Source organism: Brevundimonas sp., assembly GCF_041688735.1.
Taxonomy (GTDB): Bacteria; Pseudomonadota; Alphaproteobacteria; order Caulobacterales; family Caulobacteraceae; genus Brevundimonas.
The window spans coordinates 1-55,304 of sequence record NZ_JBDNHO010000104.1 but is presented as its reverse complement, the minus strand read 5'-3'; the positions used below and the strand labels follow the sequence as shown (position 1 = coordinate 55,304).

Here is a 55,304-nt window from a genome sequence, read left to right as displayed (position 1 = left end):
GCGCCCCGCACCCGCTCACGGCTCTCGGCCACCGCCTTGTCGGCTAGGCCGACAATCGTGAAGGACGACTGGTCGCTGGACAGCTGCTGGACCTGAACGTCCACGCGCCGCGCGTCCACCCCTTCGTACGCCACCGTCACCATGCTGGCGAGCATGTATTCCTCCCGCTATGCGAGAAGGAACAAGTCACGAACTGACGCGGTTGGCAAGGCGCGGGTTGAAGGTCGAAGGTCGAAATTCGCGTGGAGGCTGCCGGAGAGGTATAGCGCCGGTCAGGTCCTCGCCCTTCGCCGCTCGCCCCTCTTCTTCTCAATCGCGTCCCACATCAGGGCCGCCGCATCGACGCCGGTGAACACCTTCAACTGCTGGGCGCCGGTCGGCGAGGTGACGTTGATCTCGGTCAGATAGTCGCCGATCACGTCGATGCCGACGAAGATCAGGCCGCGAGCCTTCAGCGTCGGGCCGATGGCGGCGCAGATTTCCCGATCGCGGGCGGTCAGTTCAACCGGTGCCGCCGTGCCGCCGACGCGCAGGTTGGAGCGAACCTGGCCCTTGGCGGGGATGCGATTGATGGCCCCGACCGGTTCGCCGTCGATCAGGATGATGCGCTTGTCGCCCTTCTCCACGGCGGGGATGAATTTCTGGATGACCAGCGGGTCGCGGCTGCCCGTCGCGTGGATTTCGATCAGGGCTTCCAGATTGGGATCGCCGGCCTTCAGCTTGACCACGCCCGAGCCCGCCGCGCCGTGCAGGGGCTTGAGCACCACGTCGCCGTGCCGCGCGTGAAAATCAACTAATGCGACCGGATCGGATGAAATCAGCGTCGGCGGCGTCAGGCCGGGAAAGCGGGTGACCAGCAGCTTCTCCGGCGCGTTGCGAACTTCCCTCGGGTCGTTCACGACCAGTGTCGCGGGATGGACGGTCTCCAGCAGATAGGTAGCGGTGACATAGGCCATGTCGAACGGCGGGTCCTGACGCATCAGGATGACGTCGACGTCGCGGCCGAGGTCCAGCTTGGTCTCCTCGCCAAAGGTGACATGGTCGCCGACGATCTCGCGCAGGACCACCGGCCGGGCGCGGCAGAACAGTTGGCCGTCCTCCAGCGCCAGCGTGCGGACGTCATAAACCCACATCGGATAGCCCCGGTTCTGCGCCTCCATGGCCTGCAGGAAGGTCGTGTCGGACTCGATGTTGACGGCCTCGATAGGATCCATCTGGATCGCGACCTTGAGCATCCGGCTTGTCCTTGCTGATCGCACGTGAACAGGGCGACGGCTTGGCTAATGGGCAGGCTGGGCGGCCGACGCAACCCTGGTCCGGACTCAAGCCCCCCCGAAGGGCGTCGGGCCAACTCAATTAAGCTGAAGGCGCACGCGGTCGACGCTGATGCGCCGGTGGGCCTCGAACGGATCGTCCGGCGAGCGAGCCCGCGACAGCGCGTCCAATGCGCCGGCCAGCGCGCCCTGCTTCTCGCGCGCCGAGGCGACGTCCAGCCACGGGCGATGGTCGTCGGGGTCCAGCAGGGCGCGGCGCAGGGCCGAACGCTCCGCGCTCTCGTAATCCCCGCTCCGGATGGCACGGCTGAACAGCACATTCTGAAGGCGGATCAGGGCTTGACGATCGCTGACCGGCGCCATCAGCACGTCCAACCGGTCGGCGACGTGCGGGGTCAGTCCGGCCCTCAGCGCCCGCCGCGTCAGCTCGGACGGCATCACCACCCGGCCCTGACTGAAGGGGTCCAGCGCAACCGGGCCGCCGGGCGTCTCGACCCGCAAGAGGAAATGGCCGGGAAAGTCGACGCCCTGCGCCTTGATCCCCGCCCGTCGGGCGGCGTCAAGATAGAAGACGGCCAGCGAAGCCGAAAGGCCCCGCCGCCGCTCGGCCACATCGATCACGTCGGTGTTGGCCGCGCTGTCATAGGTCAGCAGGTCGCCGTTCAGCCGCAGGTCGGCGGCCATGGTCTCGGCCAGGGCGTCGTCGGGACTCTCTCCAGAACCGCGTTCCGCCAGACGTTCGGCGGCGTTGCGCGCCAGGGTACGGACCGGCTCGGGATCGCGGAAGGGATAGTCGTGGATGGCGCAGGCGATGGCGGCTTCCAGCAGGGGGAAGTCGTCGTCCTCGGCCTGTCCGGCCTCAAAGAGCAATTTTTCGGCGTCGTCGCGCGTCACGGGCGGCCCATCCCCAATGGCTCCACGCCGCGACGATGGCGCGGAAACCGGCCGGGAGCCAGCGCCACCACGTCGATCCGCAACAGATGTCCGGCCAAGCTGGGTCTTTGACGCAACACCGCCCGGCCGGCCGTCAGCAGGCGACGGTGCTGGTCTTGGCTCAGCGCCGCGAGTGCCTGTTCCAGCGTGGCGCGGCGCTTGACCTCGACGACGGCCAGCGTGCGGCCGCGACGGGCGAGAATGTCGATCTCTCCCGCCTTGCTCTTCAAACGAAAGCCCAGGATCTGATAGCCGCGCGCCATCAGCAGCAGTGCGGCCAGCCATTCCGAGGCATGCCCCGCCTTGTGCGCCCTGGCTCCCAGGGCGACGCGCCAGCCGCGCTTGGTCCGGACGACCTTGGGGGCCTTGAGGCGGGTCGCGGGCCGGTCGGCGCTCACCGGCCTTGAATCTCCAAGGCCCGCTTGTAGAGCGGCTTGCGTGGCAGGTTAAGCGCCTTGGACACCTCGGCTGCGGCCTCGCCGGGCGGCAGACGGCTCAGGGCCTCGGTCAGGGCCGCGTCGGCGTCGGCTTCGGACGCCTCTTCCCCGGCGACGGGACCGATGACGATGACGATCTCGCCCTTGGGCGACCGGCAGCGCGGGTCGACGGCCAGCTGGTCCAGCGGGCCGCGCACACACTCCTCGAACAGCTTGGTCAGCTCGCGGGCCACGGCGGCCGGACGCGGTCCGAGGACGGCTGCCATGTCGGCCAGGCTGTCGGCCAGACGGGGTCCGCTTTCGAAGAAGACCAGCGTCTGGCGGCTGGTGCGGACACTCTCAAGCACCGCCCGTCGCGCGCCGGACTTCGGCGGGAGGAAACCCGCGAACAGCACCCGATCGGCGGGCAGGCCGGCGATGCACAGGGCGGCCAGCAGGCTGGACGGACCGGGGATCGGATGCACCGGCAGCCCCGCCTCAATCACAGCCCGGGCGACGACGAAGCCGGGATCGCTGACCAGCGGCGTGCCAGCGTCGGACACCAGCGCCACCACCGCTCCGTCGCGCAGCCGTTCGATGGCCAGTTCGGCGGCGCGGGCGGAGGCGTGGTCGTCGCACCGCTCCAGCTTCGCCGTCAGCCCATAGGCCGACAGCAGCTTGGCGGTCACCCGCGTGTCCTCGGCCAGCACCAGATCGGCGGCGGCCAGCACGTCGAGCGCCCGCAGGGTCATGTCGCGCAAGTTCCCGATCGGCGTGGCCACCAGATACAGCCCCGACGCCACGCGGCGCGGCGGCGGGGCGGTCGGCGGGAAGGGCGAGGGATCATTGACGGACTCTGGCATCGGCGGGATCGTGCCAGCGAGGGCACCGCGGCTCAAGAGCCGTCGAGAGCGGGCGGTGCCTTAGGTCGGTTTCGACCCTCAGTGGACTTTGTCAAATAGCCCCGCGAAATCATGGACAGAGGTTGGAATAAATTTCGATCAGGCGATCTTTGGCTGCCCGATCCAACCAGAGCTTCAGGAGCGCGGGAGACTTTCTTCAGGTTGGATTCCGACCTCGATGACGTCCCATCCCGCGTCAGCCACTCGCAAACTGGCTTGCCCATCTTCCGCCAGCGTCATGGCTGGGCGACCGACAACTATCCACTCACCGGCCTCTGGCCGCGAGATGATCGTCTCTAGCTGCATCTGATTGTTGGACAGCGGACTCAAGGTAACGTCAATGCGATAGCGTCCATCAATCTGCATTCTCGCTGATCCACCCGTAGCGATTGTCAGGGAGGGCGCATCAACCACTTTACCATCATCGGTCATGGCAAAAGCGACGGAATACCTGCCAGCGGTGGTGGTCTGAGCCGCCGCTGGGGAAGCCAATGCCGTCGCGACGACAAGGAGTGCAATCACACGCATCGTATTCTCCGGCCAGCAGCAACCCGTAACATGCTTCGACGACTGTTGCACTGCGGGCAGCCTGCGCTGGCGGCTCCCCAACCTTGGCGGAACTCCGGACCGGACTGCGAATGGCCTCATATCAGTAAGGCCCTCAGCACCCCGTCCAGCACGGGTCGGCCGGTACGGGTGGCGATGACCCGGCCGGCGCGGATCTCCAGGAAGCCGTCGGCGGTCAGACCGGCGAGCGGCTCCGCGTCTGGCGCTCGGCCGAGAACCTCCAAATTCGCCAGCGCGACGCCCTCCACTGTGCGCAAACCCAGCAGCACCCGCTCTTCGGCAGCATCGCGGGAGGACTGTGTGTCACGCTCGCTCCACGACGCCCCCAAATGGACGCCAGAGACATAGTCCCCGATCCCCCGGTGCGCGACCGTCGCCGTGCGGGCCCCGCCCAGCGTCAGCCGCCCGTGGGCGCCCGGGCCGACGCCGAGATAGTCCCCGCCGCGCCAGACGTGGAGATTGTGGGCCGAGCGAGCCGCGACGCCGCTGGCGTGGTTGGAGACCTCATAGGCCTCGAAGCCCGCACGTCCGAGCACGGCCTGCGTCGTCTCGTACAGGGCGGCTGACAGGTCCTCGTCGGGAGGGGTCCAGACCCCACGGGCCACCGCCCGGCCGAAGGCGGTCGTCGGCTCTATAGTCAGCTGATAGGGCGAAACGTGCTCAAAGCCGAGGTCCAGCGCCTCGGTGAGTTCGGCGCGCCAGCCATCAACGGTCTGGCCCGGCCGGGCGTAGATCAGGTCGATCGACAGCCGGTCGAAAGCGCGGCCCGCGACGGCCACGGCACGGCGGGCCTCATCCGCCGAATGGTTGCGGCCCAGGAAGGCCAGCGCAGCGTCGTCCAACGCCTGCACCCCCATGGACAGGCGGTTGACCCCGGCGTCGGCGAGGGCGGCGAACCGGTCTGCCTCGGCGTCGGTCGGATTGGCCTCCAGCGTGATCTCTATCGGCCCGTTCAGCGGGAAAAGTGCCCTGGCCCGCGAGATGACGCGGCCGACGGCGTCCGGGTCCATCAGCGACGGTGTACCACCACCGAAGAAGATCGAGGCCAGACGGCGCGGGCCGGTCAGAGAGCCTTGCGCCTCCATGTCGGCGAGAATGGCTTTGACCAGAGCCGCCTGCTCTTCCAACCGGCCCACATCCTTGTCGGACTTGGCGCGCACGACGTTAAAGTCGCAGTAGGGGCAGATGCGGGCGCAGTAAGGCCAGTGGACGTAAAGGGCGACGTCATTCCCGGGGTCGGGCCCGGGGTCGGGAAAGGACTCAGTCAATCAGCGCCGCCTTCAGCTTGGCGAACGCCAAGGCGCGGTGGCTGAGGGCGTCCTTAAGAACCGGATCCATCTCGCCGAAGGTCCGGGTGTGGCCGTTCGGGATGAAGATGGGATCATAGCCGAAGCCGCTGTCGCCGCGCGGCGGGAAGGTCAGGGTTCCGTCGACCCGCCCCTCGACCACCACCGCCGGACCGTCGGGCCATGCCACGGCGAGGGCCGAGGTGAACCACGCCCGACGGTCGTCCGCGCCGATTTCCCCCAGACGATCCTCAACCTTCTTCATGGCCAAGGCGAAATCCTTGTCCGGTCCGGCCCAGCGCGCGGAAAAAATGCCCGGCGCGCCGTCGAGCGCCGAGACCGACATGCCCGAGTCGTCGGCCAACGAAACCTCGCCCGACCGTTCCGCCGCATAACGCGCCTTGAGCAGGGCATTGCCGGTGAAAGTCGCCTCGGTTTCCTCGGGTTCAGGCAAATTCAGGCTGCCGGCCGTGACCACCACGTAATCTCCCTTCAGCAAAGTCGCGATCTCGCGCGCTTTGCCCGGATTGTGAGTCGCTGCGACCAGCCGCATCCCCTTGATAAGTTTAAGCTTCATCCCGATCACGCGCCCGTAACAATGCATTGCCAAAGTTTAATATCGTTAAACGATATGTAACGTGATTTTCCGCTTCGCACGGCCTATCTATGTTTTCAAGAACGGAGGCCGCGACGTTCCCCGATGCTAGCCAAAACGGCAAGATCGATGCAGCGGCACAACCAACAGGGGGTGAAAACATCCCCGCTCAGGATTAACGGAGAACGACTATGCACACCATGAAGGTTTCCAACTTCATCGAAAAGATCGGCCACGGAATTTTTAACGCCTTTCTGTTGGCCTCGCTGCCGACCGCCCTGGTCGCCATAATCGTACAAGCCCTCTGAGCCATCCCCGGTTCAACGGAGCTTTGACGATCCGCATGACACACGCGATGAATAAGACCGCGCGTGGGTTCGCCGGACCCCGCGCGGCGATCGCGCCCTTCCCGGCCTGACGAAAAGAGGCCGACCCATGCGAATCCCGAAGACGCCTTTGATCGGGATCCGCGTGCCGGCCCTGCGGGCGATGGGCCCGGGGTCGATGTCCAGCATACTGAACGTGGCGCTCGGCGTGGCCTATTGGCTGACCATCGCCCTGATGATCGTGATGGCCGCGGCCTTCGTGATCACACTCTTCCTGCCCATGGGCCCAACCGGCCTGATCTTCAGCGATGAATCGGGCGGCACCGAGATTCCTGTCTCCCGCGCCTACATCCTGTTCGGCTTCGGTGCCTTCGTCGGCTATTTCGGCGGCTTCGCCCTGATCCTCCGCCAGCTGCGCCGCATCATTCTCTCCCTGCACATCGGCGACCCCTTCCAGCCCGCCAACGTCAGTCGTCTGAAGCAGATCGGCCTGACCCTGGCCACGGTCACCGGCGGCGCCTGGATCGGCCAGACCCTGGTGGCGCGGCTGGCGCGCGGCGAGATGGACGCTCCCGGCCTGTTCGATCTGGTCACCCCCGCTTTTTCCGTTCTGGTCGTCTTCGTGCTCGCCGAAGTGTTCCGCGAAGGCGCGCGCCTGCGCCGCGAATCCGAACTGACCATTTGACATGGCCGCGCGCTCAAAAGGCTCCGCTCTTTTCGACCCGACGCGCGGCGGGTAGGAGGGCCCATGGCTATCCGCGTCCAGCTTGATCGCATCCTTCTCGAACGGCGCATGTCGTTGACCGAGCTGGCCGACCGCGTGGGCGTGACCCTGGCCAATCTCTCGATCCTGAAGACTGGCAAGGCGCGCGCCATCCGCTTCTCCACGCTCGACTCCCTGTGCCGCGAGCTGAACTGCCAACCGGGCGACCTGCTGGTCCACGAGCCCGGTCCGCAGGACGCGGGATCCGATGAGGACGTCGACGGAAACGCGCCCGGCACGACATGAGTCGTCGTGACGACCTGAGCCCCGAGGATCGCCGCATCTGGGCGCGGGTCGCCGGATCAGTCACGCCCGCCAGACCGAAGAAGGCCACCCTCATCATTCCGGGCGCCGCCGTGGTCGATCCGCCTGCTGCGCCCCGTCTGAAAGGCGCGGTCAAGGCGCGCGCGGTTCCGCCCGCCTATGCGCCGGTCGTGTCCGGCGCGACTCGTCCGCGCGGCCTGCCCGAGGAACTGGAACCCCGCCGCCAGCGCCGCCTGTCGCGCGAACGTGATCCGATCGAGGCCAGGATCGACCTGCACGGCTTCGGCCGCTTCCAGGCCCAGGACGCCCTGACCGCCTTCCTGCTCGGCGCACAGACGCGCGGCTACCGCTCGGTGCTGGTCATCACCGGCCAAGGCCGCCGGGGCGGGACCGGCGTCATCCGTGCCTCAGTACACGAATGGCTGCAAGGTCCGGCCCTGCGCGGCGTCGTCTCCGGCTTCGCCCCCGCCGCCCGCCACCACGGCGGCGACGGGGCGCTGTATGTGACGATCAGGCGATCCTAGCCGACGTCGCTGTGTCTGGAACGCAGCTTCAGGCCGTTCTGTTTCGCCAACGCCTCAAGAGAGGTCATCGGGCGGGGTCCCCAGTGGGCGATGACTTCGGAGGCCGCCAGCGAACCCAGCTTGCCGGCGTCCTCCAGCGACAGGCCGCGCGCGAGGCCCAGCAGGAAGCCGGCGGCGTACTGGTCGCCGGCGCCGGTGGTGTCGACCACCTTGTCCACCGGGAAGGCGGCGACGGAGACGCGCTCGTCGCCCGACAGGACCACCGAACCGGCGGCTCCGCGCGTGACGGCGGCGATCTCGACCATGGCGGCGAGGCGGGCGGAAGCGGCGTCGAAATCATCCGTCTCGAAGAGGGCCGCCAACTCGGTCTCATTGGCCAGGACAATGTCGGCCGAGGCCTCGATGAAGGCCAGCAGCTCCGCGCGCCAGCGATGCACCACGAAGGCGTCGGACAGGGTGATGGCGACCTTGCGTCCAGCCGCGTGAGCGGCGGCGGCGGCGGCCTCGAAGGCGGCGCGGGCCGGGGCCGGGTCGAACAGATAGCCTTCCAGATAGACGATGGCGCTGGACCCGATCAGCGCGGCGTCGACGTCGTCGGCCGACAACTGGTTGGCGGCGCCCAGAAAGGTGCACATGGTGCGCTGGCCGTCAGGCGTGACGTTGATCATGCAGACGCCGGTGGCCTGGCCGGACGTCGCGCCGTTCTTCAGCGGCGGCGTCTCGAAATGCACCCTGGCGGCGCGGATGTCGTGGGTGAAGACGACGCCCAGCTGGTCATCGGCGACCTTGCCGATATAGGCCGCGCGCCCGCCGAACGCGCCCACGCCCGCCACCGTATTACCGGCCGAGCCGCCCGAGGCCTCCACGCCCGCCGCCATGGCATCATACAGGGCGGCGCTCTGGTTCGCGTCCACCAGCTGCATCGATCCGGCGGTCAGGCCTTGCGCCTCAAGGAAGGCCGGGTCGCACGGGGCGAGGACGTCGACGATGGCGTTGCCGACGGCGCAGACGTCGTAGAGAGGGTTCTGGATCATGGGCCGCCCTTAGCGGACGACCGGCCCGGCGTCACCCGAAAACCCATAAGGAATGCCTTATGCAATCGTCGCCCGTTCGCTATGAGGCGCGCATGACCGAGATCGCCGTCCTGACCCCCGCCCCTTCCGACCCCTCCTACGCCGGCCAGTGGCCGGGCGTGCTGGAACGGCTGTCCGAAGCCCTTGCGACGAGCGGCCTGACCGCCGTCCCGACGCCATGGACCGACCACGTCGGCGATGCCGCCGGTCTGATGCGGTTTCCGCTGGTCCTGCCGCTGATCGCTTGGGGCTATCACCGCGATCACGACCGCTGGATGCAGGCCTGTGAAACCTGGGCGGCGGCCGGGTTGCGGATGCTGAACCCGCCATCCGTGCTGGCGTGGAATTCGGACAAATCCTATCTGGGCCTGCTGGCCGAACAGGGCGTGGCCATCCCCGACACCGTCTGGATCGACAGCCCGACGCAAGACCATGCGGACGCAGCCTTCGACCGCTTCGGCACCGACCGGATCGTGGTCAAGCCGCGCGTCTCGGGCGGGGCTTACCGGACGCTGCGACTGGCGCGGGGCGAGGCCATGCAGGGCGCGCCCGAGGGCCCGGCGATGATCCAACCCTATCTGCCGACCATCGAGAGCGAGGGGGAGACCTCCCTGCTGTTCTTCGGCGGCAAGCTAAGCCACGTCGTCAACAAGCGACCGGTCCCGGGCGAGTTCCGGGTCCAGGTCCAGTACGGCGGCGGCTATGCAGCGCTGGCCGAGCCGCCCGCCGGCGCGCTGGCGCTGGCGGAGCAGACACTGGCGGCCATCGGCGAGGACCTGCTCTATGCCCGCATCGACATGGCCCCCGACGCCCACGGCGGCTGGCTGTTGATGGAGGCCGAACTTATCGAGCCGGACTTCTACCTAAGCTCCGCGCCAGAGGGCGGGAAGCGGTTCGCGAAAGCGGTGCGGGCTCGGCTCTGACCTCCCTCTCCGTTTGGGAGAGGGCTTGAGCACACGACGGGCAGCCGGCGTTCTTGCGCGAAAGGGATGAGGGTCTACGGCCGGAGGCGGCTTCGCCGCTGCAACCAACCGACCCTCATCCGGCGCTGAGCGCCACCTTCTCACAACGGGAGAAGGACGAGTTACGCCGCCTCCCCCGCCGCCATCAGCCCCGCCCGCGACGGGCAGACGTCGCTGATCACACATCCCCCGCATTTCGGCTTCCGCGCCGTGCAGGTGTAGCGACCATGCAGGATCAGCCAGTGGTGCGCCTTGGGCAGCCAGTGCTCGGGCACGACGCGGAACAACTGGGCCTCGACCTTGTCGGGGGTGCCGGCATTGGCCAGCCCCAGCCGGTGCGAGACGCGGAACACATGGGTGTCGACCGCGATGGCGGCCTCGATGCCCAGTTCATTCAGCACCACGCTGGCGGTCTTGCGGCCGACGCCGGGCAGGGCCTGAAGATCGGCGCGGTTCAGCGGCACGGCGCCGCCATGCCGCTCCAGCACGATCCGGCTCAGGGCGATGACGTTGCGCGCCTTGCCCCGGAACAGGCCGATCGAGGCGATGAAGGGGATCAGGCCCTCTTCCCCCAAGGCCAGCATTTTCGCCGGCGTATCGGCGACGGCGAACAGCTTGGCGGTGGCCTTGTTGACCGAGACGTCCGTGGCCTGGGCCGACAGGGCCACCGCGACCACCAGAGTGTAGGGGCTGGAGAAGGTCAGCTCGGTCTTGGGATCGGGCATGACGGCGGCCAGCCGCTCGAAGATCGCCTCGACCCGATCCTCATCCGGCGGCCAGCGGAGGGCGGGCGGCGGGCGCTTTGGCCCAGCCTTTCGTTTCAGTGTGACGGGTTTGATCATGATCACGCCAGTGGAACGTTGGCGAACCAGCGTCAATCGGCGTATTCGGCCCTTTGTCGTGTCTCGGGAGACCATCCATGCTGATCCACATGTCGTCCTGGCCCGAGATCGACGCGCGGCTGAAGGCCACGAAGACCGTCGTCGTGCCTATCGGCTCGAACGAGCAACACGGGCCGACCGGCCTGCTGGGCACCGACTGGATGTGCCCTGAAATCATCGCCCACGCCGCCGAAAAGACGGACGACGGCCTGATCGTCGCCCCAACCTTCAACATCGGCATGGCCCAGCATCATCTGGCCTTCGCCGGCACCATTTCCCTGCGCCCCTCGACCTTTATGGCGGCGATCACCGACTGGGTGTCGTCGCTAAGCCGCCATGGCTTCGAGCGGATCTATTTCCTCAACGGCCACGGCGGAAACGTCGCCACCATAGAGGCGACCTTCGCCGAAATTTACGCCGAATGGTCGTACGGCCATGCGTCGCTCAAGCAGGCTGGCGCCTCGCGCGAGCCGTTGGCGAACCCCTATGCGCAGCCACCGTTCGTGCTGAAACTTCGCAACTGGTGGGACCTGCCGGGCGTCATGGGCCTGTGCAATACGATGTTCCCGACCGGCCACGGAATGCATGCGACGCCGTCCGAGATCGCCGTAACCCAGGCGGCCTGGCCGGATCGGATCAAGACCGCCGACTATTCGCCCCGGATCGCGCCGGTCGGACCGATCCGCGACGCCCTGGACTATCGCGCCCGCTTCCCGGACGGCCGGATCGGCTCGGACCCGGGTCAGGCCAGCCCCGAGAAAGGCCAGACCATCATCGACGCCGCCGCGCCTGCCCTGCTCAAGGATGTGGCCAACTTCTCCGCCGAGGTCTTGCCTGCGTGGTGATTTCGCTCCGCCCTGATTCTGGACCGTTTTCTGGATTCGGGTCGTTTCGACCTGAATCGAAAATGGTCTAAGCTCGGCGCATGACCAAGCTCGACAAAGCCATCAAGACCGGCCGCCGCCTGACCCGCGACGGCGTCCACGCGGCCGAAACCGCTCTGTCGGGGGGAGAAATGCTGCAGGCTGCGGGCGACGTTATCAACGCCCGGCTGGAAATCATGGCCGCCGGCATGACCGATCCGCGCAAGGTCGATCTCAAGGAAATGTCGCTGATGAGCACCGAAAAGGTCGAGGCCCTGTCGGCCTCGGCCTCGGCCATGGGCAAGACCTTCGGCGACATCGGCGGTCGACTGGGTACCAGTGTCATGACCGAAGCCAGTCTGGCGAGCCGCGCCGCCACGGCCATCGCCTCTTCCGCGACCCCGGCCGGCGCGATGCAGGCCCAGTACAGCTATGCCGTCGGCTGGTGGGGCCGCGCCGCGGCCCAGATGCTGACCCTCAACAGCGAACTGCTCAAGGGCCAGGCCGAGGCGCTGCGCCCGATCCACAAGACCGCCGTCGCCAATGCGAAGCGTCTGAAGAAGTAGCGGGGCTTCCTCCCCATTTATGAGAGGGATGCCGACGCGAAGCGGCGACCGGGTGGGGCGCGCGGCTGACATTCCCCGCCCGGTCGCTGTGCGATCACCGTCCCTGCTTAAGGGGAGTGAGAACGCGAACCTATCTGAACGGCGGCTCGTCGAAGGCCCTCAGCTTGCGCGAATGCAGGCGGTTGCCCTCGGCGCGCAGCAGGTCGACGGCCTGGATGCCGATCTGCAGGTGTTCGGAAATGGAACCCTCGTAGAAGCGGTTGGCCTGACCCGGCAGCTTGATCTCGCCGTGCAGCGGCTTGTCCGACACACACAGCAGGGTCCCGTAGGGCACGCGGAAGCGATAGCCTTGGGCGGCAATGGTGGCACTCTCCATGTCGATGGCCACGGCCCGGCTCTGGTTGAAGCGCAGGGCTGATTTGGAATATCGCAGCTCCCAATTGCGGTCGTCGGTGGTCACCACCGTGCCGGTGCGCAGGCGGCGTTTGACCTCTTCGCCGGGCGCGCCCGAGACCATCTTGGCGGCGTCGTAAAGCGCGCGCTGGACCTCGGCGATCGAGGGGATGGGAATGTCGGGCGGCAACACCGCGTCCAGCACATGATCGTCGCGCAGATAGGCGTGGGCCAGAACATAATCGCCGATGCTCTGGCTCGGGCGAAGGCCGCCACAGTGGCCGATCATCATCCACGCGTGCGGGCGGGTCACCGCCAAGTGGTCGCAGATGGTCTTGGCGTTGGACGGGCCGACCCCGATATTGACCAGGGTGATGCCGCGATGCCCCGGCGCGGTCAGGTGATAGGCGGGCATCTGGTGCTTCTTCCAGGCCGCGTCCATGACCGCCGTCTCGGGGTTTGGCGTGTTGCGCGTGATCTCGATGCCGCCGGCGCAGACCAGTTTCTCATAGGCGCTGTTCGGATCGGCCAGCTGGGCGCAGGCCCAGCGCACGAACTCGTCGACGTAGCGGTTGTAGTTGGTGAACAGGATGTAGCTCTGCACGTCCTCGACCGGCGTGCCGGTATAATGGCGCAGGCGGGCCAGCGAGAAGTCAGTGCGCAGGCCGTCGAACTGGGACAGGGGGAAGGCCTTGGTCAGATCGAACATGCCGTCTGAAATCTCGTCCCCGATGTGGGCCAGGTCCGTAGTCGGGAAGTAGCGGGCGACGGTCGCGGTCTGGCTGCGGTCCAGGACGACGTCCGAGCCGTCCATCACATAGGGGAAGGGAATCTCCTGTTCCGAAGGCATGACGTCGAAGGTCGCGCCATAGTCGGCCTGGAGCAGGCCCAGCTGCTCCATCAGATAGGGGCGGTACAGGTCCGGTCTGGTGATGGTGGTCGAATAGACGCCCGGCCGCGACAGGCGCGCGAAGGCCCGGGTCGCCAGATTCTCGGGCCGTTCGCCGTACCAGCTGACCCGTAGCTCGGGATAGGAAAACAGGCCTTTCGCCCGCGCCCCGGCGTCGGCGCGTTCGCCCGTCTCAAGAAAGGTCCCGACCGCTGAGCGGAGGTTGGAGACCGATTGTGAGTAGAGCGTTTCGAGGCGATCCAGCGCCGCATCAGCCGTCATCGCGGCGTTCTTCATGTCTGTCATGGCCTTGATTAGCGGAAGATAACGACTTTGGCGAGACGGCGACGCTTCGCGCCGCTTGTCTTTCTGGCGCTATGCTCGCGACGCGGTCGCTCGCGGCTCGAGCGCGTCGGGCCCAGCTTCCGTCATCCTCCGGCTTGAGCGCTCAGCCCAACTCGCGGAGCAGGAAGGCCGTGACATCGTCCAGCACCGGCGCCTTCTTGCGGAACAGGGGCGAGAGGGTGGTTATGAGATCCTCGTGCGACAGGCCAGGATACAGCTTCGCCTCGCAGCGGCCGCCGACGGCCTTCATCCGGTCGCACAATATGGTGGTGTCCTCGGCGTGGACGACGACGTCGGCCGTCCCGTGTCCAAGCCAGATCGGCGGGGCGTCGGCGCGGGCGAAGGTCACCGGCTGTGTCAAAGTTGGGTCGGGCGCGCGGCCAAACGCGTTGACCGAGGCGGGCACGTCGAACGGCAGGAAATCATAGGGTCCGGCCAGACCGGCGGCGGCCTTGATCAGGTTCGGCGCGCCGGCAGCGGCCATGTATCGGCGATCCAGCACGATCATCAGCGCCAGATGCGCCCCTGCGGAATGGCCGATGACCCCAAGCCGCGCGGGGTCCGCGCCCCAAGTCTCGGCGAGGCGACCGACCGTGGCGGTCGCGTCGGCCGCGTCCTCGATGAAGGCCGGAAAACGCACCTGCGGCACGACCCGATAGTCCGGCACGGCCACGACGAAACCGCGCGCCGCCAAGGCATGGGCGGCCCAGGCATAGAGGTCGCGCCGCCCGGAATCCCAGCCTCCGCCATAGAAGAAGACGAGGATCGGCCAAGGTCGCACGGACGGGGTCGTCGGGGCCAGGACGTCGAAGGTCTGGCGTGGGTCTTCGCCATAGCTGACGCCCTGCGCGACACGGCGCACGCCCTTGTCGCGCGGGGCCAGCACGTTCAGGGCACCCAGCGGCGAACAGGCGGCGACCAAGGCGGCGAGCGCGGGGGCGATGAGTCCTCGACGGGTCATGGAGTCCCTGAAAGTTGAACGACGCGCCCAGTTACGCACGAACAGCGCGTTCGGCTCAACGGGCGGCCGCGATCAGGGCGCCGCAGTTGGCGTCCTCGGCCAGGCCGGGATCGACGAAGGCCAGCAGGGCCGCCAGCGGATTGATCAGCGCGCCCAGCGCCGCGCCCAGCCCGACCTGACCCACGACCGAGCCCTGATCGATGCCGATATTCGGCGCGGTCAGCGGCCCGCTGATCAGAATGGGCGACCACAACCGGATCAGTCGCGCCTCCTTGGTCTCGCCGTCGATGCGCAGGTTCATCGTCTCGGCCCCGAGATCGATCGTGCCGGTTCCGTTGGCCAGCACGGGCTCGGTGTCGATGACGAAGGTCCGCGCTCGCGCGGTGCCTCCGCTGACGGTGAAATCGGCCACGGCGCAACGGATCTGGGACGTCCCGCTGTCGTTGCTCAGCAGCTTGCCGAGGCCGGCGGTGACGTTGATGCCCAGCAATTCGGCGAAGGCGGCCCGAATCTGGCCCTGCGGCACCACGATACTCAGCGTGCCCTTCGAGGCCGCCGCGAAATCATGGATCGACGCCCCTGGGCCTTCGAGACGCGCGCGGCCCAGCGTCCGCCCCGTCACCGTGGCCTGGCCGTTGCGGGCGGGGATGATGGATTCCAACGGATAGTTGCGCAGCCTGAGATCGACGACGCTGTAGGGGGTGGCCCGGGTGGCGTTGATCCTGGCGGTGCCGCGCAGTTCGCCCCGGTCGAAGGTGAAGGCGACGGGATCGAGGTTGAGGATGCCCCGCTCCAGATTGGCCCTCAGGTCGACTTCGCGAACATCGAAGGCGTTGCGCTTCACGCGCGCGGCCCGATAGTGCAGCGTGCCGTCCATGACCCTGAGGCGGCTGACGTTGAGAGGGGCGTCGGGCAGAAGCTTGCCCGAGACGCCTGAGCTCGTCACCGTGTCGCCGGACGGGGTGACGCGCGGCGTTCCGCCCAGAACGGTGGCCAGGTCGTCAATGTCCAGTAGACGGGAGCGCAGGTCGGCCTCGACCTTGCGGCGGTCCTTTGCCTTGAAAACCTTGACGTCGCCAGACAGGTCTGAGGTCCCCACACGGCCGGTGAAGTCGTTGAAGGTGAAAACCGAACGGTTCCGCGTCAACTTGCCGCTCAGGCGGTAAGCCGGGGTGTTGGGGGTGGCGATGCCGGTCAGAAGATACAGGTCGGCCAGGTCGCGACCCTGAAGGCTGAGCGTCGCGTCGAAGTGACCGAGGTCGAATGGCCGCAGAAGCCGCCCCTCGGCCTCCAGCTGCGTACCGACCCCGGCCAGCGCGGCGGTGAAGGGGTAGGGCCGGTCGCGGCGGACATTGATGAATGGGCCGCCCCGCACGGTCAGCGTCAGCGGCGTCCCCTTCATCGATCCCCGGCCGTCGAGGTGGAAGCCGGCGTCGCCGTCCGTGCCCTCGCGCGCGGTCAGGGTGGCCCTCAAGCTGATGTTCCGTTCCTGGTCGTCCAGCGACACCTTGCCGTCGCGGATCAGCAGGCGATTGATCGGCGGCAGTTTGAACGAGTCGCCGTCGTCGGGTCGATCCGGATTGAACAGCCAACTCTTGCGACCGTCCTCGGTGGCGATCAGGACGACTTCCGGGCGGATGATGGCGACGCGAGGCAATTCGAGACGCCCGGCCAGCAGGCTGCGCAAACGCAGCGACAACTGTATATCCTCGACCTTCAGGGTGTCCTGCTTCAGCGCCCAGTCGGGGCCACCGACCCGCAGGCTCCGGACTCGCGCCGAGGGCGTCCAGCTGAAGATGTTGACGTCCAGATCGCCGTTCAGCTGAATCTCACGATCGTATTCGGTCGAGGCCCAGCGGCCGATTGGGCCGCGTAGCCAATTCCAGTCGAACAGCATCAGAAAGACGGCGGCGGTGACGATCAGGATCAGGCCGACCGAGGCGGCCCACTTCTCCGCCGGTCCGGGTCGTCGAAAGCTGCTGTAGACCGGATCTTTGTCACGAACCCAGTCGCGCCATCCGCGCGCGCGCAGCACGGCAGGACCGATAACACGTTGGCGCAGCGCCGACCAATCCTGGTTCCATTTCAATGGCCTGGTCAATCTCGCGCTCCGGTCGAGCAAGGGTAACGCACGAGCCAAAGGATTCGGTCAGTCGTCCGGCACCGGAGCGACTGTCAAACTTTCGACGCTTAACTGTCTTATTATCTTTACATTCAGAGAATCAGGCGCATTATTCCTCCGCGTCCTGATCTTTTTCAGGTGCTCGGGAGGTATTGAAACCATGCACGCATCCAACCCTGCCGTCGGCCTGACCTGCGTCGTCGGCCTGATTCTCGCCGCTGCTGGCCCCGTCGTCGCCCACGATCAAGGCACCAAGGGCGATCGCGCCTCAAGCCAGCGCGTGGTGATGCAGTGCGGCACCGACGCCATGACCAGACGCGCCTTCACGCGCGAACACGGCGCCCAGCCGGTTTTCGTCACTGCCCGCGAGGTTCAGGCCGCGCGCGCTTCCGGCCAGGTCTGGACCGCGCCCCGTTGCATGACGGCGCGCGAGCACGCTCGACTGGTCCAGACGATGAGCGCGAACGCCTCGGTCCGCTGATTGCGGCCTCCGTCTTGGAGACACAAAAAGGGCGCGACCCGTAAAGGGTGCGCCCTTTTCCGTGTCTGAAGCCGGGATCAGTCGGCTTGGCCGATATACTTGTCCAGCCAGCCGAAGACCTCCTTGTGCCATTGCAGGCTGTTGGCCGGCTTCAGCACCCAGTGATTCTCGTCGGGGAAGACCACCAGCCGGCTTTCGATGCCTCGGCGCTGTAGCGCCGTAAAGGTGGACAGCGCCTGGGCGGTCGGTATGCGGTAGTCGCGATCGCCCTGGATCACCAGCATCGGGTCGCGCCAGTTCTGCACATGGTTGGCCGGGTTGAACTGCTGGTAGCCGCGAGGATTGTCATAGGGCGTGCCGCCGAATTCCCACTCGGTGAACCATAGCTCCTCGGTCGAATAGCCCATGCCGAAGGTGTCGAAGACGCCGTCGTGGTTGACCAGGCATTTGAATTCACCGGGCCAGTTGCCGGCGATCCAGTTGACCATATATCCGCCATAGGAAGCGCCGAGGGCGCAGGCCTTGTCGCCGTCGAGGAAGCCGTACCGCTGTTGGGCGGCGGCCCAGCCTTTCTGCAGGTCCTCCAGCGGGCGGTCGCCCCAGTGCTGGCTGACCGAGTCGGTGAAGGCCTGGCCGTATCCGGTCGAGCCGTGGAAATCGATCATCACCACCGCATAGCCGGCGCCGGCGTAGGTCGATGGGTTCCAGCGGTAAGACCAGCTGTTGCCGAACGAGCCCTGCGGGCCGCCGTGGATCAGGAAGGCGACCGGATATTTGCGGCCCTCGACGTAACCGGCGGGCTTGATGACATAGCCATGCACCGTCTCGCCGTTCCAGCCTTCAAAGTTGAACTGTTCGGCCTCGCCGAAGTCCTTGTCGTCCAGCGACGGGTTCACATCGGTGATCCGGCGCGGCATCTCGCGGCCGAGGAAGGTCTTCACGAACAGCTCACTGGGTCGGGTCAGGGTGTCCTGGGCGAAGACGAAGCCCGAGGGCGTCTGGGCGAAGGCCGAGACATGGCCCGGCCCGGTGACCGGGGTGACCACGCCGTTGCGAGCGTCGATAGCGAAGATCCGGGTCTGGCCCACGTCGGCGGCGGTGACGTACAGGGTGTTGCCGTCGCGCGACCATTGCAGGCTGTCGGCCGAACGGTCCCAGTTGGCCGCGACCTGGCGCGTTTGGCCGCTGTCCACGTCGCGCAGGAAGATGGCGTATTTGTCGGCCTCGAAGCCCGGGCGGGCCATGGCGCGCCAAGCCATCGTCCGGCCGTCGGGCGAGAAGACCGGACCGGTGTCCCAGGCGTCGTTGTCGTCGGTCAGATTCTGGAACGCGCCGTCGCCGCTGAGCCCATTGGTCCGGTAAATGTCGAAATTCGTGCTCCATGGCTCGCTCTGGCCCGCTTGACGCGCCGAAAAGACGACAGACTGGCCATCCGGCGCGAAGGTGAACTCGCCCTCGTCGCCGAAAGGCTTTGAGGGGGTGTCGCCGTCAAAGCCCTTGGTTACCCAGACCGGATCGCCGGACCCGTCGACGTTCAGCACGAACAGATGGTTCTGGGTGCCGTCGGCCCAGGTGTCCCAGTGGCGCACGAACATGCGGTCATAGACCTGGCCCGTGCTCTTGTCGTCGGAGACCGCCTTGGCGCGATCCACCGTACAGGCGATGTCGGCGCAGGACGGGAAGACCGCCAGCGACACGGCGACCTTGTCAGCCTCGCGGCTCAGGCGATAGGCGTTGACGTCCAGCGCCAGGTCCGTGACCTGGGTCGCGCCCGTGCCGTCGGCGTTGGCGCGCCACACCTGACTGGTGTCTGAACGGCCCGAGAGGAAGTACAGCTTGCCGTCGCCGCCCCAGCGCGCGGTATTGGCCCCGCCCTCGTTGATCGCCAGTCGACGACCTTCGCCGCCCTCGCGCAGGTCCATCATATACAGCGCGCCAGAGCGGCGGTTGGCGACGACGTCGGTCGCGGTGACCGAATAGACCACCCAGCGACCGTCCGGCGACACCTGCGGATCGCCCAGCCGGTTCAGGGCGATCATGTCCTGATAGGAGAACGGAGTCGCGGCCTGCGCCGAACCAGACGGCGGCGCGACGGCTGCGGTATCGGCCAGGGCGGCCGGAGCGTCGATGGCCAGCAGGGCGGCGGCGCTGAGGCTGGTCAGAAGGCGGGTCATGTGGCGCATGCGCGGGCGTCCTCGTGCGGGAGCGAAATTCCAAGGCGCGAAGGGGTAGCACCGGCGGGGCGCGCGTCAATGCCGGGTCACGCCTCCGCGCTTGCGGACGCCCGCCGGACCGGCGACAACCCACCGGCATGAACGCGATCCCCCTGGCCACTTCCCGGCGTCCCGCGCCGCACGTCTGCGATGTTCTGATTGCCGAGCGCGCGCCGCGCCTGACGCGGTCGCTGTTCTGGCCGATCCTGCGACCCGTGCTCTACAAGCTGCTGAACTATCGCCAGGCGGTGCGCATGGCCGACGCCGTCCTGCCGCTGTCGGGTTCCGCCGCGCTGGATTACATGAGCGATCTGCTCGACCTGCGGGTCTCGACGGTCAACGCAGAGCGGATTCCGGCGACCGGCCGCTGCATCGTCGTGGCCAATCATCCGACCGGCATCGCCGACGGGATCGCCGTGTTTGACGCTATCCGCGCGCGCCGCGCCGACGCCGTCTTCTTCGCCAACGCCGACGCCCTGCGCGTCTCGCCCCGTCTGGGCGAGGCGGTCATCCCCGTCGAATGGGTGGTGGGAAAGCGTACGCGCGAAAAGACCCGCGCGACGCTTCAGGCCGCCAAGAAAGCCTTCGAGGCCGAACGTTGCGTGGTCATCTTCCCGGCAGGTCGGCTGGCGCGAAAAGGCAAGGACGGGTCCGTGACCGATCCGGAATGGGCGCCGACTGCGGCGTCGCTGGCGCGCAAATATGCCGCTCCCATAGTCCCGATCCACGTGTCCGGCCCCTACTCGCGCCTGTTCCACTGGTTCGACCAGTTCTCGATTGAACTCCGTGACGTCACCCTGTTTCACGAGCTGCTGAACAAGCGGCGCAAGCCCTATTTCCTCAAGGTCGGCAAGCCGATTCCACCCTCGCGGCTCGACATCGACGCGACGCGGGCCACCTATGCGCTCAAGGCCTTCACCGAGCGGGTCCTGCCCAGCCAGCCGGACGCCGACTTTGCCTGACCACGCCGCCGCGACATTTTTACTGGCAGGCGTTGACGCGACCACGCGGCTGGGCGCGGCCATCGCCCCGGGCCTGCGGCCCGGAGAGACCGTGCTGCTGTACGGACCCTTGGGGATGGGCAAGTCGACCTTGGCGCGCGGCCTGATCCGCGCCCTTCTGACGCTTTCGGCGCGGCCGGACGAGGACGTGCCCTCGCCCACCTTCACCCTGGTTCAATTCTACGAGAGCGATCCGCCGGTCGCCCATTTCGACCTCTATCGCCTGACCCGCCCGGAAGAGGCGGCCGAGATCGGTCTCGACGAGGCGCTGGACGCGGGCTGCGCCGTCATCGAATGGCCCGAGCGGCTGGGGGACGACCCGGCCGCGTGGCTGGGGCCGGACCGGCTGGCGGTTTCACTGGTTGAGGACGGCGAAGGCCGGATCGCGACCGTTTCTGGCGCAGGGGCATGGGAACGCAAGCTGAAGGAACTTCATGTCTGACCGCGAACAGCAGCGCCTCAATTTTCTGAAGACGGCCGGCCTGTCCGACGCCGCGCGCGCGCCCCTGCCCGGCGACGCCTCCACGCGCCGCTACGAACGGCTGACGACGCCGGCAGGCGCGACCGTGATGCTGATGGACCAGGCCCCTTCGGTGGAAAGCCCGCCGGCCGATCCCTCGTGGTCGCCGGAACGGCGCAAGGCCGAGGGCTGGAACGCAGTGGCCCGTTTGTCAGCCGGTCGGATCGAAGCCTTCGTCGCGGTGGCCGAAAACCTGCGCCATGCGGGCCTGTCCGCACCCGCGATCGTTGCCGTCGACGCCCCGAACGGCTTGGCCGTGATCGAGGATTTCGGCGACGACCTGTTCGCACGCGTCATTGAGGACGGGGAGCCGGAAGCGCCGCTCTACATCGCCGCCGTGGACGCCATCGCGCGGCTGCATCTGACGGCCGCGCTGCCGGACGTGATGGAGGGTCCCGCTGGCGGCTGGCCGTTGCAGACCTATGACGCCACCGCCTTGCTGGGCGGCGCCGACCTGTTCGTGCAATGGATGCCCAAGCTCTACCCGCAACTCGATTTCGGTGTCGCCGCCCTCGAGGAATGGCGGGCCGCCTGGGTGCCGATCGCGGCCATGGGCGAGCGCAAGGCCCGGGTCTTGGCCCACCGCGACTATCACGCGGAGAACCTGATCTGGCTGCCGGAGCGGACCGGGCATCGCCGGGTCGGCCTGATCGATTTCCAGGACGCTGTTCTGGCGCACCCGGCCTGGGATCTGCATTCGCTGTTGCAGGACGCGCGCCGCGACGTGCCGGCGGAGCTGGAGGCCATCGCGCTGAATCACTATTTCGACGTCATGATGGTGGACCGCGAGGCATACCTCCGCGACTACGCCGCCCTCGCGGCCCTGAACGAGTCGCGCATCCTGGGGGTTTTCGCCCGGCTGATCGGCCGTGACGACAGACCCCGCTATCGCCAGTTCATGCCCCGCGTGTGGGCCCATCTGGACGCCAATCTGGACAAGCCCGGACTCGAGGCCGTCGCCGCATGGTTCAGACGCCATGTCCCGGCGGAGGCGCGCGCGTGACCGTTTCCAGGACTACCCCAAGGACTGCCATGGTGCTGGCCGCCGGCCTCGGCACCCGCATGCGGCCCCTGACCGACGACCGGCCCAAGGCCCTGGTCGAGGTCGGCGGGCGAGCCCTGATCGATCACGTGCTGGATCGGCTGGCTGGGGTCGGGGTCGAAAGGGCGGTGGTCAATGTCCACTGGTTCGCCGAACGGCTGGAACGTCATCTGGCGGCGCGTGGGCGCGGACCCGAGATCGCCGTTTCGGACGAGCGGGCGGAACTGCTGGAAACTGGCGGCGGATTGAAGAAGGCCGCGCCGCTGCTGGGCGGCGACCCGGTCTTCGTGGCCAATATCGACAGCGTCTGGGTCGATCGCGGAGACGCGCTGAATCAACTCGCGCGGCTGTGGAAACCGTCAATCATGGATGCGGCGCTTTTACTCGCGCGGCGCGACGGTTCGATTGGATTCGAGGGCGCCGGCGACGTCTTCCTCGCCGACGACGGTCGCCTGACCTTCCGTGGCGACGAACGGACCGCGCCCTTCGCTTATATGGGTGTGCACATCACCCGGCCCGACTATGCCGCCGCCGGTCCCGATGGACCCTTCTCGCTGAGCGGCCTGTGGCGCGAGTCGGCGAAGGCCGGGCGTCTGTTCGGCTGCGTGCTGGACGGGGACTGGATGCACGTCGGTGACCCCCGGGCCCGCGATGAGGCCGAGGCCCGGCTGGCCGCAGCGTCATGACCAGACGCTTCCAGCCCTTTGAACAGCCCGGCGCGCGCTGGTTCGCCATCGAGGCGCATCGGCCGTTTCTCGACGATCTGGCGGCGGGGGTTCTGGACTGGCTGGGCGACCAGCCTCCCGAGGCGCTGTCCGACGCGGTTATCCTGCTGCCCAACCGCCGCGCCGCCCGGGCCTTTACGGCGGCCCTGGCGCGCCAGAGCGGCGACCGGCCGGTGCTGTTGCCGCAGGTGCGGCCGCTGGGCGATCTGGAAGAGGACGAGCCGCCCTTCGCCCCGGGCGCGCTGGGCATCGACCTGCCGCCCGCCATCGCCCCCCTGACCCGCCGGTTCGAGATGGCGCGGATGGTCGCGACCTTCCGGCCTGACCTGGCGTCCCTGCGCGCGCTGGAGATGGCTGACGCCCTTGGCCGGTTCCTCGATTCCTGCCAGCTGGAAGAGATCGACGACCTGTCTGGCGTGGCGGGCCTCGTCGAGGGCGAACTGGCCGCGCACTGGGAACAGTCCGCCGCCTTCCTCGATCTGGCCGTCGAGGCCTGGCCGAAGCGGCTGGCCGAGTTGGGGCTGGTCGATCCGGCATGGCGGCGCGCGCGGCTGCTGCGCCTGCTGGCGGACAGTTGGACGGCCAATCCGCCGACCCAGCCGGTGATCGCCGCTGGCTCGACCGGCACGGCCCCGGCGGCTGCAGACGTGTTGAACGCCGTGGCCAACGCGCCGCTGGGCTGCGTCGTCCTGCCCGGTCTGGACCGCGAACTGCACTCGACCGTCTGGGCCACGCTCAAGGACAATGAGCAACATCCGCAGAATGCCCTGTGGCGGCTGCTGAACCGACACGGTGTCGTCCGCGAGGCTGTCCAGCCGTGGTTCCGACCTGTGCTCGATGCGCGGGCTGAAACGCGGGGGCGGGCGCGGCAGCGGGTGCTGAACGAGGCCCTGCGCCCGGCCGACGCCACCAGCGACTGGCGCGTCGCCATCCGCGATCTGCGCGCCGTCGCCGCAGCCGGCGGCGTCGCGGCCGACCCCATCGCGCAAGGGCTGGAGGGCCTGTCGGTCGTCACCGTCCGGGCCGAGGAGGACGCCGCCGCGACCCTGGCCCTGATGATGCGCGAGACACTGGAGACGCCGGGCAGGACCTGCGCCCTCGTCACCCCCGATCTGGCCTTGGGGCGGCGCGTCGCGGCGCGGTTGGAGCGGTGGAACGTCACCGCCGACGTCTCGTCCGGCCAGCCTTTGGCGCGGATGGCGGCGGGGCGGCTGGTCGATCTTGGCGCGCGCTTCATCGCTGATCCGCTGGATCCGCATGCGCTGCTGGGCCTGTTGAAGCATCCGTCGGTCCGACTGGACCTCGGCGACGTCGATCTCGACGGCGCTGCGAACGCCCTCGAACATTACGCCCTGCGCGGCCCGCGTCGGCGCGACTGGCCGAAGGCGCGGCGCGCGCTGCTGGACGCCGGCCGGCCACGCGACGACGGCAAGCCGGCCTCGCCGCATACGCTTGAGCGGCTGGCCATGGCGCACAGCCTTCTGGACCGGCTTGAGGCCTTGTCGGCCGAGGCGCGCGCGCCCTTCGCCGGGGGCGAGGCTGCGCCAGACCTGGCCGCCCGCGGCCTGACCGGACTGATCGAAGCCCTGGCCGGACAGGGCGCCTGGGCCGGGCCGGATGGCGAGGCGGCGGCGGCCCTGCTTTCCGCCCTGATCGAGGGTGGGGGGTCGCTGGGCGCGCTGACACGGCGCGAATTCGCCGAACTGGTCCGCGACCTGCTGGGCGAAGAGACGGTGCGGACGGGCGGTGCCAATCAGCCTCGTCTGCGCATCCTCGGCGCCATCGAGGCGCGACTGGTACGCGCCGACCGGATGATCCTTGCCGGGCTGGAGGAGGGCGTCTGGCCCAACGCCGCGCCGACCGATCCCTTCCTGTCGCGGCCGATGCGCGAAAAGCTGGGCCTGCCGCCACCGGAACGCCGCCTCGGTCAGACCGCGCAAGACTTCGTCCAGGCCGCCTGCGCCGACGAGGCGATCCTGGTCCACTCAGAGCGTCGTGGCGGTCAGCCCGCGGTCAAGTCACGCTGGCTCTGGCGGCTGGAGATGCTGACGCGAGGCGCTGATGCGGAGGCCACGCCGATCGCACTTGCGCGGCCGTCCGTCCAGCTGGAACAGGCCCGGGCCATGGATGCCCCGGTTCGCGCCACGCCGGACTATGCGAAACGTCCCGCGCCCCGGCCGCCCGTCGCGCGCCGCCCGCGCGTCCTCCCGGTTACGGGCGTGGAACGCTGGGTGCGCGACCCCTACGCGGTTTATGCGCGCTATGTCCTGAACCTGAGACAACTGGACCGGCCCGGCCAGTCGGCCGAGGCGATCGCGCGCGGCAAGGCGGTGCACAAGGCGGTCGAGCGGCTGAGCCTGTCCTGGCCCGACGCCCTGCCCGGCGATTGCGAGGGCGAGATCGCCGCCCTGCTGAAGGAAGAACTGACCCGCCACGGCTTCGAGGACGCGGCCATGGCGCGGGAAGCGCCGCTGGCCCGCAACTGCGCCCGCTGGCTGGCCGGGTTCGAGCTGCGGCGCCGGGCGCGCGGCGTCGAGATCCATGTCGAGGAACAGGTCGCCATGACCTTCGCCGCCCCCGCCGGGCCCTTCACCCTGACCGCCAAGGCGGACCGGATCGAACTGTCGGCCACGGGCGCGTCGGTGCTGGACTTCAAGACCGGGGCGATCCCGTCGGCGAAACAGGTCAGGTCCGGCTTTGCGCCGCAGTTGACCCTGACCGGGGCCATACTGGCGGAAACCGGCTTGTCGACGTCCGGCCCCGTAGAGCCCGAGGAACTGACCTATGTCCGTGTGGTGGGTCGCAAGGTGCCCGGCGAACAGGTGGTGCGCGCCTCGGGGGCCGAGGCCGCAGAGCTGTCCAGGGCGGCGCTGGCCGGGCTGAAGGCGCGGGTGGCGCGGTTCGACCTGCCGACCACCCCCTATCTCAGCTGGGTCGCGCCTCAGTTCATGGGCAATTTCGGCGGCAACTACGACCATCTGGCACGCGTGTGGGAATGGCACGTCGTCGGCGGCGAGGAGGGCGAGGCATGAGCGCGCGCATCCTGCCCGACCCGCATCAGATCGCGGCGGCCGACCCTCGACAGTCGGTGTTCGTCACCGCCAACGCCGGCTCGGGCAAGACCTCCACTCTGGTGGACCGGGTGGCGCGGCTGCTGCTGGAAGAGGTCCAGCCCGGCGAGATCCTCTGCGTCACCTACACCAAGGCCGCCGCCGCCGAGATGCAGGCGCGACTGTTCGACCGGCTGGGGGCCTGGGCGGTTATGGATGACAGGGAGCTGGCGCGATCGCTGGCCGATCTGGACGGCCGCGACGCGGAGACCCTGTCGGGCGAGGAGCTGTCCAAGGCGCGCCGCCTGTTCGCCAAGGCGCTGGAGACGCCGGGCGGGCTGAAGATCCAGACCCTGCATGCCTTCTGCGAAAAGCTGCTGCGTCGGTTCCCGATCGAGGCAGGGGTGACGCCGGGGTTCACGGTACTGGAGAATCAGGCGGCGCTGGCCCTGTCGCATGAAGCGCGCGAGGATCTGGCGCGTGAAGCGCTGAAGGACGAGGACGGCCTCATCGGGCGCGCCTACGCCCATTTCGCGGTCGAGCTGGACTGGGCCAGTTTCGAGGCTCTGCTGGCCCGGATCGAGGCGGACCGCGCGCGGCTGATCGACTATGTCGCCCGCGTCGCCGAGGGCCGCGTGGCGGGGCCGCATAGGCTGGCCGGCGCGCATCCGGACGACGACGTCCAAAGCGTCCAGACCGAATTCATGCGGTTCGTCGAACGCCGGGAATGGCTGGCCATGGCCGAGAAAATGGCCATGGGCTCGATCACCGATCAGGCCTGCGCCGACAGGATGTGGGGCGCGGAATGGTCGTTCCTCGAGGTCTCTGCGGTCTTCCTGACGAATGGCGAACCCCGCAAGAGCATGGCGACCAAGAGCGCTCCACCCGAGGCGCGCGCGTGGCTGACCGCCTTGCAGGACAAGCTGGTCTCGGCTTTGGGACAAGTGCGCAAGGCCCGTGTCGCCGAGGACACCGTCCATGTCCTAACGCTCGCCCAGGCCCACGGGGCCCTCTACGACCAGGCTAAGACGGCGAAGGGCGCGCTGGACTTCGGCGATCTGGTGGCGCGGACGGTCGAGCTGCTGACCGTGAGGTCGAACGCGGCCTGGGTGCTCTACAAGCTGGACGGCGGCATCGAGCATGTGCTGGTCGACGAGGCGCAGGACACCGCCCCCGAGCAGTGGGACATCTTGCGCGCCCTGACCGAGGGCTTCTTCGCGGGCGCGGGGGCGCGTCGTTTCGGCGCGGGCCGCGTCGAACGCACCATCTTCGCCGTCGGCGACGACAAGCAATCGATCTATTCCTTTCAGGGTGCGCGGCCGGAACGGCTCGGGCAGGAGGCGCAGCGTTATGACGCGTTGGTCATCGGCGCCGACGCCCGGTTCGCCGGCGTCGAACTGGCCACCTCCTTCCGCTCGACGCCCGAGGTGTTGGCCTTCGTCGATTCCGTGTTCGAAGGACCGGAGCGGACCACGGCCCTGGTCGGCCCGGACATCGCCACCATCCCGCCGCATGTAGCCAAGCGGGCCGACGACCACGGCTGCGTCGACCTCTGGCCGCTGTACGCCGACGACAAGCCGCCGGAGCGCGACGCCTGGGACGATCCTCTCGATCAGGAACCCGTGCAGAGCGCGCGCAAGCGGATGGCCGCCGATCTGGCGCGCGACATCCGCCGACAAGTCGAGGCAGGCGTGGCGGTGCAGGACCGCAAGACCCGGGAGCCGCGCCCCTGCGGCTATGGCGACTTCATGGTGCTCGTGCGCCGTCGCGACGCGACCTTCGAGGAGATCATCCGCGCCCTTAAGTCGGCGGGCGTTCCGGTAGCGGGGGCCGACCGGCTGAGGCTGTCGTCGCACATCGTCTTCGACGACCTGATCGCCGCGGCCCGTTTCGCCCTCTATCCCGACGACGACCTGAGTCTCGCGGGCGTGTTGCGCAGCCCCTTCTGCGACATCGACGAGGAGGGTCTGTTTGAACTGGCCGGCGCGAAGCCGGAGCGTCGCAAGCTGTGGCGCGAACTGAACGATCGGGCCGGACAACGGCCCGAGTGGGGCCGGGCGCGCGACCTGCTGGCCTTCGCGCTCAAGGCCCGCGACCGCGACCCGTTCGGCTTCTTCTCAGCGCTGTTGAATTGTGTGGACGACACCGGCGTCTCGGGCCGGGGTCGCATCCTCAACCGGCTGGGCCGCGAGGCCGAGGAGGCGATCGACGAGACGCTGAACCAGGTTCTGGCCGCCGAGCAGCGCGGGGCCAGCGATCTTGAAACCTGCCTGTCGATGCTGGAGGCCGCCGACGTCGAGGTGAAGCGCGAGCTGGAGGGCGCGCGCGGCGAGGTCCGCGTGATGACCGTGCACGGAGCCAAGGGGCTGGAGGCGCCCATCGTCATCCTGCCCGACACCACGGCGCGGGCGAAGGCGCAGGGCCCGACCCTGATGCCGGTCGAACTGGACGGCGGCGGCGAGGCCTGGCTGATGTGCCCGGGCTCGGCCAAGGAGGACTGCGAGGCCTCGAAGGCGGCGCGCGAGGCGCGGCAGGCCCGCGCCGACGCCGAGACGCTGCGCCTGCTCTACGTCGCCCTGACCCGCGCGCGGGACCGGGTGGTCATCCTCGGCCGGGCGAACGGCAAGGCACAGCTGGGCTATGAGGAAGGCAGCTGGTGGGCCGTGCTGTCCGAGACCTTCGAGCGGCTGGGCGCGCGGGTTCGCGACATCGGCGACAGCCGCCTGCGCTTCGGACCTGATCCGGCGATCCTCGGCGCGGGAGACCCGACCCGCGGCCTCACCGTCGCAGGCCCCGACTGGGCGCGGACATCCCCCGGTCCCGACCCCTCGGCCCGCTACGCCTCCCCCTCGAAGATGGACGACGCGATCCGTATCCCCGCGCCGTCGCCCCTGGCCACGACGGACGGACCGGGCGCGCCGCTGGGGCGGTTCCGGCGTGGCGACCTGATACACAGGCTGCTGGAGCGACTGCCCGACATCGCGCCGGACGCCCGCCCCGACGCCGCCGCCCGCCTGTTGGCGCGCGAGCGTGATCTGGATGACGGCCAGCGCGCCGAGATGATCGGCGCCGCCTTCACCGTATTGAAGGACGACCGGTTCGCGCCGGTGTTCGGCCAAGGGTCGCGGCCCGAGGTGGCGCTGGCCGGAACCGCGCCCGGCCTGCCGCCGGGCGTCTCGGTCTCCGGGCGGATGGACCGGCTGGTGATCACGTCTGAACGGGTGCTGGTCGTCGACTACAAGACCAACCGCCCGGCTCCCGCTTCGATCGGGACGGCCGATCCGGCCTATGTCCTGCAACTCGCCATCTATGTCGCGGTGTTGAGACATCTGTATCCGGACCGGCCCGTCGAGGCTGCGCTGGTCTGGACGGACGGACCCGCGCTGATGGCCGTGCCTCAGGCCCTGATGGACGCGGCCCTCACCGCCGCGCGTTGATTTGGGCGCGGATCGATCCCACATCCAGCCCGAAGGCCGGAATCACCCCATGATGACCGGCTGATTTTTTCTGGAGACTTCTTGCCCATGGCCACCGTCAAGGTCACCGACGACAGCTTCGACGCCGACGTCCTGAAATCCTCCACCCCCGTGCTGGTTGATTTCTGGGCTGAGTGGTGCGGCCCCTGCAAACAGATCGGCCCGGCGCTGGAGCAGATCGCAGACGAACTGGCCGGTCAGGTCACGGTCGCCAAGGTCAACATCGACGACAGCCCCCTGATCCCGTCGAAACTGGGCGTAAAGGGAATCCCCACCCTGATGCTGTTCAAGGACGGCCAGATGGCCTCAATGAAGGTTGGCGCCATGCCCAAGGGCAAGATCGTCGAATGGCTGGCCGAGAACGGCATCAAGGCCTGATCCCGACGGCGAACCCCGGCTACTCGGGCCAAGTCGCCCGGTCGGCGCTCAGCACCTCTCCCGCGAGATAGAGAGAACCGCAGATCGCCACCCGCCCGGCCCCGAGCCGCAAGGCACGCTCCAGCGCTTCCGGGAGGGACGCGGATGCGGTCGCGCCCAGCCCGTGGCCACGCGCGACGGCGGCCAGCGCCTCGGGATCGGCGCAGGCACCGTCGAAGGGCACGGTGAAGACCGCCGCCCCACTGTCGCGCAGGGCCGCGAAGAAACCGCCGGCGTCCTTGTTGGCCAGTATGCCGACGATCAGGGCCAGCGGTCGCGGCACTTTGGCCTGACGCTCGGCCAGCGCCTCGGCCAGCGCGCGGGCGGCGTGGGGATTGTGCCCCCCGTCCACCCACAGCTCGGCATCGGCGGCCCGCGCCGCATCGCCATAAGGACCTACGGTAAGCCGTTGCAGACGCGCGGGCCAGCGCACGGCCTGGAGCCCTTGGGCGATGGCCGCCTCGGGCATGTCCAGCTCCAGCGCCACGGCGACGGCGAGGCCGGCGTTTGCGACCTGGTGCGGCCCGACCAGCGCGGGGGCCGGCAGATCGAGGAACCGCTCCTGATCCTGAAAAGCCATTCCACCCCGCTCGGCCCAGGCGTCGAAATCCACGCCCATGACGGTCAGGGGGGAATGAACGGCCAAGGCCCGGGCCCCGATGGCGGCCATGACCTCTTCCGACTGCCGCGCGATCAGCCCGCGCGCCCCGGGCTTGAGGATGCCCGCCTTCTCCGCCGCCACGCCCGGCAGGGACGTCCCGAGGAATTCGGCATGGTCCAGATCGACCGGCGTAATGACGCTGAGCAAGGGCCGCTGGATCACATTGGTGGCGTCCAGCACCCCGCCCAGCCCGACCTCGACGATGGCCAGGTCAGCCGGCGTCTCGCTCATGGCAACGAAGGCGGCGGCCGTGGCGCTTTCAAATACGGTGGCCTCGGTCCCGATCCCCTCGACCCGGTCGAGGATAACGTTCAACGCCTCATCGTCGATCAGCCGCCCGCCCAGCCGGATTCGCTCGTTGAAACGCACCAGATGAGGCGAGGTGTAGGCGTGGACCTTCAGTCCCGCCGCCTCGGCGATGGCGCGGATGAAGGCGACGGTCGAACCCTTGCCATTGGTCCCCGCGACATGAATGACCGGCGGCAGCCGATCCTGCGGATCGCCCAGCGCCGCGCATAGCGCCCGCATCCGCTCCAGCGACAGGTCGATCCTCTGGGGATGGCGCTGTCTCAGTCGTTCGGAGATCGGGTCCATCGCAACGGCCTCAGGCCGCCCGGCGCTTTCCGCCCATCAGCATGGACAGGACCTGTCCCAGCACGGTCGGCAGTTCAGCGCGATCGACCACGCGGTCGACCATGCCTTTTTCCTGAAGATATTCGGCGCGCTGGAAGCCCGGCGGCAGCTTCTCGCGGATGGTGGCCTCGATGACGCGCGGCCCGGCGAAGCCGATCAGGGCGCCCGGCTCGGCCAGATGCACGTCGCCCAGCATGGCGTAACTGGCGGTCACCCCGCCGGTCGTCGGATCGGTCAGCACCACGACGAAGGGCAGTTGCGCCGTCTTGAGTTCCTGGATGGCCAGGGTGGTACGGGCCATCTGCATCAGACTGAGCGCGCCCTCCTGCATCCGTGCCCCGCCGGCGGCTGTGAAACAGACCATGGGCGAAGCCTTCAGCACCGCGGCGCGGGCTGCGGTGATGAAGGCTTCGCCCGCAGCCATGCCGAGCGAGCCGCCCATGAAGCTGAAGTCCTGGACGATGACCACGGCCTCGACGCCGTCGATCTCGCCGAAGCCGATGGCCATCGTGTCCTTGCGTCCAGCCGCCTTGCGCGCCGCGATCAGGCGGTCCTTGTAGGGCTTGCCGTCCGAGAATTTCAGCGGGTCCTCAGGCACGTCCGGCGTCTCGATCGGCTCATAAGCGCCGTCGTCGAAGGTGTAGCCCAGGCGCTGCATCGCATTGATGCGCATGTGCCGTCCGGTGGGCGTGACCCACTGCGCGGTCTCCAGATCCGGGCGATACAGCATGTCACCGGTATCGGGATCCTTGACCCACAGGTTCTCGGGCGTGTCGCGCCGGCTGACGATCTTGCGCACGCCGGGAGCGAAGCGCGACAGCCAGCCGCCGCGTTTCTCCTGGGGTTTGGGGGGAGTCTTTTCAGCCATGGTCGCGCTTTAGACCGTTTCCGCGACCCGCGCACCCCGGACCGCGTCCGCGAGGGCCTTCACCTTAGCCAGAACGCGCGGGACCGCCGGTTCGTTCGCGCCCAGCGCCGCCGCCACCTCGTCGACCAGCACCGAACCGGCCACCACGGCATCGGCAATGCGGGCGCTCTCGGCCGCGCGCTCGGGAGTCTTGACCCCGAAACCCACCGCGACCGGCAGGCCCGAAGCCTTGCGCACCCGCTCCACCGCCGGTGCCACCGACAGGGCCTGTGCCTCCTTCACCCCGGTCACACCGGCGACCGAGACGTAATAGACAAAGCCCGAGGTCCGTTCGGCGATGATCTTCAGCCGGGCGTCGTCCGAGGTCGGCGTGGCCAGCCTGATCAGCGACACCGACGCCGCGTCCAGCGCGTCTGACAGCGGCCCGGCCTCTTCGGGTGGGCAGTCCACGACGATGACCCCGTCCACGCCGCTGGCCGCCGCGTCGCGCGCGAAGGCCGCATAGCCGTAGGTCTCGATGGGATTGAGATAGCCCATCAGGATCAGCGGCGTGTCGGCATCGCCGGCGCGGAAGTCAGCCGCCAGGGCCAGCGTGCCCTTCAGCGTCAGCCCGGCCTTCAGCCCGCGCAGCGCCGCGCGCTGAATCGGCGGCCCCTCGGCCATCGGATCCGAGAAGGGAAAGCCCAGCTCGATGATGTCGGCCCCCGCGCCCGGCAGACCGCGCAGGATTTCCAGCGCCTGATCGCGGGTCGGGTCGCCCGCCATGACATAGGCCACAAAGCCGGCCCGGCCCACAGCCTTCAGCGCGGCGAAACGGGCGTCGATACGAGCGGTAGTCATGACCACTCCTGATGGTTCTTCGACAGGTCCACGCCTCCCATCACGATCAAGTACGCCTTGTCGGGACTGTGGGTGCGGAGCTGAGCCAAGCTGAACTTGGCCGATCGCGCCGTGGTTTTGTCGAACCCGTCGACAGTCACAACGTCATCCTCGACATCGCGGACGACAGGAGCGGGACCGCCCGACTTGAGTTCAACGAAATCGCCGGCACGTGGAAGAAACTCTATGTCCACATTCATTGAGCGGGTGGTGTCACGGTCGCGATCGGCGCTGTAGCGGCGGGCGCGCAGATGTCGCCCGGGATCGGTCCGAAGCCAAGATAGCCCGTGGCCTCGGGACCGGCCGGGCGGCCGGTGTCGTAAAAGGCCTGCATCTGCAGACCGTCGCAGCCGCCGGTTTCACGCCGGCGAACGAACACCACGCGATTGTCTTCGCCGCCGGCCGCAAGCCAGCCCTTGGTCCGCAGGTCAGCGATATAGGCTTCCGCCAAGGTCCCAATTCCCGCCAGCGGCGCGCTGACACAAAAGGCACGACCGGCCAGACTGAACAGATTGCCGCAGTCGGGCGCGAGCGTCGCGCCCGGCAGCACCAGAGCGTCCGTCACCGGCGCGGCGGGCACCGCCGCCGGGGCCGGGGCCTGGGCCCAGGCGGGCCCAGCCAGGACTGCCGCAGCGGCGGCCAACATCACGAGTTTCATATCTACAACTCCACACCCAGGTGTTTCGCCACGGCGAAAATGTCCTTGTCGCCCCGCCCGCACATATTCAGCACGACATCGCCGCCCTTGCCCACTTCCATCGCAATCTCGCCCACCCGGGCGAGTGCGTGGCTGGGTTCCAGCGCGGGGATGATTCCCTCCAGCTTCGAGCACATCTGGAAGGCTTCCAGCGCGTCGACGTCGGTGGCGGCGCGGTATTCGGCCCGGCCGATATCCTTCAGCCAGGCGTGTTCAGGGCCGATGCCGGGATAGTCGAGGCCCGCCGAGATCGAATGGCCTTCAAGGATCTGGCCGTCGGCGTCCTGCAACAGATAGGTGCGGTTGCCATGCAGCACCCCGGGCCGTCCACCCTGCAGCGAGGCGGCATGGTCCGGCCCGTCCAGCCCGCGCCCGGCCGCCTCGACCCCGATCAACCGGACGCCGGCGTCCTCGATGAAGGGATGGAACAGGCCGATGGCGTTGGAGCCGCCGCCGATGGCCGCGACACAGGCGTCCGGCAGCTTGCCCTTGCGGGCCAACATCTGGGCGCGGGTCTCCTTGCCGATCACCGACTGGAAATCCCGGACCATGGCCGGATAGGGATGAGGCCCCGCCGCCGTGCCGATCAGATAATAGGTGTCCTCGACGTTGGTCACCCAGTCGCGCATCGCCTCGTTCATGGCGTCCTTCAGGGTCGCCCGGCCCGCCGTCACCGGCACCACCTCGGCCCCCAGCAGCTTCATGCGGAAGACGTTGGGCGACTGCCGCTCGACGTCGGTCGCGCCCATGTAGACGATGCATTTCAGGCCGAAGCGGGCGCACACCGTCGCGGTCGCCACGCCGTGCTGGCCGGCGCCCGTTTCCGCGATGATCCGGGTCTTGCCCATCCGCATGGCCAGCAGGATCTGGCCCATGCAGTTGTTGATCTTGTGCGCGCCGGTGTGGTTCAGTTCGTCGCGCTTGAACCAGATATCGGCCGCGCCGTAATGGTCAGTCAGGCGTTCGGCCAGATACAGCGGGCTGGGCCGGCCGACATAGTCAGTCAGGAAGCCGTCCAGCTCGGCCTGGAAGGCCGGGTCCGCCTTGGCCGCCTCGTATGCTGCATTCAGCTCGTGAACCAGCGGCATCAGCGTCTCGGCCACGAACCGCCCGCCATAGGGACCGAAACGGCCCTCGGCGTCGGGCATGGCGTACTGGTTCGGGATGATGGCGTTCACGGGCGAAGCTTTCACGCAGGATATGGGCATTTTGGCGAGCGGTGGAAATCAGACGGCCCGGACAGTGTCGAGGAACGCCGTGATCAGGGCCGGGTCCTTAACACCCGGCGCGCTTTCCACGCCAGAGGACACATCCACCAGCGGAGCCCCGGACACGCGGATCGCCTGCGCCACATTGTCCGGGGTCAGCCCCCCGGCCACGAACCACGGATGTCGGAAAGCCCGGTCGGCCAGCAGCACCCAGTCGAACCGCGACCCGACCCCGCCCGGCAGGTGCGATCCCTCCGGCGGTTTGGCGTCGAACATCAGATGATCGACGAACAGATCCCAGTCCTCGGCCTCGGCGAAATCCTCATGCGTCCGGATCGGCAGAACCTTGATGATCCCGGCCCCCGTCAGCCTCCGGACCTGTTCCGACCGCTCGCGCGTCTCCGACCCGTGCAACTGAATAAGGTCCGGCTTCAGGATCAGGGCGATTTCCGTCAGCAGGACGTCGTCGGCGTCGACGGTAACCGCCACGATCTTCGCCTTGCCCGGACCCTGGCCGCGGGCCCGCTCGAACAGGGTCGCGGCGTGCAGCGGTATGATGTGCCTCGGGCTGTTGGGGAACACCACCGCCCCTACAAGGGCGGCGCCGCCCGCCAGCGCGGCGTCCAGCGTCTCTGGCGTCGTCAGGCCGCAGATCTTGGCGTGGGTCATGGCAGGGCCAGAGTCACGCCCTGTTGCTCCGCCGCTGCGGCCAGTCCGCGATCCAGCGTCGCCAACGCCCACCCCTCCCGCTCGGCTATGGCCAGGTGCAGGGCGTCGGGCGCGCGCAAGGTGGTATGACGTTCGAGCAGACGCCGCGCCTCGAGAAAGTCTTCGGGTCCGATGACGGCGTCGGGCCGCGTCGGGTCCAGCAACCGGTCCATTTCGATCTCCGCGCCGCGCCGCTCGCCGGCCGTGATCCGACCGGTTCTCTGGGCGTGTGACAGAGCTGAAGACGTCTCCGTCAAGGTCCAGAGGCTGAAGGTCACGGTGGGTCCGTCGACGAGCCAGGCACCCACCCGTTCTGAATGGGTGTCGGCGATCAGCACGGAGTACAGCACGCTCGCATCCAGATAGGCATTCACCACGGACGCTCTCGTCGCATCTCCCCCAAGATGTCGAGGATGTCGGTCGGACCGCCCTCAGGAACGATCTGCCGCCGCTTCATTGCCGCCGCATCGATGACCACGCCCTTCGGCGCATCGCTGATCAGGCGGACGGCGGGACGGCCGTTTCGCTCGATCCGCACGTCCTCGCCGCGCTGGGCTGCGACGATGAGTTTCGACAGATTGTCTCTGGCCTGGGCCACTGTATAGGTGCTCATGGGGTCATTATAGCCATCTTGATGGCTATGGTCCACTCACGGCCGGTAGAGGTCCGCGTCCGCATCGGTCTTGCCCCGGATCGCCGCCGAAACCACCTGCGAGGCGATGACCGAATAGGTGATGCCGTTGCCGCCGAAGCCCATGATGGCCCAGGCGTGATCCATGCCCGCCACGGGCGTGATCGAGGGCAGCCCCGTCGCGCTCTCGCCGAACGCCCCGGCCCAGCTGTAATCGATCTCGAACTCGACCTCTGGCAGCAGTCGCTTGAGCTTAGTGGCGATGGCCGTGGACTTGCGCTTCAGCTTCGCCTTGTCCTGATGCGCCGTGGACGAAGCCTCGTCCTCGCCGCCCACGATCAGCCGGCCGTCGCCGCCCATGCGGAAATAGAGATAGGGGTCCGACGCCTCCCACACGAGGGTTTCGCGGAGCCAGGCCGGACAGCGTTGACGCGGCCTTGACGCCATCGCCCAGGTGGAGATCACCTGCGCGCCCGGAGTCGGCACGCTCTTCGGAAACTCGTAGCCGCAGCAGAAGACGACCGCCTTCACCCGCACCGCATGACCCGCGTCGGTCAGCAAAGTCACGCCCTCTGGATCGGACGCGGCCTGCAGAACCTCGACCGGCGAATAGACCCTCGCGCCGTTGGCTTGGGCGCGGCGCAGCAGCCCGGCCGCCAGACGGGCCGGGTCTCCGCTCGCCGAGCCGCGGCTGAGAATGGCGCCGGTTCGGTCCATGCCGAACCTGTCGCGCAGGATCGCCGGCCCGACATACGCGCTGTCCAGACCGATCGCGGCCCGGGCCTCCGCCTCCGTCTCCAGCGCGCGGTGGCCGTAGTCGTCGCCGGCGAGATAGAGGCTGGCCTTGTCCTTGATGCCGCAGACGATGCGGTCTTCGGCGACGATCCGCTTGAGGTCGTCCACGGCCGAACGCGAGCGCAGATAAGCCCGCTTCGCCTTCGCCATGCCGATCCTGTCCGCCAGCGCGGTCAGCGGCAGGTCGATCTCCCATTGCAGCATCGCCGTCGAGGCGACCGTCGAACCCATCAGTGGTGGACGACGATCAAGCACGGCGACGGAATGATCGCGGGCCAGTTCGCGAGCCATGAAGGCGCCGCTGATGCCCGCGCCGACGATGGCCACGTCGACCGCCACGGCCTCGGTCAGCGGACGCGTCGACACGCCGAGGCCGGGGCTGTCCGCCCATAACGACCGGCCGGTCCGCAGGTCCCTCTTGATGGTCGCCCCGGTCATGCCGTCTCCGCTGAAGCGGAGCCTTAGCGGTCGGGATGGGCGAGGGTTCCGGTCAAGCGAAGATCAGATCGACCTCGCCGGGCATCATCAGCCGCCACTGGCCGGGGGCCAGATCATCCGGCAGGGCCAACCCGCCGATGCGTTCCCGGTGCAAGCCCTCGACGTGATTGCCCGCTGCCGCGAACATTCGCCGCACCATGTGATAGCGGCCCTCGGTTACCGTCAGCCGCGCTTCGGTGGGACCCAGCACCTCCAGCTCGGCTGGGGCCAGCGGCTTGTCCTCGCCCTCGAGGACCAGACCGCCGGCCGCGAACAGTGCCTGCTCGGTGCCTGCCAGCGGTCGCGCCAGCGTCGCGCGATAGACTTTGGCGACATGGCGTTTCGGGCTGATCACGCGGTGCAGCAGGTCGCCGTCGTCGGTCAGCAGCAGCAGGCCAGTCGTCTGCTTGTCGAGACGGCCGATGGTCGAGATGGCCGGGTCGCGCCGACGCCAGCGATCGGGCAGGACGTCATAGACCAGCGCCCCGTCCTCCTTGCGCGAACAGGTCATGCCCAGCGGTTTGTTGAGGATCAGGGCCATGCCCGGCGGCGGGTCCAGCGGCCGCCCGTCGATCTCCATCCGCGACGACAGGTCGGGCGTGATGGGGATGCGTTTCGAGACGTCAGTCAGGTCCACACCGTCCAGAACGATGCCGCCCGCCTTGCCCATCCGCGCCATCTCGGTGCGCGAGCCATAGCCTAGCGACCCGAGCAGCTTGTCCACGCGCATGGTCGGTGTCTTTTTGGGTGCCCCCTCGCCCTTTGGGTTACTTGAGGCCGGAGTCACTTCACCGCCTCGAACAGCTTGTAGCCTCCGCCGTCGGAGACGGGCGTCACGCGCTTGAAGGCCGCGTCGAGTTCGACCTCATAGGGCAGGTGCCGGTTGGCGACGAGCCAGAGGACGCCGCCCTTCTTCAGCATGGCCGACGCCTGCCGGATGAAGGCCTGCCCCAGCCGCCGGTCCTCGGCGCCGCCGTCGTGGAAGGGGGGGTTCATGACGATGAAATCCAGCTCGCCGCTCGCCTCTATCGTCCGGACATCGGCCCATTCGTAGGTGACGCGCGGATCCTCGACGTTCTTTCGCGCGGCCTCGATCGCCCGGCGGTCCAGATCGATCAGACGCAGCGACGTCACGGCGGCCGAGCGCAGGATCACCGTCGCCAGCGCGCCATAGCCACAGCCGAGATCGGCGCCCGCGCCCTTCATCGGCGGCAGGTGCTGAGCCAGCAGGGCCGACCCCGCATCAATCCGGTCCCAGGCGAAGACGCCGGGCTGGGACCACGCCTTCAGCCCCGGCACGATCCGTGGCGCGCCAGCGGTGATAGCGTCATCCACGCCGGCCGCCTTCTCCGGCCGGATGACGACGCAGCGTCGGTGATGCGCCTTGGCGCTCTCGCCGATCTCGAGACCAAAAGCCTCAAGCTCCTTCCTGATGCGCGAGCCGCCCTTGTCCTTAGGGGCCATGACGTCCAGCCGCCCTCCCGCCTTCAGCACGCGCAAGGCCTGCGCCAGCGTGTAGCGCCGCTCCAGAACGCCGGGCGGGGCATAGACCATGATCACCTCGACCGCGCCGTCGGCCATGTCTTCCAACGCAGTGGAGCCCGGGATCAGGGGCGAAGTCTGGGTCGCGTCGCCGGGGGGATCGAAGACCGCGGGCGGACGGCCGAACAGAAGGGTGGTCATGGCGCGGTCCATAGCGGCTTTGTCCGCCCACGCGAACCCTCAGGCCTGAGGCGCGACCGCCACGTCGTTGAGCAGGGCGGCGAAACGGCGAACCGCCTCGGACGCCAACTCGGGGTCATGGCGCATCGGTGGTGCGTTCATCGGTTCATCGAAGCTGTGGGTGCCCTCGGCCACCCAGGTCTCGACCTCCGCGCCGCAGTCGCGGACCATTGCGTGAACGCGCTCGGCGTTTCGCACCGTGGTAAGGTGGTCCTTGCGGGCGATGACGGCCAGGGTCTTCGGGCAATGCCGCCACGGCCGCATCCGGTTCGGGGCGGCTATGCCGACGTAGGGATAGGCCAGATAGGTCGCCAGCACCCCGTCCAGCGCCACCGCGCCAGGATCGGCGACGCCCAGCGCCGGGCGCGACCGGTCAGCGCTCATGGCCTCCATGATGCCCCAGCCTCCGTGGCTCCAGCCGGCCAGAGCGATCTTGTCCGGATCGACGTCGGCCCGCCGGGACACGCCGTCAATCGCTGCCAGCACGTCGCCGCCCCGCTCCCAGCCCCGCAGCAACACTCCGGTGCAGACCGCCGCCATGGCCAAGGTCCGGTTCCACCCGCGCGGCGCGTAGGAATCGACGATGAAGGCCCGCCAGCCTGCGGCCTTCGCCGCCTCGGCGTATTTCGGCAAATGATCACGCAGCCCGCCACAGCCATGGAACAGGATGACGGCCGGACGCGGCCGGTCATCGTCCGGGCCCACGCCGGTGACGGCCGGTTCGAGCATCGACCAGCGCTGGGCGAGGGTTTGCATGGGCGGACCTTAGCTATTTGTGGCTCTCAGACCACCCGCGCTCAAGCAGCGGGCGACCGCGTCGCGAGCGTTAGCGCCCCAAAACATCAGTGCCGGAACACCCGCACGCCCGTGAAGGCCATGGCGACACCGGCCTCGTCGGCGGCGGCGATGACCTCGTCGTCGCGGATCGAGCCGCCCGGCTGGATCACCGCCGTAGCCCCGGCCGCCACCGCCTCCAGCAGGCCGTCGGCGAAGGGGAAGAAGGCTTCCGAGGCGCAGGCAGACCCCTCGGCCAGCGAATGCGCCAAGCCCTTGGATTCGCCGGCCTCGCGGGCGCGGATGGCCGCGATGCGGGCGCTGTCGCGGCGGTTCATCTGGCCGGCGCCGATGCCGGCGGTCTGGCCGTCCCTGGCATAGACGATGGCGTTGGACTTGACGTGTTTGGCCACGGTGAAGGCGAACAGCATGTCCTCGACCTCCTGCGGCGTCGGCTGGCGGCGGGTGACGATCTTCAGGTCGGCGGCGGCGATGCGGCTGCGATCGCGCGACTGGACCAGGAAGCCGCCGGCGACCGAGCGGAATACTTCGCCGGCCGCCAGCGGGTCGGGCAGACCGTCAGTCAGCAGCAGGCGCAGGTTCTTCCTGGCGGCGAAGACGGCTCGCGCCTCTTCGTCCGCGCCGGGGGCGATGACGACCTCGGTGAAGATGTCGGTGATCAGCCTGGCGTCGGCACCGGTCAGGGGTCGGTTGACGGCGATGACGCCGCCGAAGGCAGAGACGGCGTCGCATTCAAGCGCGCGAGCATAGGCCGTGGCGAGATCGCCGCCGACGGCGACGCCGCAGGGGTTGGCGTGTTTGACGATGACGCAGGCGGGACCCTCGAACTCGGCGACCAGCTCACAGGCGGCGTCGGCGTCGGCGATGTTGTTGTAGCCCATCGCCTTGCCCTGGACCTGTTCGGTGTGGGCGACGCCGGGACGGGTGTCGCCGGTGCGATAAAAGGCACCGGTCTGATGCGGGTTCTCGCCATAGCGAAGCGTCTGGGCCAGCGCGCCGCTGATCGACTTGCGGGCCGGGGCGGCGTCGCCGACCTGCCCGGCGAACCAGGCCGAGACGGCGGCGTCATAGGCGGCGGTGCGGGCAAAAGCGCGGGCAGCGAGGCGTTTGCGCAAGCTCAGCGTCGTCGCACCGTCCGTCTTCAGAGCGTCCAGCAGTTCGGCGACCGAAGCCTGATCGACGCAGACGGCGACGTATCCGTAGTTCTTCGAGCCCGAGCGGATCATGGCCGGGCCGCCGATGTCGATGTTCTCGACCACGGCGTCGAAGCCGGCGCCCCAACCTGCTTTCTGGGCTGCCACCGTGGCCTCGAACGGATAGAGGTCGACCCAGACGATATCGATCGGGTCGATACCGTGCGTCGCCATGGCCTCGGCGTGGTCGGCGGCGTCACGCATGCCCAGCAGGCCGCCGTGCACCACGGGATGCAAGGTCTTGACCCGGCCGTCCATCATTTCGGGGAAACCGGTAAGATCGGCCACGTCCTTCACCGGCAGGCCGAAACCGGCGATGGCGGCGCGGGTGCCGCCGGTCGAGACCATTTCGACGCCCAGATCGTGCAGAACGCGGGCCGCGTCCTCGAGCCCCGTCTTGTCGGACAGGGAGATCAGCGCGCGCTGCGGCGCCACGCGGTCGGGCGCGGGCGGAAAGTCGGGAGCGGCGGGCATGGCGGCGGTCCGTGTCTGGCTTGGAGGTCGGGAAGACGCGCGCCGTCTAGCACCGGACGCGCCGCGATAGAACCGCCGCGCTCAGATCAGCTCGCCGAAATCGACGACCATGGGCTCCCGCCCGATCAGGGACAGAAAGCGCCGGAAGTCGGCCTGCGGCATCGCCGTGGTCGCGGTGTTGGTCAGGGGATGGAAATTGACGATGTCGGCGTCCCACAAAGTCCTGTCCAGCACGAAGGTCACGCGGTGGTCGGGGTCATTGATCAGGCCCAGGGCCGTGACCGAGCCGGCGCGCACGCCCAGGGTCTCGTACAGCAGGGTCTCATTGCCGAACGACAGGCGGTCCGAGCCGATGATGGCGGGTGTGCGCTTGAGATCCACGACCGTGTCCTGACGCGCCGAGATCAGCCACAGCCGGCCCTTCTTGTCCTTGAGGAACAGGTTCTTGGTGTGGGCGCCGGGCATGGCGGCCTTCAGCTCCCGCCCCTCTTCGACGCGGAAGACGGCCGCGTGGCGCCGGGTCGTCACTAACTGGCCGTGGCCGGCCATCCAGTCCAGCAGACGGTCGGCGTCGAAGGCGGGCGGGCTCGGCTTGTCTTCGGTCATCGCGGGCCGCTAGTGAGAGGAACCATCCTCGATACCGTCCGGAGCGTCGCCTTGGAACTGGAATGCTATCCGATGTCGGACCAGCCCTGCGACCTGGTGCCGGGGCGCCAGCCGCGAGACTGGATGGACGCCTTCCCCAGCCGGCACCCCTATCGCTGCCTGCCGCTGACCATGGCCAACACCACGGGTTGGGAAATCCTGTGCCCGATCGGCTTCACCGCAGAATGGAACGGCGGACCCAGCCAGAACGATCTGGAGATCACGCCGGATCGGCCGACGCCGAACCTGCACCACATTGTCACCTCGCACTTCTCGCGGGGGGTGATGACCCTGCATCCGCAATACATGTTCCGCACCCCGCCGGGCTGGGGCCTGCTGGCGACGGGCGCGCCCAACCATATCAAGGACGGCATCCAGCCGCTGACCGGCCTGATCGAGACCGACTGGCTGCCCTTCCCCTTCACCATGAACTGGCTGTTCACGCGACCGGGGCGGGTCAAGTTCGAACGCGGCGAGCCGTTCTGTTTCATCACCCCCCTGCAGCACCGCAAGGCCGAGGACTTCCAGCCCGTCATCCGGACTCTGGAATCCAATCCGGTCATGAAGGGTCAGTTCGACGCTTGGAACCGCCAGCGCACCGATTTCAACAAGCGGCTGGCGTCCGGCGACCCGGACGCGGCCAAGGAGGCCTGGCAGCGCTTCTACTTCAAGGGCGAGATGCCCGAAGAGCTGGGCGCGGCGCCGGACACCCACGCCAACAAGCGTCGATTGAAGAGTCCCCGGCTGGGTTGAGCAGCAGGGGTTCGATCTCCTACGTAGCGGTCGTAATGACGCGCGGACCGAGATTCTGGATCACTTCGCGGGCGTCGAAGGCATTGGCGTCGCCCGCAGGCTTGGCACCGCGACCCATGACGATCTCGGCCGAAGCCTCGAAGCGGTCGATCTGGCGCACGTCGAAGTCATTGCCCCAGACCGGATCGCCCCAGCTGCTCCAGACGCCGCGACGGGAGTAGCGCCACGAAGGTCCCCAGAACGGACTGTAGCGGTCGTAGTAGAAGGGATCGGGCGAGGCGCTGAAACGGGTATCGCGGTCGGTCGCGCGGTTCACGGTGGAGAACCAGTCATAGCCGTTGGCCACCGTGATCTCGGCCGAACGCAGCAGCAGTGACATCTCGACCTGATCGCGCGAGGTGACGGAGTTTCCAGAGAAATTCACCCGGAAGCGGTCGGCGTCCAGACGCTGTTCAGCATAGCCGAAGCGGCTGTTGGGACCGGCGGGGCCGTAGGCGGTGGCGGTCGCGCAGGCCGACAGGGCCAGAGCCGCCGTGGCCGCCAGCAGCACGGACTTGAGCAGATGAGTTCTCATGGCAGTTCTCCTAGACGCTCCAGAAAGCGCATTGTCAATTAAACGGGAGATTAGCAGATGGGTTTCAACATACCATAAGCCCCTATAAACGCGAAACAATAAGCACGGCCGCCGCGAGCAGCAAAACACCTGTCAGCAGGGCGAAGCCGCGCCGGAATCGTGGTTCTCCCATGCGCCGGGCCAGCGCCGCGCCGCCCAGGCCGTAAGCGGACATCGACAGTACGTCCATGCCTATGGTGGCCACCGCGAACAGGGCCAGTTGAGGCGCGGCAGGCCGGCCAGGATCCAGGAACGGCGGAAGCAGGGCGGTAAAGAAGAGCACCGCCTTGGGATTGGCGATCTGGACCATGAAGCCGTCCACCAAGGCGCTGCGCCCCAGGCGAATGGTCGGCGCGTCGGGATCGGAGGCCGTCGTGAAGGCACCGCGCAGGGCCCCGACGCCCAGCCAGGCGACATAGAAGGCACCGCCGACCGAGATCAGGCGGAAGGCCTCGGGAAAGGCCACGACCAGCGCTCCCAGCCCCAGCGCCGCCGCGCCGAACCAGACCAGAGTCGCGGCGTTCATGCCCACCACCCCCGCCATTGCGCCGGCCTTGCCGCGCTCTACCCCGTTGGCCACCGAGAACAGATTGGCGGGCCCCGGCGTCACCGCCATGACGGCCATCACGCCCAGGAAGGTCAGGTACAGCTGAGGATCGACGGGTAGGCTGTTCATGCCGCCGTGTCGGTCGGCCGACGCCTCCGGTCAAGCCGTCGCGAGGTGATCAGTCCTCGTCGTCAGCAACTGGAGCCTGGGGCGCTTCGGCGGTTTCCGCGACCTCTGCGTCTCCCGGCGAGTCCATCGCCGCGCCCAGGGCGTAGTCGGCCATAATGCCGTAGGTCGCCATATGCTCGGGATCCCGGGACGCCCAAGCGCCTTTGGTGGCGATGCCGCGCGCCTGAGCCACGGCGTTTCCGACGACGGCGTCCACGTCGACCTCGGCGAGGGCTTGCGCGACCACGGCGTCGATGTCGATCTCGGCCAGGGCCTCGGCGGCGATGGCCTTGGCGCGTTCACCGAAAGCCTCCATCCGGACCTCGAAGGCCTCGGCGGCGGCTTCCAGTGCGTCGTCGGACGGACCGCGCAGGTCATGGGCCACGGCCGCCGACAGCGGCAGCAGGGCAAGAGCGGCGGCGAGAGAAAGGGCCTTGATCATGAGACGGGCTCCCGAAAAGGTCGCCTCAAAATCGGCCGAGCGCCGTGCCGTCACAAATGAAATCGCGGTAAGACGGCGCGGCCGAAGCTGGCCGCCTTACGCATCAACGGCTTACTGCACGACAGCGACCGGTATGGGCGGCTGCAGGGCCTGAGCCCGCGTCATGGCCGGAATGCCGCTGAGCTGAGACGAGGCCGCTGCGGAAGCCTGGGCCATCGCGGCCCGCTGTTCTTCCGGAGCTATCGCCGCCTGGGCCTCGATCACGCTCGCCACCTCTCGCGCGAAGGCGTCCGCTTCGGGCTGGTAGCGGGCGACGATGGCGTCGAGATCGGCGGTCGCCCTGGTATCGTCGCCGGCGGCGGCGGTGACCGCGGTTTTCATCTCGGCCTCCATGCCTTCCATCCGGGCCTGAAAGACCGCGGCCTTGGCTTGCAGGTCAGCGAGCGCACTCGTCGGCGCGGGCGCGGCGGTCTGGGTCGGCATGGCGGCGGCCAAGGTTGGCGTGGCCGAGGTCACGGCCGCGCAGACGGCGAGGATCAGTCGAAGAGACATGGCATGGTTTCCTGAACGACGAAGGAGCCCCCTCCTTCCGCCGTCATCGTGGCGCCGAATCCGTCGCGCCGCGAGTCCCTTTTAGACCTGAAATCAGGCCCGGTCGCGTGCGTCCCGCTTGCCCAATACCCGCAGGCGGAGCGCATTCAGCTTGATGAAGCCGGCGGCGTCCTTCTGGTCATAGGCGACGGCGCCGTCCTCGAAGGTGACCAGTTCCTGGTCATAGAGGCTCGCGGCGCTCTCGCGGCCGATGACGGTGGCGTTGCCCTTGTAGAGCTTGACCCGGACCGTGCCCGACACCTTGGCCTGGCTGTGGTCGATGGCGGCCTGAAGCATCTCGCGTTCGGGCGAGAACCAGAAGCCATTGTAAATCAGGTGCGCGTATTTGACCGCCAACTCGTCCTTCAGATGCATGGCACCGCCATCGAGGGTGATCGATTCGATGCCGCGATGGGCGGCCAGCAGGATTGTCCCGCCCGGGGTCTCATAGACGCCGCGGGATTTCATGCCGACGAAGCGGTTCTCGACCAGGTCGAGGCGGCCGATGCCGTTGTCGTGGCCGTACTGGTTCAGGGCGGTCAGCAGGGTCGCCGGCGACATGGTCTCGCCGTTGATGGAGACCGGATCGCCCTTCTCGAAGCCGATGGTGATGACGGTTGCGACGTCGGGCGCATCCTCGGGCGAAAGGGTGCGCTGGTGAACGAATTCGGGGGCCTCGACCGACGGGTCCTCCAGCACCTTGCCCTCGCTGGACGAGTGCAGAAGGTTGGCGTCGACGCTGAACGGAGCTTCGCCGCGCTTGTCCCTGGCGATCGGAATCTGGTTCTTCTCGGCGAAGTCCAACAAGTGTTCGCGGGACTTGAATTCCCACTCGCGCCAGGGGGCAATGACCCGGATGTCGGGCTCCAGCGCATAGTAGCCGAGCTCGAACCGGACCTGGTCATTGCCCTTGCCGGTCGCACCGTGACAGACGGCGTCGGCGCCGACCATGCGGGCGATCTCGATCTGTCGTTTGGCGATCAACGGCCGGGCGATCGAGGTGCCGAGCAGATACTGGCCCTCGTACAGGGCATTGGCCCGGAACATCGGGAAGACATAGTCGCGCACGAACTCCTCGCGCAGATCGTCGATGAAGATGTTCTCGGGCTTGATGCCCATTTTCAACGCCTTCTCGCGCGCCGGCGCCAGCTCCTCGCCCTGGCCCAGATCGGCGGTGAAGGTCACGACCTCCGCGCCGTATTCGGTCTGCAGCCATTTCAGGATGATCGAGGTGTCGAGCCCGCCGGAATAGGCGAGAACCACCTTGGTCGGGGCCTTCTTGGGCACGGCTTGGGTCATGTGAGGTCCTTCGTAGAACGCGACGAGGCGTTCGGCGGCGTTGCGCGCGCTTAAAGGACCAGACGCCCCGCGATGCAAGGGCGGGATTGCGGCGGGCTCAGCCCCAGGGACCGGACCGGCTCGCGGGCGTGGAGGGCACGCTGGTGGTGACGGCGCCTGGCCCGGCATCGGCGAATGCGGCCCGCTGCGTCGCCATCCCCATCTTCGTCCCCAGTTCCATCAACGCCTTCACCCGGTTGGCCGTGGCCGGATGAGTCGAGAACAGGTTGTCCGCGCCGCGCCCCGCCAGCGGATTGATGATGAAAAGCTGGCCCGAGGCGGGATTGCGCTCGGCCGTCAGATTAACGATCCGGCGGGCGTAGGCGTCGATCTTCTCAAGGGCCGAGGCCAGGGCCTGGGGGTCGCCGGCGATCTCGGCGCCGACGCGGTCGGCCTCGTATTCACGCGAGCGACTTATAGCCATCTGTACAAGGGCGGCGGCCATGGGGGCCAGGATCATCAGGGCCAGGGTTCCGATGATGCCGCCGGGCCGCTCGCGGTCGCCTCCGAAGAAGAGGCCGAAATTGGCGAGGGCGGCGATGGCTCCGGCCACCGTCGCCGTGACCGTCATGGTCAGGGTGTCGCGGTTTTTCACGTGGGCCAGCTCGTGCGCCATCACGCCGCGGATCTCGTCGCGGGTCAGCATGTCCAGCAGGCCGGTGGTGGCGCAAACGGCGGCGTTCGCGGGATTTCGTCCGGTCGCGAAGGCGTTGGGCTGATCGTTGGGAATGATGGCGATCACCGGCCTGGGCAGGCCGGCGTCACGCGCCATCTGGACAACGTCGGCGACATAGGCCCTGACGACGCCGTTGGGATGTTGTTCGTCAACCGCCTGGGCCCGGTACATCTTCAACACGATCTTGTCGGCGTTCCAGTAGCTGAACAGATTCAGGCCGCCGGCCAGGACCAGGGCGATCAGCATGCCGGTCGGCCCGCCAATCAGATAGCCGATGCCGACGAACAGGGCCGTCAGCGCCGCCAGCAGGATGAAGGTCTTCAGGTGGTTCATGGCGCTCTGTCGTCGTCTTCGCTGGCGTCCGGCCCGCGAATGTCTAGTTTGAGGGTTCAACGAAACCGCTCAAGGCGTGGAAGCTGTGACCGATCATCCCACCCCCGACCAAACCCCGGCCTTGAATGCCGACGTTCCCCACGCCACGCCAAAACGCCCGCTGACGGACGCCGCGCGTCGCGCCCTGCTGGAGGCGGCGGTGCGCCGGGACGCGGAAGCCGACACCGCGATCGCGACCGAACACGGCGGCCCCCCCGGACCTGAGCCGACCCGCTATGGCGACTGGGAGAAGAAGGGTCTGGCGATCGACTTCTAAAGTCTCTGCAAACCAAGGCGGTCGAACGGCGTCAACCCTGTCATTCAGGAGCCCGACCCCCATGATCCGTGGCCTATACGCCGCCTTCGTCGTGACGCTGCTGGCCGTTCCGGGCGCGGCGTCGTCCCAGACCGACGGACGGCCCGTCTATCTCAACGCCTGCGCCCCGTGCCTCGGCCTCGGCCTCGGCCAGCGCGTCGGCGCGGTCCCATCTGAACGCCAGCACCTATGAGGTTGGCAGCGTCCAGGGCGGCAGTCATGGCGGCGGCGTCTATGTCGGCGGTGCCTACGGCGGCGACGGCGGGGGCCAGTACGGCACGGCCTCCTAAACCGAAACGCTGTACGAACGTGTGGCCCGCGCCAGCGCGCCCTTCGGCTATGCGGTCAGCGGTGTCGGCCATCACGAACGCCAAGCCCGCTCCTGCGGCTACGATTACGGCCGCGAGCGGGATCGCGGCGATCGCTACGGCTACAGCGGGGTGCGCGAGAGCAATCCTATGTCCATGCCGGGGACGATCGCGAGGGTGGATAAAACGCCCGCCACACCCACTGTCGCGGAGCGCACGACAGCGACTGCCGCTGCCAGCGCCGCGCTGAATATCGCCGCGCCGATCCGGTGTACGAAGCGCCGATGACGCCGAACCAGCACTACGTCTTCGAGGCGCCGCCCCCTGCGCCAGCGCCCGCGCGGCCACCGCACGGCTACCGTCAGGAACCCGGCGAGCGCGGCTAGACCATCGATGCGACGATTTCGGCCGCCGCGCGCGCGGGGTCGGCCGCAGCCATGATGGGGCGGGCCACGACAAGATGGGTGGCTCCGGCGACCAGCGCGGCGCGCGGCGTGGCCACGCGCTGCTGGTCGCCCTTGTCGGCACCTTGGGGCCGCACGCCCGGGGTGACGATCAGGAAGTCGGGCCGACCCGCCGCCATGGCGATCTCGCGCACCCGCGCCGCCTCCAGCGGGCTGGAGACCACACCGTCGACGCCACAGTCCAGCGCCTGCCGCACCCGCCGCTCGACCAAGGCCGCGGCTCCGAAACCATAGCCGATGTCGGTCAGGTCCTCGTCGGAAAGACTGGTCAGAATGGTGACGGCCAGCAGCCTGGTGTCCGATCCCGCCGCGTCACGCCCCTTGACCGCGCCCCGCATGACCTGCGGCTCGGCATGGACGGTCAGCAGATCACAGCCGCCCTCGGCCACGGCGCGCGCCGCGCCCTCGACCTGGGCCCCGATGTCATGAAGCTTCCAGTCTTGGAACACCGACTTGCCGGCCGCGCGCAGGTCGTGGGCGAAAGCCACGCCGCCGGGACGGGCCAACAGCGTCAGGCCGACCTTGTACGACACCACCGCGTCGCCGAGCCGCTCGACCATGGCGCGAGCGGCGTCGATGGACGGCAGGTCCAGACCGACGATCAGGCGGGGATCGTTGAGCGCAGACGTCATCGCGGGCTCCGTTCGGTCGCTGGGGGGGTGGACGCGAGCGACCGCGTCGGCCCTTAATGCGCCAGGATAAACTGAGGGGCGAGGTCAGCACATGGACGCGGTCGATCTGGGGGTCAACCTGTTCGTGGCCCTGTTCGCCTTGGTGGATCCGATCGGCAACATCCCGATCTTCGCCGCGGCGACGGCGGGGGCGACCCTGCGTCAGCGACTGTTGGTGTCGGCCCTGATCTGCCTGTTCGCCGCCGCCTTCATGGCCTTCTTCTTCTTCACCGGCCTGGGGTTGCTGCAGTTCTTCGGCATCTCGCTGGCGGCGTTTCGGATCGCCGGCGGTATCCTGCTGCTGTTGCTCGGCCTCGACATGACGCGCGAGGATTTCCTGAAGAGCTTCGCCGACACCGACGTCGGGGCCGACTTGGCTGACGTGCGCGGCTATGCACGACGCCGGTTCCAGCGGCTGGTGGTGCCCTTCGCCATCCCGTTGATGATCGGGCCCGGCGCCATTTCGACCATCATCATCCAGGCGGGCGAAGCGTCCAAGATCGGGCCGGCGGGCCAGGTGGCAGGCATGGCGGCCATTGTGGCGGCCTGTCTGGCGACCTTCGTCTGCTTCGCCGCCACTGGTCCGATCAGTCGCGTGCTGGGCGACGTGGGCATGTCGATCATCGTCCGTGTGCTGGGCCTGATCCTGTGTGCCCTGGCGATTCAGTTCATCCTGATGGGCCTGTCGGAAGCCCTGCCCGGAATGATCAGCGGGGCGGTGACGACGCCCTATCCGGACCGCGGATACTGAGGTCGACATAGCTCCGGGGGGATGGAGACTTCGGGAGGAATTGGGGGACGACTTTCGGAGGATTTGAAAGACGAATTCCGGTCTCTGACAGGGACGAGGGAGACAGTGAAGACGGGCCTGGCCGACCGCGAGTTCAGTTTCGCTTCAACCGCTTCGCGTGTCCGCCGACCATCTTCAGGGCGAGGCGGTCCGGCAGGTGTTTGGCGAGGCCAGCGAGGATGTTGTTCATCGCCCCCGGCGTGACCTTGGGCCGGTTGGCTTCGCAGGCGGCGTAGCCGACGCGGGCGACATGGTCGGCGGTCTGCCACATCCAGGCGGGATACGCCGACGAAACCTCGTCGCGGGTGCCGTTGACGTCGTGGAACTCGGTCAGGGTATAGCCTGGGCACAGGGCGGTGACGTGGACGCCCGTGCCGCGGAGTTCGAGATGCAGCCCCTGCGACGCCTTGATCAGAAAGCCCTTGATCGGACCGTAGAGGGTGTCGCCGCCGGTCGCGGGCATCTGCCCCGCCAGAGACGCGACGTTGAGGATGCGCCCGTACCCGCGCGCGACCATGGCCGGGGCGAACAGACGGGCCAGTTCGATCGGGGCGGTCAGCATGACGCGGATCATGGCCGCATGGATCTCCGGATCGGTGTTCAGAAAGCCGGCCGTGCGGCTGAAGCCCGCGTTGTTGACCAGCCCGTCGACCGAAAGCTCCCGGGCTTGAATTTCGTCGAACAGCCGGTAGGGCGCGGCGGGATCGGCCAGATCCTCGGTCAGGACGGTCGTGGCCGCGCCCAGCCGGGAGAGTTCGGCGGCCAACGCCTTCAAGGGCGCCTCGCGCCGCGCCGTCAGGATCAGGTCCCAGCCCTCGGCGGCATGGACCCGCGCCAAGGCCGCGCCGATGCCGGCGGACGCGCCGGTGATCAAGGCCACCGGTCTCGACCCCGAAGGCCGGCTCATCTCAGGCGGCGACCGGGCAGGACGAATGGGGCGCGAAGGCCGCCAGAGACGCCGGGTCGTGGTTCAGCAGGTCGGCGATGGTGATCTTCGACAGGGCATGGCCCGCCGCCTGATCCGCCGCTGTCAGCGCCTTGGCCACCTGGCGCGGGATGTGTTCACTGACCGGGCAGCCCTTGGCTCCGGCGGGCGGCGAGCCGAGGTTAGCGCAACCGTTGACCGCACGCAGCACCGCGTCAAGCGCGATGTCCTCGGGCCGATGCAGCAACCACGCGCCGCCTTTGGCACCGGGCCGGGTGGCGATCAACCCGGCCTTGGCAAGCAGGGCAGTCACCCGCCGCACCACCACCGGATTGGTCGGCACCGAGGCGGCCAGAACCGCGCTCGGCGCGGCGTTGGCCGGCGAAAAGGCGCCCTTGTGGGCCAGATAGGCCAGGGCGTGGGCGGCGACGGGAAAGCGTTGGCTGTCTGACATGACGTTGAGCCCAAGATAGGACGCAAACGCCCCTTTCACAAACCGGCGCAACCTTCCCGTCGCAGGCGCGATTGATGCGGCTGTGGAAAGCGCCTAAAGGCTCGCCGCTCTTTGAATGGAAACCGCGCGGTGCGGGGTCCCGGAGGAACTTCATGGCCGGGGCCTCTCCACAGGGCGAAGGCGGCGCATCCAGCGGCGCGCCACAGTCCAATGTCGCCGGCTCCATTGAACCGGCGCACCTGCATCCCGCCGCCGCCGGCGAGGGCGGACACGTCAAACGCGGCAAATGGGGCCTGATCATCGGCGCCGTCGGCGTCGTCTTCGGCGACATCGGCACCAGCCCGCTCTACGCCATGCGCGAGGCGCTGGCCCATTCGCGAAGCGGCGGTACGGCCGAGCTGGCCGTCCTGGGTACCGTCTCTCTGGTGTTCTGGGCCCTGATCCTGGTGGTCACGGTCAAATACGTCTTCTTCTTGATGCGGGTCGACAACAAGGGCGAGGGCGGGACCCTGGCCCTGATGGCGCTGGCCCAGCGCGCCATCGGCAAGCGGTCGGGCCTGGTGTTTTTTCTCGGCGTCTGCGGCGCGGCGATGTTCTACGCCGACGGGGTGCTGACGCCGGCGGTATCGGTGCTGTCGGCGGTCGAGGGACTGGGCGACGCGCCGGGTGTCGCCGGACGGATGACCCCCTTCATCCTGCCGATCGCTATCGGTATTCTGATCACCCTGTTCATGGTCCAGGCGCGGGGTACCGCCAGCATGGCCCGGGCCTTCGGACCGATCACCACCGTCTGGTTCCTGGTCTTGGCGGGCCTGGGCGTCTTTCACATCTTCGACGACCCATCGATCCTCAGGGCCCTGTCGCCGCACTACGGGGCGCTGTTCCTGATCGACAACGGCTTCCTCGGCTTCGTGCTGCTGGGCAGCGTGTTCCTGGCCGTCACCGGCGCGGAGGCCCTCTATACGGACATGGGCCATTTCGGGAAGGCACCGATCCGGGCCGGCTGGTTGTGGTTCGCCCTGCCCTGCCTGATGCTGAACTATCTGGGCCAGGGCGCGCTGGTGCTGAGCGACCCGGCGGCGCGGATCAATCCGTTCTGGGAAATGATCCCCCAGATGATCTACTGGCCGGTGCTGATCCTGGCGACCATGGCCACCGTCATCGCCAGCCAGGCGGTGATCACGGGGGCCTTCTCCCTGACGCAACAGGCGGTCCAGCTGGGCTTGTTGCCACGCATCAAGATCATGCAGACCAGCGAAAGCCAAGCTGGCCAGATATTCGTGCCTTCGGTCAATATGCTGATGCTGGTCGGGGTGTTGCTGCTGCTGATGTTGTTCCCGACCTCTTCGCAACTGGCCGGTGCCTATGGGGTGGCGGTGACGGGTGCCATGCTGGTCGACAGTCTGCTGGCCTGGTTCATCGTCCGGCGGATGTGGAAGTGGAGCCTGCCGCTCAGCGTGGTCGCGATCACGCCGTTCCTGATCATCGATCTGGCCTTCTTCGGCTCCAACCTGCTGAAGATTCCGGATGGGGCCTGGGCCCCGCTGGGCATGGGTGCCGGCATCGTCCTGGTGATGTGGACCTGGGTGCGCGGGACCCAGATCCTGACCGCCAAGACCCGGAAGGACAGCCTGCCGCTGGCCGACCTGATCGAAATGCTGCGCGCTCGCCCGCCGCATCGCGCGCCCGGCACGGCCATCTTCCTGACCTCGGATCCCGACATCGCCCCGGTCGCCCTGATGCACAACCTCAAGCACAACAAGGTGCTGCACGAGAACAACGTCATCCTGACCGTGCGCACAACCGATCGGCCGCGGGTGAGCGAGTCCGAGCGAATCGCGCTGGAGCCGATCAGCGACGACTTCAAGAAACTGACCATTTCCTACGGCTTCATGGAGCAGCCCAACATACCCAAGGCGCTGGGCGTGTGCCGCAAACAGGGCCTGAAGTTCGACATGATGTCGACCAGCTTCTTCCTGGGCCGACGCTCGGTGATCGCCTCGGCGCAACAGGGCATGCCCCTGTGGCAGGACCGACTGTATATCTTCCTGATGCGCAACGCGGCCAATCCCACCGACTTTTTCCATATTCCGCCCGGGCGCGTGGTCGAGCTGGGCACGCAGGTGACGGTTTGACCGACGCGCGCGGCGGCAAGAGTTCATCGGCGCGGGGCCGCCGCATGGCGGACAAGGCCCGGACCGGATCGCGTCCCGCCCGGCCCGCGCGGGTCGAGGCCCCCGATGAGGCCGCCGACATCGGCGTCGAGGCGCGCGTGGCCGCCGGTGTGCTGCTGAACGCGGCGCTGGAGGGGCGCGGCGGACTGGACACCGCCCTGTCGTTCCGCGAGATCGCCGACCTGCCGGGCCCGGATCGCGCCTTCGCCCGCGCCGTCGCCATGGCCGCCCTGCGCCGTCTGGGCGAAATCGACCACATCCTCGATCGCCGCCTGCAGAAGTCCCCGCCGCTCGCCGTCCGCACCATCCTGCGCGTCGCCCTGGCCCAGACGCTCGTGCTGGGCACCCCGGCCTTCGCGGCCGTCTCGACGGCGGTTAAGCTGGCCGAGCGCGAGGTCAAGACCCGACCCTACAAGAATCTGGTCAACGCTGTCCTGCGGGGCGTCGAACGCGAAGGCCCGGGCGTGACCACGGCGGAGTCCAACCTGCCGGAATGGATCGCCGCCCGCTGGCGCACCACTTACGGCGAGGCGGCGCTGGTGGCGCTGGCCCTGGCCGCGCGAGAGGAGCCCGCGACCGATCTCAGCCTCAAGCCCGACGCGGACCTCGCCGCCGTGGCCGAGGCCGTCGAGGGCGAGACCTTGCCGGGCGGCACGGTCCGCACGGGCCGGCGCGGCGACGTGGCCGGCTGGCCCGGCTTCGAGGACGGACGCTGGTGGGTCCAGGACGCCGCCGCCGCCGTGCCGGCGCGCCTGCTGGCTGCCGGGGCGGGCGAAACCGCCCTCGACATGTGCGCCGCCCCCGGCGGCAAGACGCTGCAACTGGCGGCTTCGGGGGCGGCGGTGGTCGCGCTGGACCGCTCCGAGGTCCGGCTGAAACGGCTGGCCGCCAATCTGGCCCGGACCGGCCTGTCCGCCGAGGTCGTCGCCACCCCTGCCGAGGACTGGGACGACGACCGGACCTTCGACGCCGTCCTGCTGGACGCGCCGTGCACGGCCACGGGAACCTTTCGGCGCAATCCGGAGGTCCTGCGCGCCACCAAGCCCGCCGACGTCGCCAAGCTGGCCGACGTGCAGCATCGGCTGCTCGACGTCGCCGCGATGCGGGTCGGGCCGGGCGGCCGTCTGGTCTATTGCGTCTGCTCCCTGGAGCGCGAGGAGGGCGAGACCCAGATCATCGCCTTCCTGCGCCGCTACCCAGCGTTCAGGACGGCCCCTGCCGTTCCATCGGACATCGGCGCGCCGGACGAGGCGCTGACACCCGAGGGCTGGCTGCGCATCCTCCCGTCGATGTGGGCGGAGCGCGGTGGGGTGGATGGCTTCTTTGTCGCGCGCCTGGACCGCGTCGCCTAGAGCAGCCGCCCGCTGAGTTGAATCGAATGTGATCGAGCGGGGGATTCCCATCGGGTCCGAACCGTGAGTCCATGGGTCTTCTGATTGGGAGGCTATTATGGGCAAGGCGCGTTCGGACGATCTTCGGGAGCGTG

The 55,304-nt window shown here is 68.2% G+C and carries 58 protein-coding genes (1 of these 58 running past the window's edge); 21 read left to right on the top strand and 37 right to left on the bottom strand.

The window, feature by feature from the left end; genetic code table 11:
* The 8 genes from ACESMO_RS11230 to rdgB all read right to left on the bottom strand — a co-directional run.
* Positions 1–155 carry the 5' end (the start) of a YifB family Mg chelatase-like AAA ATPase gene (locus tag ACESMO_RS11230; protein ID WP_372708229.1) on the bottom strand. It extends 1,432 nt beyond the left edge of the window, so the window shows 155 of its 1,587 coding nt (coding positions 1–155); its start codon is at positions 153–155; its stop codon lies off the left edge, out of view.
* Positions 156–272: 117 nt separating this feature from the next.
* Positions 273–1,235, bottom strand: coding sequence for a glutathione synthase (gshB, locus tag ACESMO_RS11225; protein WP_372708228.1), 963 nt, complete (start codon positions 1,233–1,235; stop codon positions 273–275).
* A 117-nt stretch (positions 1,236–1,352) separates the two neighbouring features.
* A complete protein-coding gene (locus ACESMO_RS11220) occupies positions 1,353–2,168 on the bottom strand; it encodes a SirB1 family protein (RefSeq protein WP_372708227.1) in 816 nt (271 codons plus the stop codon).
* Entirely contained in the window at positions 2,165–2,605 is a 441-nt protein-coding gene (locus tag ACESMO_RS11215) for a YraN family protein (protein ID WP_372708226.1), read from the bottom strand. Before ACESMO_RS11215 ends, ACESMO_RS11220 begins: the two co-directional genes overlap by 4 nt.
* Positions 2,602–3,486 carry a 16S rRNA (cytidine(1402)-2'-O)-methyltransferase gene (gene rsmI, locus ACESMO_RS11210; RefSeq protein ID WP_372708225.1) on the bottom strand — a complete coding sequence of 295 codons (885 nt, stop codon included), beginning with the start codon at positions 3,484–3,486 and terminating at the stop codon, positions 2,602–2,604. The genes ACESMO_RS11215 and rsmI overlap by 4 nt, the downstream gene beginning before the upstream one ends.
* A gap of 174 nt (positions 3,487–3,660) precedes the next feature.
* A complete protein-coding gene (locus ACESMO_RS11205) occupies positions 3,661–4,053 on the bottom strand; it encodes a hypothetical protein (protein ID WP_372708224.1) in 393 nt (130 codons plus the stop codon).
* A 116-nt stretch (positions 4,054–4,169) separates the two neighbouring features.
* Entirely contained in the window at positions 4,170–5,360 is a 1,191-nt protein-coding gene (gene hemW / locus ACESMO_RS11200) for a radical SAM family heme chaperone HemW (RefSeq protein ID WP_372708223.1), read from the bottom strand.
* Complete coding sequence (gene rdgB, locus ACESMO_RS11195; RefSeq protein WP_372708222.1) at positions 5,353–5,955, bottom strand: RdgB/HAM1 family non-canonical purine NTP pyrophosphatase; 603 nt, start codon at positions 5,953–5,955, stop codon at positions 5,353–5,355. Before rdgB ends, hemW begins: the two co-directional genes overlap by 8 nt.
* 453 nt (positions 5,956–6,408) lie before the next feature.
* Here rdgB and ACESMO_RS11190 point away from each other — a divergent pair, with 453 nt between their 5' ends.
* The 3 genes from ACESMO_RS11190 to ACESMO_RS11180 all read left to right on the top strand — a co-directional run bounded on the left by ACESMO_RS11190 (position 6,409) and on the right by ACESMO_RS11180 (position 7,850).
* Complete coding sequence (locus ACESMO_RS11190; RefSeq protein ID WP_372708221.1) at positions 6,409–6,984, top strand: DUF2975 domain-containing protein; 576 nt, start codon at positions 6,409–6,411, stop codon at positions 6,982–6,984.
* A 63-nt stretch (positions 6,985–7,047) separates the two neighbouring features.
* Entirely contained in the window at positions 7,048–7,308 is a 261-nt protein-coding gene (locus ACESMO_RS11185) for a helix-turn-helix domain-containing protein (RefSeq protein ID WP_372708220.1), read from the top strand.
* Positions 7,305–7,850: a Smr/MutS family protein gene (locus tag ACESMO_RS11180; protein WP_372708219.1), complete on the top strand. Its 546-nt coding sequence runs from the start codon at positions 7,305–7,307 to the stop codon at positions 7,848–7,850. The genes ACESMO_RS11185 and ACESMO_RS11180 overlap by 4 nt, the downstream gene beginning before the upstream one ends.
* Here ACESMO_RS11180 and ACESMO_RS11175 read toward each other — a convergent pair.
* Positions 7,847–8,884: an adenosine kinase gene (locus ACESMO_RS11175; protein ID WP_372708218.1), complete on the bottom strand. Its 1,038-nt coding sequence runs from the start codon at positions 8,882–8,884 to the stop codon at positions 7,847–7,849. The genes ACESMO_RS11180 and ACESMO_RS11175 overlap by 4 nt on opposite strands.
* Positions 8,885–8,976: 92 nt before the next feature.
* Between ACESMO_RS11175 and ACESMO_RS11170 the strand changes: the two genes are divergently transcribed.
* Complete coding sequence (locus ACESMO_RS11170; protein WP_372708217.1) at positions 8,977–9,846, top strand: RimK family alpha-L-glutamate ligase; 870 nt, start codon at positions 8,977–8,979, stop codon at positions 9,844–9,846.
* Between the two features lie 161 nt (positions 9,847–10,007).
* Here ACESMO_RS11170 and nth read toward each other — a convergent pair whose 3' ends face one another.
* Positions 10,008–10,727, bottom strand: coding sequence for an endonuclease III (nth, locus tag ACESMO_RS11165; protein ID WP_372708216.1), 720 nt, complete (start codon positions 10,725–10,727; stop codon positions 10,008–10,010).
* Between the two features lie 77 nt (positions 10,728–10,804).
* On the opposite strand from nth, the gene ACESMO_RS11160 reads away from it, so the two are divergent.
* Complete coding sequence (locus ACESMO_RS11160) at positions 10,805–11,611, top strand: creatininase family protein (protein WP_372708215.1); 807 nt, start codon at positions 10,805–10,807, stop codon at positions 11,609–11,611.
* A gap of 80 nt (positions 11,612–11,691) precedes the next feature.
* Complete coding sequence (locus tag ACESMO_RS11155) at positions 11,692–12,195, top strand: polyhydroxyalkanoate granule-associated phasin (RefSeq protein WP_372708214.1); 504 nt, start codon at positions 11,692–11,694, stop codon at positions 12,193–12,195.
* A 130-nt stretch (positions 12,196–12,325) separates the two neighbouring features.
* Here ACESMO_RS11155 and ACESMO_RS11150 read toward each other — a convergent pair whose 3' ends face one another.
* From ACESMO_RS11150 to ACESMO_RS11140, 3 genes are all read right to left on the bottom strand, one after another.
* A complete protein-coding gene (locus tag ACESMO_RS11150; protein WP_372708235.1) occupies positions 12,326–13,774 on the bottom strand; it encodes an AMP nucleosidase in 1,449 nt (482 codons plus the stop codon).
* A gap of 151 nt (positions 13,775–13,925) precedes the next feature.
* Positions 13,926–14,783, bottom strand: a complete 858-nt coding sequence (locus ACESMO_RS11145) for an alpha/beta hydrolase (protein ID WP_372708213.1) — start codon at positions 14,781–14,783, stop codon at positions 13,926–13,928.
* A 55-nt stretch (positions 14,784–14,838) separates the two neighbouring features.
* Positions 14,839–16,884 (bottom strand): AsmA family protein, encoded by a 2,046-nt coding sequence (locus ACESMO_RS11140; protein WP_372708212.1) that lies wholly within the window; start codon positions 16,882–16,884, stop codon positions 14,839–14,841.
* A 181-nt stretch (positions 16,885–17,065) separates the two neighbouring features.
* On the opposite strand from ACESMO_RS11140, the gene ACESMO_RS11135 reads away from it, so the two are divergent.
* Positions 17,066–17,386: a hypothetical protein gene (locus ACESMO_RS11135; RefSeq protein WP_372708211.1), complete on the top strand. Its 321-nt coding sequence runs from the start codon at positions 17,066–17,068 to the stop codon at positions 17,384–17,386.
* 77 nt (positions 17,387–17,463) lie between these two features.
* Here ACESMO_RS11135 and ACESMO_RS11130 read toward each other — a convergent pair whose 3' ends face one another.
* Positions 17,464–19,569: a prolyl oligopeptidase family serine peptidase gene (locus tag ACESMO_RS11130; RefSeq protein ID WP_372708210.1), complete on the bottom strand. Its 2,106-nt coding sequence runs from the start codon at positions 19,567–19,569 to the stop codon at positions 17,464–17,466.
* Between the two features lie 128 nt (positions 19,570–19,697).
* Between ACESMO_RS11130 and ACESMO_RS11125 the strand changes: the two genes are divergently transcribed.
* The 7 genes from ACESMO_RS11125 (at position 19,698) to trxA (ending at position 29,791) form a co-directional block, all read left to right on the top strand.
* Entirely contained in the window at positions 19,698–20,561 is an 864-nt protein-coding gene (locus ACESMO_RS11125; RefSeq protein WP_372708209.1) for a GNAT family N-acetyltransferase, read from the top strand.
* The gene (gene tsaE, locus ACESMO_RS11120) at positions 20,554–21,042 is read left to right on the top strand and encodes a tRNA (adenosine(37)-N6)-threonylcarbamoyltransferase complex ATPase subunit type 1 TsaE (protein ID WP_372708208.1); all 489 of its coding nucleotides are present in this window, start codon (positions 20,554–20,556) and stop codon (positions 21,040–21,042) included. Before ACESMO_RS11125 ends, tsaE begins: the two co-directional genes overlap by 8 nt.
* A complete protein-coding gene (amgK, locus tag ACESMO_RS11115) occupies positions 21,035–22,123 on the top strand; it encodes an N-acetylmuramate/N-acetylglucosamine kinase AmgK (RefSeq protein WP_372708207.1) in 1,089 nt (362 codons plus the stop codon). Before tsaE ends, amgK begins: the two co-directional genes overlap by 8 nt.
* 29 nt (positions 22,124–22,152) lie before the next feature.
* On the top strand, positions 22,153–22,848 hold the full coding sequence (gene murU, locus ACESMO_RS11110) for an N-acetylmuramate alpha-1-phosphate uridylyltransferase MurU (RefSeq protein WP_372708234.1): 696 nt from the start codon (positions 22,153–22,155) through the stop codon (positions 22,846–22,848).
* Positions 22,845–25,919, top strand: coding sequence for a double-strand break repair protein AddB (gene addB, locus ACESMO_RS11105; protein ID WP_372708206.1), 3,075 nt, complete (start codon positions 22,845–22,847; stop codon positions 25,917–25,919). The genes murU and addB overlap by 4 nt, the downstream gene beginning before the upstream one ends.
* Positions 25,916–29,374, top strand: coding sequence for a double-strand break repair helicase AddA (gene addA / locus ACESMO_RS11100; protein WP_372708205.1), 3,459 nt, complete (start codon positions 25,916–25,918; stop codon positions 29,372–29,374). Before addB ends, addA begins: the two co-directional genes overlap by 4 nt.
* Positions 29,375–29,461: 87 nt before the next feature.
* Complete coding sequence (gene trxA / locus ACESMO_RS11095; RefSeq protein ID WP_372708204.1) at positions 29,462–29,791, top strand: thioredoxin; 330 nt, start codon at positions 29,462–29,464, stop codon at positions 29,789–29,791.
* Positions 29,792–29,810: 19 nt separating this feature from the next.
* On the opposite strand, the gene ACESMO_RS11090 is transcribed toward trxA, so the two are convergent.
* From ACESMO_RS11090 to ACESMO_RS11025, 14 genes are all read right to left on the bottom strand, one after another.
* The gene (locus tag ACESMO_RS11090) at positions 29,811–31,085 is read right to left on the bottom strand and encodes a folylpolyglutamate synthase/dihydrofolate synthase family protein (protein WP_372708203.1); all 1,275 of its coding nucleotides are present in this window, start codon (positions 31,083–31,085) and stop codon (positions 29,811–29,813) included.
* Between the two features lie 10 nt (positions 31,086–31,095).
* Complete coding sequence (locus ACESMO_RS11085) at positions 31,096–31,992, bottom strand: acetyl-CoA carboxylase carboxyltransferase subunit beta (protein ID WP_372708202.1); 897 nt, start codon at positions 31,990–31,992, stop codon at positions 31,096–31,098.
* Positions 31,993–32,001: 9 nt separating this feature from the next.
* Positions 32,002–32,832 (bottom strand): tryptophan synthase subunit alpha, encoded by an 831-nt coding sequence (gene trpA / locus ACESMO_RS11080; RefSeq protein ID WP_372708201.1) that lies wholly within the window; start codon positions 32,830–32,832, stop codon positions 32,002–32,004.
* A gap of 235 nt (positions 32,833–33,067) precedes the next feature.
* Positions 33,068–33,529 carry a hypothetical protein gene (locus ACESMO_RS11075; RefSeq protein ID WP_372708200.1) on the bottom strand — a complete coding sequence of 154 codons (462 nt, stop codon included), beginning with the start codon at positions 33,527–33,529 and terminating at the stop codon, positions 33,068–33,070.
* Positions 33,530–33,531: 2 nt separating this feature from the next.
* The gene (trpB, locus tag ACESMO_RS11070; RefSeq protein WP_372708199.1) at positions 33,532–34,776 is read right to left on the bottom strand and encodes a tryptophan synthase subunit beta; all 1,245 of its coding nucleotides are present in this window, start codon (positions 34,774–34,776) and stop codon (positions 33,532–33,534) included.
* A gap of 18 nt (positions 34,777–34,794) precedes the next feature.
* Positions 34,795–35,445 (bottom strand): phosphoribosylanthranilate isomerase, encoded by a 651-nt coding sequence (locus tag ACESMO_RS11065; RefSeq protein ID WP_372708198.1) that lies wholly within the window; start codon positions 35,443–35,445, stop codon positions 34,795–34,797.
* Positions 35,442–35,861: a type II toxin-antitoxin system VapC family toxin gene (locus ACESMO_RS11060; protein ID WP_372708197.1), complete on the bottom strand. Its 420-nt coding sequence runs from the start codon at positions 35,859–35,861 to the stop codon at positions 35,442–35,444. The genes ACESMO_RS11065 and ACESMO_RS11060 overlap by 4 nt, the downstream gene beginning before the upstream one ends.
* Positions 35,855–36,097, bottom strand: coding sequence for a type II toxin-antitoxin system Phd/YefM family antitoxin (locus ACESMO_RS11055; protein WP_372708196.1), 243 nt, complete (start codon positions 36,095–36,097; stop codon positions 35,855–35,857). The genes ACESMO_RS11060 and ACESMO_RS11055 overlap by 7 nt, the downstream gene beginning before the upstream one ends.
* Before the next feature lie 36 nt (positions 36,098–36,133).
* Positions 36,134–37,348: an NAD(P)/FAD-dependent oxidoreductase gene (locus tag ACESMO_RS11050; RefSeq protein WP_372708195.1), complete on the bottom strand. Its 1,215-nt coding sequence runs from the start codon at positions 37,346–37,348 to the stop codon at positions 36,134–36,136.
* A 52-nt stretch (positions 37,349–37,400) separates the two neighbouring features.
* Entirely contained in the window at positions 37,401–38,117 is a 717-nt protein-coding gene (locus ACESMO_RS11045) for a pseudouridine synthase (RefSeq protein WP_372708194.1), read from the bottom strand.
* Between the two features lie 53 nt (positions 38,118–38,170).
* Positions 38,171–39,070 carry a class I SAM-dependent methyltransferase gene (locus ACESMO_RS11040; protein ID WP_372708193.1) on the bottom strand — a complete coding sequence of 300 codons (900 nt, stop codon included), beginning with the start codon at positions 39,068–39,070 and terminating at the stop codon, positions 38,171–38,173.
* A gap of 39 nt (positions 39,071–39,109) precedes the next feature.
* Positions 39,110–39,865 carry a dienelactone hydrolase family protein gene (locus ACESMO_RS11035; RefSeq protein ID WP_372708192.1) on the bottom strand — a complete coding sequence of 252 codons (756 nt, stop codon included), beginning with the start codon at positions 39,863–39,865 and terminating at the stop codon, positions 39,110–39,112.
* A gap of 86 nt (positions 39,866–39,951) precedes the next feature.
* A complete protein-coding gene (gene purH, locus ACESMO_RS11030; protein WP_372708191.1) occupies positions 39,952–41,571 on the bottom strand; it encodes a bifunctional phosphoribosylaminoimidazolecarboxamide formyltransferase/IMP cyclohydrolase in 1,620 nt (539 codons plus the stop codon).
* Between the two features lie 81 nt (positions 41,572–41,652).
* Positions 41,653–42,177, bottom strand: a complete 525-nt coding sequence (locus ACESMO_RS11025; protein WP_372708190.1) for a prolyl-tRNA synthetase associated domain-containing protein — start codon at positions 42,175–42,177, stop codon at positions 41,653–41,655.
* A gap of 51 nt (positions 42,178–42,228) precedes the next feature.
* Here ACESMO_RS11025 and ACESMO_RS11020 point away from each other — a divergent pair, with 51 nt between their 5' ends.
* The gene (locus ACESMO_RS11020; protein ID WP_372708189.1) at positions 42,229–42,969 is read left to right on the top strand and encodes a DUF6065 family protein; all 741 of its coding nucleotides are present in this window, start codon (positions 42,229–42,231) and stop codon (positions 42,967–42,969) included.
* A 19-nt stretch (positions 42,970–42,988) separates the two neighbouring features.
* On the opposite strand, the gene ACESMO_RS11015 is transcribed toward ACESMO_RS11020, so the two are convergent.
* The 6 genes from ACESMO_RS11015 to htpX form a co-directional block, all read right to left on the bottom strand.
* On the bottom strand, positions 42,989–43,543 hold the full coding sequence (locus tag ACESMO_RS11015) for a hypothetical protein (RefSeq protein ID WP_372708188.1): 555 nt from the start codon (positions 43,541–43,543) through the stop codon (positions 42,989–42,991).
* An 82-nt stretch (positions 43,544–43,625) separates the two neighbouring features.
* Positions 43,626–44,258 (bottom strand): LysE family translocator, encoded by a 633-nt coding sequence (locus ACESMO_RS11010; protein WP_372708187.1) that lies wholly within the window; start codon positions 44,256–44,258, stop codon positions 43,626–43,628.
* A gap of 49 nt (positions 44,259–44,307) precedes the next feature.
* The gene (locus ACESMO_RS11005) at positions 44,308–44,739 is read right to left on the bottom strand and encodes a hypothetical protein (RefSeq protein ID WP_372708186.1); all 432 of its coding nucleotides are present in this window, start codon (positions 44,737–44,739) and stop codon (positions 44,308–44,310) included.
* Between the two features lie 111 nt (positions 44,740–44,850).
* Positions 44,851–45,291: a hypothetical protein gene (locus ACESMO_RS11000; protein WP_372708185.1), complete on the bottom strand. Its 441-nt coding sequence runs from the start codon at positions 45,289–45,291 to the stop codon at positions 44,851–44,853.
* Between the two features lie 93 nt (positions 45,292–45,384).
* Positions 45,385–46,629, bottom strand: a complete 1,245-nt coding sequence (locus tag ACESMO_RS10995; RefSeq protein ID WP_372708184.1) for an argininosuccinate synthase — start codon at positions 46,627–46,629, stop codon at positions 45,385–45,387.
* Between the two features lie 97 nt (positions 46,630–46,726).
* The gene (gene htpX, locus ACESMO_RS10990) at positions 46,727–47,677 is read right to left on the bottom strand and encodes a zinc metalloprotease HtpX (RefSeq protein ID WP_372708183.1); all 951 of its coding nucleotides are present in this window, start codon (positions 47,675–47,677) and stop codon (positions 46,727–46,729) included.
* Between the two features lie 85 nt (positions 47,678–47,762).
* On the opposite strand from htpX, the gene ACESMO_RS10985 reads away from it, so the two are divergent.
* From ACESMO_RS10985 to ACESMO_RS10975, 3 genes are all read left to right on the top strand, one after another.
* Entirely contained in the window at positions 47,763–47,993 is a 231-nt protein-coding gene (locus ACESMO_RS10985; RefSeq protein WP_372708182.1) for a DUF1674 domain-containing protein, read from the top strand.
* A gap of 61 nt (positions 47,994–48,054) precedes the next feature.
* Positions 48,055–48,225, top strand: coding sequence for a hypothetical protein (locus tag ACESMO_RS10980; RefSeq protein WP_372708181.1), 171 nt, complete (start codon positions 48,055–48,057; stop codon positions 48,223–48,225).
* A 118-nt stretch (positions 48,226–48,343) separates the two neighbouring features.
* Positions 48,344–48,628: a hypothetical protein gene (locus tag ACESMO_RS10975; protein WP_372708180.1), complete on the top strand. Its 285-nt coding sequence runs from the start codon at positions 48,344–48,346 to the stop codon at positions 48,626–48,628.
* Positions 48,629–48,722: 94 nt separating this feature from the next.
* On the opposite strand, the gene pyrF is transcribed toward ACESMO_RS10975, so the two are convergent.
* Positions 48,723–49,436: an orotidine-5'-phosphate decarboxylase gene (pyrF, locus tag ACESMO_RS10970; protein ID WP_372708179.1), complete on the bottom strand. Its 714-nt coding sequence runs from the start codon at positions 49,434–49,436 to the stop codon at positions 48,723–48,725.
* Between the two features lie 91 nt (positions 49,437–49,527).
* On the opposite strand from pyrF, the gene ACESMO_RS10965 reads away from it, so the two are divergent.
* Entirely contained in the window at positions 49,528–50,226 is a 699-nt protein-coding gene (locus tag ACESMO_RS10965) for a MarC family protein (protein WP_372708178.1), read from the top strand.
* 133 nt (positions 50,227–50,359) lie between these two features.
* Here the strand turns inward: ACESMO_RS10965 and ACESMO_RS10960 are convergent, their stop codons facing one another.
* Positions 50,360–51,145 (bottom strand): SDR family NAD(P)-dependent oxidoreductase, encoded by a 786-nt coding sequence (locus tag ACESMO_RS10960; protein WP_372708177.1) that lies wholly within the window; start codon positions 51,143–51,145, stop codon positions 50,360–50,362.
* Between the two features lie 28 nt (positions 51,146–51,173).
* Positions 51,174–51,644, bottom strand: coding sequence for an Rrf2 family transcriptional regulator (locus tag ACESMO_RS10955; protein WP_372708176.1), 471 nt, complete (start codon positions 51,642–51,644; stop codon positions 51,174–51,176).
* 152 nt (positions 51,645–51,796) lie between these two features.
* On the opposite strand from ACESMO_RS10955, the gene ACESMO_RS10950 reads away from it, so the two are divergent.
* Together ACESMO_RS10950 and ACESMO_RS10945 are read left to right on the top strand one after the other, a co-directional pair.
* Positions 51,797–53,779: a potassium transporter Kup gene (locus ACESMO_RS10950; protein WP_372708175.1), complete on the top strand. Its 1,983-nt coding sequence runs from the start codon at positions 51,797–51,799 to the stop codon at positions 53,777–53,779.
* A gap of 44 nt (positions 53,780–53,823) precedes the next feature.
* Positions 53,824–55,170: an RsmB/NOP family class I SAM-dependent RNA methyltransferase gene (locus tag ACESMO_RS10945; RefSeq protein ID WP_372708233.1), complete on the top strand. Its 1,347-nt coding sequence runs from the start codon at positions 53,824–53,826 to the stop codon at positions 55,168–55,170.
* Positions 55,171–55,304: the final 134 nt, after the last annotated feature.

Bases quoted from the DNA above. Each gene is read 5' to 3' on its own strand.
- ACESMO_RS10955 (WP_372708176.1), bottom strand. From the start codon at position 51,644: ATGTCAGACAGCCAACGCTTTCCCGTCGCCGCCCACGCCCTGGCCTAT.
- addB (WP_372708206.1), top strand. From the start codon at position 22,845: ATGACCAGACGCTTCCAGCCCTTTGAACAGCCCGGCGCGCGCTGGTTC.
- ACESMO_RS11205 (WP_372708224.1), bottom strand. From the start codon at position 4,053: ATGCGTGTGATTGCACTCCTTGTCGTCGCGACGGCATTGGCTTCCCCA.
- trpA (WP_372708201.1), bottom strand. From the start codon at position 32,832: ATGACTACCGCTCGTATCGACGCCCGTTTCGCCGCGCTGAAGGCTGTG.
- ACESMO_RS11035 (WP_372708192.1), bottom strand. From the start codon at position 39,865: ATGCAAACCCTCGCCCAGCGCTGGTCGATGCTCGAACCGGCCGTCACC.
- rsmI (WP_372708225.1), bottom strand. From the start codon at position 3,486: ATGCCAGAGTCCGTCAATGATCCCTCGCCCTTCCCGCCGACCGCCCCG.
- ACESMO_RS10980 (WP_372708181.1), top strand. From the start codon at position 48,055: ATGATCCGTGGCCTATACGCCGCCTTCGTCGTGACGCTGCTGGCCGTT.
- ACESMO_RS11175 (WP_372708218.1), bottom strand. From the start codon at position 8,884: ATGATCCAGAACCCTCTCTACGACGTCTGCGCCGTCGGCAACGCCATC.
- ACESMO_RS11125 (WP_372708209.1), top strand. From the start codon at position 19,698: ATGAACGCGATCCCCCTGGCCACTTCCCGGCGTCCCGCGCCGCACGTC.
- ACESMO_RS11045 (WP_372708194.1), bottom strand. From the start codon at position 38,117: ATGCGCGTGGACAAGCTGCTCGGGTCGCTAGGCTATGGCTCGCGCACC.
- purH (WP_372708191.1), bottom strand. From the start codon at position 41,571: ATGCCCGCCGCTCCCGACTTTCCGCCCGCGCCCGACCGCGTGGCGCCG.
- ACESMO_RS11190 (WP_372708221.1), top strand. From the start codon at position 6,409: ATGCGAATCCCGAAGACGCCTTTGATCGGGATCCGCGTGCCGGCCCTG.
- ACESMO_RS11145 (WP_372708213.1), bottom strand. From the start codon at position 14,783: ATGACCCGTCGAGGACTCATCGCCCCCGCGCTCGCCGCCTTGGTCGCC.
- ACESMO_RS11170 (WP_372708217.1), top strand. From the start codon at position 8,977: ATGACCGAGATCGCCGTCCTGACCCCCGCCCCTTCCGACCCCTCCTAC.
- amgK (WP_372708207.1), top strand. From the start codon at position 21,035: ATGTCTGACCGCGAACAGCAGCGCCTCAATTTTCTGAAGACGGCCGGC.
- ACESMO_RS11000 (WP_372708185.1), bottom strand. From the start codon at position 45,291: ATGTCTCTTCGACTGATCCTCGCCGTCTGCGCGGCCGTGACCTCGGCC.
- ACESMO_RS11005 (WP_372708186.1), bottom strand. From the start codon at position 44,739: ATGATCAAGGCCCTTTCTCTCGCCGCCGCTCTTGCCCTGCTGCCGCTG.
- ACESMO_RS11050 (WP_372708195.1), bottom strand. From the start codon at position 37,348: ATGACCGGGGCGACCATCAAGAGGGACCTGCGGACCGGCCGGTCGTTA.
- nth (WP_372708216.1), bottom strand. From the start codon at position 10,727: ATGATCAAACCCGTCACACTGAAACGAAAGGCTGGGCCAAAGCGCCCG.
- trpB (WP_372708199.1), bottom strand. From the start codon at position 34,776: ATGCCCATATCCTGCGTGAAAGCTTCGCCCGTGAACGCCATCATCCCG.
- ACESMO_RS10995 (WP_372708184.1), bottom strand. From the start codon at position 46,629: ATGACCCAAGCCGTGCCCAAGAAGGCCCCGACCAAGGTGGTTCTCGCC.
- ACESMO_RS11130 (WP_372708210.1), bottom strand. From the start codon at position 19,569: ATGCGCCACATGACCCGCCTTCTGACCAGCCTCAGCGCCGCCGCCCTG.
- gshB (WP_372708228.1), bottom strand. From the start codon at position 1,235: ATGCTCAAGGTCGCGATCCAGATGGATCCTATCGAGGCCGTCAACATC.
- ACESMO_RS10945 (WP_372708233.1), top strand. From the start codon at position 53,824: ATGGCGGACAAGGCCCGGACCGGATCGCGTCCCGCCCGGCCCGCGCGG.
- ACESMO_RS11015 (WP_372708188.1), bottom strand. From the start codon at position 43,543: ATGAGAACTCATCTGCTCAAGTCCGTGCTGCTGGCGGCCACGGCGGCT.
- ACESMO_RS11075 (WP_372708200.1), bottom strand. From the start codon at position 33,529: ATGAAACTCGTGATGTTGGCCGCCGCTGCGGCAGTCCTGGCTGGGCCC.
- ACESMO_RS10965 (WP_372708178.1), top strand. From the start codon at position 49,528: ATGGACGCGGTCGATCTGGGGGTCAACCTGTTCGTGGCCCTGTTCGCC.
- ACESMO_RS11180 (WP_372708219.1), top strand. From the start codon at position 7,305: ATGAGTCGTCGTGACGACCTGAGCCCCGAGGATCGCCGCATCTGGGCG.
- addA (WP_372708205.1), top strand. From the start codon at position 25,916: ATGAGCGCGCGCATCCTGCCCGACCCGCATCAGATCGCGGCGGCCGAC.
- ACESMO_RS11135 (WP_372708211.1), top strand. From the start codon at position 17,066: ATGCACGCATCCAACCCTGCCGTCGGCCTGACCTGCGTCGTCGGCCTG.
- rdgB (WP_372708222.1), bottom strand. From the start codon at position 5,955: ATGAAGCTTAAACTTATCAAGGGGATGCGGCTGGTCGCAGCGACTCAC.
- ACESMO_RS11040 (WP_372708193.1), bottom strand. From the start codon at position 39,070: ATGACCACCCTTCTGTTCGGCCGTCCGCCCGCGGTCTTCGATCCCCCC.
- ACESMO_RS11160 (WP_372708215.1), top strand. From the start codon at position 10,805: ATGCTGATCCACATGTCGTCCTGGCCCGAGATCGACGCGCGGCTGAAG.
- ACESMO_RS11090 (WP_372708203.1), bottom strand. From the start codon at position 31,085: ATGGACCCGATCTCCGAACGACTGAGACAGCGCCATCCCCAGAGGATC.
- ACESMO_RS11155 (WP_372708214.1), top strand. From the start codon at position 11,692: ATGACCAAGCTCGACAAAGCCATCAAGACCGGCCGCCGCCTGACCCGC.
- trxA (WP_372708204.1), top strand. From the start codon at position 29,462: ATGGCCACCGTCAAGGTCACCGACGACAGCTTCGACGCCGACGTCCTG.
- htpX (WP_372708183.1), bottom strand. From the start codon at position 47,677: ATGAACCACCTGAAGACCTTCATCCTGCTGGCGGCGCTGACGGCCCTG.
- pyrF (WP_372708179.1), bottom strand. From the start codon at position 49,436: ATGACGTCTGCGCTCAACGATCCCCGCCTGATCGTCGGTCTGGACCTG.
- ACESMO_RS11025 (WP_372708190.1), bottom strand. From the start codon at position 42,177: ATGACCGAAGACAAGCCGAGCCCGCCCGCCTTCGACGCCGACCGTCTG.
- ACESMO_RS11185 (WP_372708220.1), top strand. From the start codon at position 7,048: ATGGCTATCCGCGTCCAGCTTGATCGCATCCTTCTCGAACGGCGCATG.
- ACESMO_RS11085 (WP_372708202.1), bottom strand. From the start codon at position 31,992: ATGGCTGAAAAGACTCCCCCCAAACCCCAGGAGAAACGCGGCGGCTGG.
- ACESMO_RS10950 (WP_372708175.1), top strand. From the start codon at position 51,797: ATGGCCGGGGCCTCTCCACAGGGCGAAGGCGGCGCATCCAGCGGCGCG.
- ACESMO_RS11055 (WP_372708196.1), bottom strand. From the start codon at position 36,097: ATGAGCACCTATACAGTGGCCCAGGCCAGAGACAATCTGTCGAAACTC.
- ACESMO_RS11065 (WP_372708198.1), bottom strand. From the start codon at position 35,445: ATGACCCACGCCAAGATCTGCGGCCTGACGACGCCAGAGACGCTGGAC.
- murU (WP_372708234.1), top strand. From the start codon at position 22,153: ATGGTGCTGGCCGCCGGCCTCGGCACCCGCATGCGGCCCCTGACCGAC.
- ACESMO_RS11010 (WP_372708187.1), bottom strand. From the start codon at position 44,258: ATGAACAGCCTACCCGTCGATCCTCAGCTGTACCTGACCTTCCTGGGC.
- ACESMO_RS11150 (WP_372708235.1), bottom strand. From the start codon at position 13,774: ATGAAGAACGCCGCGATGACGGCTGATGCGGCGCTGGATCGCCTCGAA.